Source organism: Pectobacterium polonicum, assembly GCF_005497185.1.
Classification (GTDB): Bacteria; Pseudomonadota; Gammaproteobacteria; order Enterobacterales; family Enterobacteriaceae; genus Pectobacterium; species Pectobacterium polonicum.
On the sequence record NZ_RJTN01000008.1, the window covers coordinates 115343 to 163652 of the forward strand.

The window sequence follows — 48310 nt, forward strand, 5'->3', positions numbered from 1 at the left end:
CCGGTTGGCGTGGTGGCATCCATTGCCCCATGGAATTACCCGCTGATGATGGCATCGTGGAAGCTGGCACCCGCGCTGGCGGCAGGAAACTGCGTGGTGCTGAAACCGGCGGAGCAAACCCCTCTGACGACATTCTATCTGGCGCACCTGTTGGCGGAGATACTTCCTGCTGGCGTGGTGAATATCCTGTTTGGTCGTGGCGCAGACATCGGTGATGCGCTGACAGGGCATGAGAAAGTCAACATGGTGTCGCTAACCGGTTCGATTGCGACTGGAACGCATATTCTTGCCCATACTGCTGCTAGCGTAAAGCGCACGCATATGGAGCTGGGCGGTAAAGCGCCTGTAATTGTCTTCGATGATGCTGATATCGATCAGGTGGTTGATGGAATTCGCAGCTTCGGTTTCTACAACGCGGGGCAAGACTGTACTGCTGCCTGTCGGCTGTATGTGCAACGAGGGATCTACGATGAGGTCGTAGAAGCATTAGGAAAAGCGGTGGCAACGCTGAAAATAGGCGATCCGCACGATGAAACGACCGAGCTGGGGCCGTTAATTACTGAACCGCAGCTTGAACGCGTGATTGGTTTTGTCGAACGCGCCAAAGCGCTGCCGCACATCACGGTGGTGACCGGTGGCGAGCGGGTGAAAGGGCAGGGATTCTACTTCCAGCCTACGGTGCTGGCAGGCGCAAAGCAGGAAGACGAAATCGTTCAGAAAGAGGTGTTTGGCCCGGTGATATCCATCACGCCGTTCGACGATGAAGCGCAGGTGATTGGCTGGGCGAATGCCTCGCATTACGGGCTGGCTTCCTCGGTCTGGACGCGTGATATCGGGCGTGCACACCGCCTGGCCGCGTGCCTTCAGTACGGCTGTACTTGGGTGAACACCCACTTCATGCTGGTGAGCGAAATGCCGCACGGTGGACAGAAGCTGTCCGGCTACGGCAAAGATATGTCGATGTACGGGCTGGAGGACTACACCATCGTGCGTCATATCATGATCCGGCACTGAGGTTATTCACTCTGTTGGGGCTACTTGTCCTGAAAGAACAATCAGGGGAATGAGATAGCGGGTTTGTCCAACACAGGCGCGCCCCAAAAGAGGGCGCGCAGGGCAAAAACGGGGCAGCGCAAGATATTTTAATTGCCTTCACGCTAGTATTCACCCTGTCATTTGGTTATTAATTTTAAATATTCGTATTTAGTTCAAATAATATGCTGGATTTTTGGTTTAGATCGCGTTTTTTTATTTTATTCTGATTTAAGACGGGCGACTGGCGTGTTATGTGCATTAATTAAATTGGCATCGCGTGATGTCCGTTTTCAAGGAGCGCATTTTGTCCAGATCAAACGCCCACCTTAACCCGCTAGAGTGTACTCAGCAGGCATTGCATTGGATTCATAGTGACACGCTATCCCACGATGACATGGCGGCACTGAATCGAGAAGTTTTGAATTGTTTTCGCGAATACGTCAACCCAGGTTTTCTGGAGTACCGAAAATCTGTCACTACTGGCGGCGACTACGGCGCAGTCGAATGGCGTGCCAGCGGCCCGAATACGCTGATTGATACCCAAGGGAATGAATATCTGGACTGCCTCGGCGGTTACGGCATTTTTAACGTGGGGCATCGTAACCCTAACGTCATTGCTGCCGTTGAGCGCCAGCTCGCCAGACAACCGCTGCATAGCCAGGAACTACTCGACCCGCTGCGAGGGTTGTTGGCAAAAACGCTGGCGGCGCTGACACCGGGTAATTTGAAATACAGCTTCTTTTGTAATAGCGGAACGGAATCGGTGGAAGCAGCCCTGAAGCTGGCGAAGGCCTACCAATCACCGCGTGGTAAATATACGTTTATTGCTGCAACGGGTGCCTTCCACGGGAAATCTCTGGGCGCGCTTTCCGCCACCGCTAAACCCGCGTTTCGTCGTCCTTTTATGCCGCTGTTACCCGGCTTCCATCATGTTGCTTTTGGCGACATCAACGCCATGCGCAAGCAGGTTCAGCAATGCCAGAAGACCGGCGATGACGTTGCCGCCATCATCCTTGAACCTATTCAGGGGGAAGGCGGCGTGATTGTGCCACCGGAGAATTACTTGCCTGCGGTCAGAGCATTATGCGATGAGGCTGGAGCATTGCTGATTCTGGATGAGGTACAAACTGGCATGGGGCGCACGGGCAAGATGTTCGCCTGTGAACATTATGGCGTGCAGCCCGACATTCTGTGTCTGGCGAAGGCGCTGGGTGGCGGCGTGATGCCGATTGGTGCAACGGTGGCAACGGAAGAAGTTTTCTCCGTACTGTTTGAAAATCCCTTCCTGCATACCACCACGTTTGGCGGCAATCCGCTGGCCTGTGCGGCGGCGCTGGCAACCGTCAACGAACTGCTGACGAAGAATCTGCCGGAACAGGCGGCAATGCAGGGAGAATTTTTGTTACAGGGCTTACGGCAGTTGGCGGCTGAGTATCCTCAACTGATTATCGAAGCGCGCGGAATGGGGTTGCTACAGGCTATCGAGTTCAGAAAAAATGAGATCGGGTATGCCTTCGCGAAAGAGCTGTTTCAGCGTAATGTTCTGGTTGCGGGCACGTTGAATAATGCTAAATCGGTCAGGATCGAGCCACCGCTTACCATCACGCGCGAGCAATGTGCCTGCGTGCTGAAAGAAGCAAAAGAGGTACTTAAGAAACTCAGCGGCACAATGCCTGACGAAAATAAAATGAAGGAATATGCAGTAGAGTGAAAAACGAGACGGAAGCACGCAGTACCCCATTATGTTCATTCCGAAAGCCAGTCAGCTCTTATTGACTGGCTTTTTTTATCCTCCTGCGAGACGCGGGAACCTGCCATTATGCTTTAAATCTAATTAATTCAGTCACGTCACACTATATTGAGTGTCACGAAGCGTAATGATATGGATAGTATTGTTACTCAATCTGAACTATTAGCTTTCTAACTGATAAATTTGATTTAATTAATGAAAATCAGATTTTTCCCCTTATTACTTTTTGATAGAAAAAAACGATCGAACAAAGAGAATTGAACGGTTTAATGATCGTTATTTCCGATCGATATTCCATTTGTGATAGTGTAAAGTTATAGACCGTAGGCTACGGAATCTTCATGTTCTTTTTATCAGTTTATAGCATTAATTAAACGTAACGTATGCACAGTAGGGTAAGGCAGAATATGAAAATGGGGTCGTTTTTATACATGCTTTGCTTTCAGGTGTTCGCATATATTTTTGATTTTTATGGTGAAATAAAAATGGGTTTTAATTGATTTACCAAGTAAACAATTTCAGTAAGTAAATGTCGTCGATATGCCTATTATTTAAAATTATTAATGGCTAAATGGATTTCTTATGCCACTATGCTTCTGTCTGCATCAGAAAATAAGAAATTTAGAGGAGCCAGGGACCCTGTTTTGATAACGATTCACTTTACCGTTCTTCGTATTTTATTTAGACCAGTAGTCGGTAAGAGGTTTATCAATCGCAATAGGGAAAATATTTTGCAAAAATGTAAAGTCTTGGTGCTGACATGGATTTATTTAAAAATATAAAAATTGGGAAGCGGCTTTCTCTAGGGTTTGGTTTGTTAATCATGCTGACGCTCGTTTTGTCATCTGTGGGCTATTATTTCATGAAAAACATTGGTGCCGAGGTTGATGAAATCACCGAAGACCGAATGATAAAAGTCGACATGCTACGTGATATTCAAGATATATTAAATACTAACATTCGTACTTTACGCGATATTATCCTCCTCCCAGCAGATAAAAAACAGGAAAAGGACGATCTCAAGGTTATCATAGTAAAAACGACCAACTCGGCAAGTGAAATATATAAAAATCTCGATGGCAGTATCAACTCGCAAAAAGCGCGGGAGTTATTTAATCAACTTATCGATATCAGAAAACAGTATAGCCTGAGTATAAATAAAGCCATTGACTATGCGATGGAAGAACAGGATGCGCTGGCAACAGAATTGGTATTTGGTGATATCGCAAACATCCAAGCCGTTTATTTTGCCAAACTGAATGAATTTACTGAGTTACAGGAGTCGTTCGTTGATCATGCCAAACGGGCGACGAAAGAATATATCAGCAATGCGCTGTTGTGGATGTTAGTGCTATCGGTCTTCTCTGCTGTTTTAGGGTGCTTTATTGCCTGGTTATTAACCCGAAGTGTCACCGTTCCGCTCTCTGTTGCGCTTTCTTCTGCGAAGCGCATCAGTGTGGGTGACTTGAGTGGTTCTATTGTGGTCAATAACCGCGATGAGACAGGTTTGCTGCTGGAAGCTATGCAGGAAATGCAAGCGGCGCTGACGCAAATGGTTGTTGGCGTCAGAAACAATGCGGAGAGCGTTGCTACGGCCAGTATGCAGATTGCTCAGGGTAATGCTGATTTGTCATCACGGACTGAAGAGCAGGCGAGTGCTCTGGAAGAAACGTCTTCGACCATGACGCAATTAGGCATGACGGTCAAAAACAATGCCGACAATGCCCGTCAGGCTAATGCGCTGGCCCAAAATGCGAGTACCGTAGCGCTTCAGGGAGGGGATGTTGTCAATGACGTCGTGGATACGATGAAGTCCATTAATGAGAGCTCGCGCAGTATTGTCGATATCATTAATGTCATCGATAGCATTGCGTTTCAGACGAATATTTTGGCGCTTAACGCTGCTGTTGAAGCGGCCCGAGCGGGTGAACAGGGACGAGGATTTGCCGTTGTTGCGGGTGAAGTGCGCAATCTGGCGCAGCGTAGCGCAGAAGCCGCTAAAGAGATCAAAAATCTGATTACTGCGAGCGTTGAGCGCGTCGAGCGTGGTTCTGTGCTGGTGAATAAAGCGGGGGAAACGATGCAGCAGGTTGTGGTGTCTATCCGCCAGTTGAGCGATACCGTATCAGAGATTAGCTCCGCAAGTGCCGAGCAGTCGACGGGAGTCGAACAAGTCGGCATTGCGGTTAGCCAAATGGATCAGACTACGCAGCAGAATGCCGCGTTGGTGGAAGAGTCCGCAGCGGCAGCACAAAGCCTCAAGGAACAAGCGGATCAGCTTGTCAGAGAGGTTTCGGTGTTCAAAATCGCGAATTATGGACGACCCACACCGAAGCCAGCAACGCAGACGCTCCCGATTGCCAGGCTTCCAGCCTCTGTCAGTGCATCGGCTTCAGGGGCGTCAGATTGGACGAGTTTCTAATATATAACCGTTATGGCTGCCAGCATGTCAGGGATATATACTCCAAATAATTCGAGTTTCAGGAAGGCGGCAAGAGAAGGAATCCCGATGAGCTTACTCAGGTAAGTGATTCGGGTGAGTGACAAACCTGCCATAGGCAGGTTTGAACGCTGCTTGCAGCGGCCCCAACGGGGCGAGGCACACGCCAGTGTGCTGAGTAGCGCGGCCAACGCACATGCAACTTGAAGTATTACGAGTATAGAGAAAATAGCGAAGTATAATAAATAGATATTGTCATAAGAGATTTGTTTGCCAGTCAGCACACACTGACTGGCTTTTTGCCTACCGTGGTAGGCCTGAAGCGCCTGCTGCCGATCGCTGGCAGGTTCGCCTCGTATCAATCAGTCACGCCCTGTAATGTCTTCATAGGTGCTTTGCATCAGGCTGACAACCCTAGGTACGCAGAAATATGATAATCATCAACATGATGCAGCAACGGTATCGTCAGTTTTGCGGCTCCAAACGCTGCTGAACAGATGCGGTTACCTGCGTTTACGGGCAATCAAGACATTTAGCGGAGCCATGGGAAATGCCTGATGACGTCGAGTTTCGACAGAGGTGAAGCCAGCAGCCAGTAACCACTGAGTGAGCTGTCCTTCTCGTGTAACGTGGCGTCCACTCATTTGCATCGGGAGATAAAACGGCAGAACGGGAGCTGCATCGTTGGCCTCTTCGGCAATTTCCGCCTGTGCAAGGACCAGCGTTCCCTCTGGCGCGAGTGTGTGGTGAAGCGTTGCCAGCATGGTGGGGATATCCTCAACAAAATGCAGGAAGGAGGAGCTCCAGATCAGATCGTATTTTTCGCCGGGAAACGCGCCGCTTTGTGCTGACAGCCGTGCGGATAACCCGGCATCGTCGATATTACGCTGTGCCACGGCAGCCGTTTGCGGCAGGTCATAGACCGTGCCGGAGATCTGCGCGTGGCGCTGCGCCAGCGTAATTGCCACCCAGCCAGGGCCACCGCCCAGATCGAGCACGTGCCTGATTTGTGGGAAATCCGGCAGGCTGGAGATCAGTTGCTCAGCAAGGTCTGCGGTTACCGAGCGCTGCTCCTGCGCGATTTGCTGTTCTGCCGCGTTGGCCCACGCCGCATCGCGCGGTAATTCGCTCAACTGTGCGGGCAGTGGCTGGGGCATTCCGCCGCCGAGTCCCTGACCGAACTGGCGCAGGCTGGTGAGGCGAAAACGCCAGGCGTCACCGAGAAAACGCGGGCTGCGGCGACAGAGCACGGCTGCGCTGGCGGGGGCGATTCGATAACCGCCATGATGGCGCGTCAAAAGCTGCATACTCCACAGGATCTCAAGCAGAAATTCGGTTTTCTCCGGCTGCCACCCCAGCGCTTCCGCCAGTTGTTCCGACGTGGTGGCGTCCTCCAACTGGTCGAAAATCTGCTGTTCCAGCGCAAGATGTAACGCGTCGGCCTGCACGCTGCTAGCGGCAAGCTGCCATAATGTCTCTAGTGGGTTCATAAGCGATCTTTCTCATTGATGGTCAGTCGATAGGGAATATGCTATCTATAAATGAGAATGGTTATTATGTTCATTGTTATGCGAGACGGCGTTTTTCATATGCGAAACGGCGAGGGAAGATGATGCAAAGACAGCGACACAGGCGAAGTGAAAAACCAGCGGGCGATCGGTGCTGTGCGAGTGAGGCTGATATCTCAGGCTCACGCCGTACTTTGCCAGATGGCATCGGAGAATGCTGGTCGGATTTCAGTCGTATTGATGCCGATCTGTCGTTGGCGCGCTCGCAATACCGGCCACGTCGTGCATGGGTGGAGGAAACCCAAAATCCACATTCACAGCCAATGCTGGTTATGACGTTTGCGCTGGCAGGGGAGTCTACCTATTGTGACAGCAGTGGCTCACAGATCTGGTTTCGTCAGCAACATGTCACGATCACGACGTTTGGCTCCAGCGTGGGAGAACGCCGTTATCAGGCCCAGCAGCATGTCGATCAGCTGCGGTTGCGGATAGGGAAAACGGCGGCGGCGCGCTATTTGGGGTCGGCCTGTGCGGAACAACTGTTCAGTGACGATGGTGTGCGACAGCACGCGTTTACATCGATATCTGCGGCTAGTCAGGTTCATGTCAATGCGTTGTGCAGCGACACTGATCCGCTGAATCGCCACATCCATGCGTTAAGCCTGCTGTCACAGTATCGACATCTTCTACAACCGAAAGACAGGCGTGATGCTGTTTATCCACAGGAGCGGCAGCAGTTGGAGTGGATATGTTGCTGGATGCGGGAACATTTGGCTGAGCCGCTGACGCTGGCCTGCATTGCGACCCAGGCAGGGATGAGTGAATCCCGACTCAAACTTGGGTTTCACCGCTGTTTCGCAACGACGCCGGGTCAAATGCTATTACGAATGCGAATGGACCGGGCGCACCAGCTATTGGATCAAGGGTTTCAGGTAGCGCAGACGGCCTGGCAAGTCGGCTATCGGCATCCCGCCAATTTCAGTCTGGCATTTACGCGCTATTTTAACCGTAATCCGAAAATGATTGCGGCACGTAAGTAATCTATCTTGTTGGTATTACTATCAGACTGTGAACCAATTTACTTGCAACACGAAAAGGGTAGAAGTGGGATAGAAGTGTAGGATGTTCGCGTCAGCCGAACGCACAGCACTACCGTTAGACGCGTGTTGTTCGCCTTCCTGACGCCATGCTGGAGGATCTTTTGCTCTGCTTTCCTGCTGATTCTTGCATCTTTAATTGTTATTTCATAACGCATTAGCAATAACATCACGGCGAGAAAGATGCAGAAAATGACAATTGCAGCGCCCCTGACGCTGTTGATGGCGGGTGATTAATCTTTTCCGATCATCGGAAATATAGAGCCTCAGCGACCAATAAGTCGCAACTGGGTACAAAATGGGCAACCACAGCCGTTAATGGAGGTCGCATCGCACTGACCGGGGTGGATTGCCTCTAATCCCATTGGGGTAAAGCTGGAAAAGGTGCGTTTGGCCTCATCAATATTGCGTAATCCAGCCTCGTCGGACTGGGCTACTTTTGCCTGAAACGCAGAAGCCTGTGCCGCAACCAGGGAAAGAAATAGAACTGACAGACCTTTTTTCATTGAGTTTATCCGTTATGGTATTTGGTTCGTTATAACATAACAATCCAAGCCGTACTAGCTCAGGCGAGCGCACAAATGCGGCCGCCTGTCCTAATAAAACCATGTAATCAGCGGAACGGTGGCTCGTTAAAGGTGCGTAGCTTACGCGAATGCAGCTTGTCGCTTTCCGCCCGCAGTAGATCGATGGCGCAGATACCAATCTGCAAATGCTCCGAAATCGCCCCTTCATAGAAACGGTTTGCCTGTCCTGGCAGCTTGATCTCACCGTGCAACGGTTTATCCGAGACACACAGCAGCGTACCGTAAGGCACACGGAAGCGATAACCCTGTGCGGCAATCGTCGCGCTTTCCATATCGACTGCGACAGCGCGGCTGAGATTAAACCGCAGTGCGGAAGCGGCATAGCGTAGCTCCCAGTTGCGATCGTCGGTGGTGACCACGGTGCCGGTACGCAGGCGTTGCTTCACTTCTTCCCCCGGCATACCGCTGACCATCTTGGTGGCGTCATACAACGCGCGCTGCACCTCAGCAATACTGGGTATTGGGATATCCGGCGGTAAAACGGCGTCCAGTACATGATCGTCACGCAGATAAGCGTGTGCCAGTACATAATCGCCAATAGACTGACTTTCGCGCAGACCGCCGCAGTGCCCGATCATCAACCAGGCATGGGGACGCATTACCGCGAGATGATCGCAGATGGTTTTCGCATTAGATGGCCCGACACCGATGTTCACCATCGTAATGCCTTTCCCGTGGCGAGGAATCAGATGATAGGCGGGCATCTGGTGGTTTTTCCATGCCAGATCGGATACGGTTTGCTCGGGGTTGGGCGTCTCAGCGGTGATGTAGATACCGCCCGCGCAGGACAATGCCTCATAGGGGCTAGCGGGATCGGCAATCTGCGCACAGGCCCAGCGCACAAACTCATCAACATAACGGGTGTAGTTGGTGAAGAGAATGAATGGCTGAATGTGTTCCACTGGCGTGCCGGTATAGTGACGAAGCCGGGCAAGCGAGAAGTCAGTACGCAGTGCGTCAAAATGCGACAATGGCGACGTGGTGGTGGCATGATACAAGCCATCAGCCGTTTCATCCCCAATCTGTGACAGCTCCGTGGTTGGAAAATGTTTCGCGATGCCCGCGCTCATGGAACGGTCAAGAATCAGATCGGAACCGTCGAGCACGTAGGGGAACGGGATCTCCTGCTGTGATGGGCTGACTTCAATACTGACGTCATAGTCCCCTTCAAGCAGCGCCAGCTGTTCCGCGAGATAAGCGCGCAGAAACGCGGGACGGGTGACGGTGGTAGAATAACTGCCGGGATGGGTAAAACGCCCATAGGCACGATGTCGAGGATGTCCGGTCGATTCACCGTTCCAACTCACGCGCAAGGCGGGGTAGGAAAATAACCCGGCTGCACGCGCGTTGGTATCAGGTAGCGTGCCGTGGGTGATAAAGTCTCCGATGGCGTCGCGCAGCGCCGAGACGGCATCATCATACAGTGCTTCCAGTTTATCCAGAGCCTGAGTGACGGTGAGGCTGATGTGGGATTCGCTGCTATGCATATTCTCTCCTTTAACCACGCTCTATACCCGTCATACTTCAAGCTGCTTGTGCGTTGGCTGCCCTTGTTACTCGGCTCATCCATGAGCCTCGCCCCGTTGGGGCCGCTGCAAGCAGCGTTCAAATCTGCTCCCGGCAGATTTGTCACCCCAGTCACTTACCTGAGTAAGCTCCTCGGGACTCGCGCGGTTGCCGCGTTACAAGGCCATAAATGGGCCTTGCCCTAAAGGGTCAACGCAGAGCGTTGTTCAAACGCTAACGTTTTGTCATGCAACTTGAATTATTTAGGGTATACACATATTCAATTCTGCACTTCGGCAGAGATTAGCTAACAGCGTAACTGAAGATGTACTGACCCGCCATCGTCAAATCTGGCGGGTAAACGCTCATGAAGCGAAGCGTGCGGTTAGTGCTTGTGGCCACCAGAGAGATTCGCTGCGCTCACGGCCAGTATCGACAGCACGCCGAGTGCGGCAGCCGGTGCCAGTACGCCCCAGAAGGCACGTTCGATATACGGCATACCTTCCGCCAATACGCGCCCCCACTCCGGCGTCGGCGGTGACGCGCCCAGACCTAAAAAGCCGAGTGATGCCAGCGCCAGCGCGATGCCCGGTAGCCGCAGCATGGCGTGACGAAAAAGCGGACCAGCCAGCGCGGGCAGAATATAGAACAGACTACGTCGTATCGGGCCCACGCCGAGCATCGGCAACATCCGAATATAAGGGCGCGCATTAATTTCAGCGACCAGCGCTGCTGTGTGGGCAGCGAGTGGAGCCCAACTGACGGCGATGACTGCAATCGCCGCACCTGTGGCCGTTGGGCCATTGACGGCGGCAACCAGCAGCCCGGCGATCACGGGCGGCAGGGCGTTAGTCACTTCGATGGGACCGGTGAACAGACGCGGGAACAGCCCGACCAATAGGCCAATTGTGAGACAGGCCAGCGACACCGCCAGTGCTAACAGACAGGTATTCAGCGTGCCGTGTGCAACGCGTGCGAGTAAATCACGCCCCATAGCGTCTGCGCCAAAGGGCAGCGCGAATGAAGGCGGTTGCAGGCGTAAAAAGGCGGAGGTAACGGGATCGCGCGGCAGACCCGCGAGTAGCAGAAGTGCCAGCAGCATTACGCAGACAATCGGTAGCCAGATGGCATGACGAGACACGAAACTAGCGCGTTCTTCCGGCACTGGCATTGCTCCGCTGCGCAGTGCGCGTCCGAGGATCAGCAGCCGCACACCGCCAGCCGCCATGCCAGCTAGCGAGGCGATAAGGAGTAATATCAGCACGCCGACCTGCAATGCGGGCAGATCCTGCGCGGCAGCGGCCCCCAGCGTTGCGCGTCCCAGACCGGGAATCGCAAACACTTTTTCGACGGCAATCGCACCGCCCGTTAGCGATACCAGTACCAATCCTACCAGCGGCATCACGCTGGGCAGCGTGCGTTTCAGCACCGCCAGCGCGATATGACGGCGGCTCACCCCGGCGACGCTCCAGGTCGTTAACCAATTTTCACTAAAGGTGGCGGAAAGCGCATCGGCAATAATCCGGCCAAGGTAACCGCCTGCCGGAATACCGAGTGCCAGCGACGGCAGCACCGCGTAATGCGCCCCCAGCCAGCCATAGGGTGGAAACCACTGTAGCCAGACGGCACCGACGATCAGCAAAAGCGATGCTAGCAGGAACTCGGGCAGCGCGGTAAAGAAGGCGGCAAACAGACCGCCTGAACGGTGAATATGACCACGAAGCCCCTGCCGAAACGTTGGGACGCACAGCACGGCAGCCAATGTGAAAGCCACCAGCGCTGAAGAGGCCATCAGCGTGAGCGAGACGCCAGCCGACTGCAACATTCCTGGGAGCACAGGTTGACCGGAAACCCAGGAATTACCTGCATCGCCGTGCAACAGGCCAGTCAGCCAGTTCAACAGCAACTGCAACGGGCCTTGATCCAGCCCGAGCGACTGACGAATCGCGTTTAGCGTTTCCGCCGTTGCTTCCTGTTCACCCGAGCGGGCGCGCAGCAATGCCAGCGCCGGGTCTTGGCCGGATAGCCACGGCAGCATACCAATCAGCACCACAATGCCTGCCAGCGTTAGCAGCCGCGAAAATAACGGGATCAGCACGCCATAGCGTGGGCGTTGCGTCTGATTAATGTTGGCACAGGTGCGGCAGTACAGCGATTCGCTCATAGACTCTTCATCTTTCTGGTTACCAGCGCATTACCCGCTATTTCGTCGCAGTAATATGCGTGGCTGAATTGATCAGCGTGCGTTCACGCGGGTCGCGCAGTGCGTCTTTTACCTGTGCGCTTTCACCCTGAATGACGCGTTCATGCAGCATCGGGATCGCAGCATCGCTGGCAAGGATCAGATTTTCTGCCTGCATAATGGCCTGACGGCGAGCTTCTCCGGCAGGAATGGCTGCCGCTTTTTGCAGCGCCTGATCGATTTCCGGACGGCACAACTGAGCGATATTGAACGACCCTTCACAGGCAAAGTCGCTATACAGGTAAGCCACGGGATCGCCGGAGTCTAGCACCGTTGCTCGCGATAAAATAAAGGCATCAAACTTGCCTGCCAGCGCGTCAGACTCAATCTGCGCATACTCACGCACGACTTGCTTTACCGTAAATCCAGCGGCAGTGAGTTGCTGTGCCAGATAGACCGCAACCTCCGGTAGCTCGGCGCGATCGCTGAAAGTGGCTAGCGTGATAGTTGCCCCTGCGGGTGTGCCGGCTTTAACCGGATTCGCCACGGGGCGGCGCAGCTCGGCAGCCCATGGCAGCGCGGGACCTAACAACCCTTGGGCGACATCGGCACGCTTCTCATACACATTATCCACCAATTGTTGGCGGTTGATCGCCTCACGTACGGCAGCTCGCATTGTGGGATCTTGCATTACGCCATGGCGCGTATTCAGATACAGCGTGTTGGTGCGCGGCATCGGGACTTCATGCACCAGTGATTGATCCAGCAGCGGAGCCTGAGAAACCGGAATGGCTTCGACAATATCTGCCGTGCCAGTCCGCAAGGCGGCAGCACGTGCAGCACCATCGGACACAAAGCTGACATCAATACCGCTGGCCTGTGCTTTCTCACCCCAGTAGCCGTCGAACCGATCCAAGACCGCGCTGCTGGTGCCGGTGACGCTACGCAGAGCGAACGGGCCACTTCCGGTGTTGATCGGATTAACGACTCGATTTTTACCGTACGCATGCGTGGAGAGGATCGCCAATTGCGGGCTGGATAAACGCTGTGGCAGTAGTGGGTCTGGTTTCGCCGTGGAAACGATAACGGCGCTATCGCCATCGGCTTTTATTGTTAACTGTACGCCGTCCAGAATACGCGGCTTGGGCGACGCCGTGGACGCCACGGTCAGCGCATTCACTACCGTGGCGGCGTTTAACGTGGTGTTGTCATGAAAATGGACATTCGGACGCAGTTCAAAACGCCAGGATTTATCATCGATCTGCTGCCATTTTGTCGCCAGCGCGGGCTGAGCTTCACCGAGTTTGTCGAGCACCACCAGCGTTTCTGCTGTACTCCAGCGTGACAGTTTAAAGGCGTCATCGCTCAGCGGTGTTAGGCCGGAGCGCGGTGGCTGGAGCATTGCCAGTTTGATTCGACCGTCATGATGTGAAGTAGGATCTTCTTCCGGTTCATTGAAGCAGCCTGAAAGCAGTAGCGTGGCTGATAGCAGGCCGGAAACGGGCCACAGGAGATTACGCATATTCATCAGTCTGTCCTTATTCATTCACGGTTGAGGCGGATTTAAACGGGCGGCAGATAACCATCATGGCTAGCGAGCTGCACAAGGGGACGGCAGCGAGCAGCACCCACGGAATGGCAGCCTGTGGCGATGGTGTCAGTGCACGATCGAGCTGGCTACCGAGTATAAAATTACCGACCAGCACGGCGATGCCGCCCATTGATGCCAGTGCGCCATAGTGCGCACCCAGATTCTGGTTGTTAGCAAAGCGTGGAATAAGATCCATACCAACGGGGACGATTAACATCTGCCCCAGCGTCAGCAGGGTAATTAATGAGATCGCTGGCAGCAGGCGTTGCCAGCCTTCAGGCGGCGTGGTAGAGGCAAATAGCGCCACGCTAAAGAACGACGCGGCCAGCAGTGCGAAACCCAGTGGCAGCATGCGTGCTGCGCCAATCCGGCGGGCAAAACGTGCCAGTGGGAGCTGTAACCCGATCACCAGCAATGAGGCCAGCACAAACAGCGGGCCGAGATCTTTCTCACTGCTGCCAGAGCGATGCAGTTCAACTGGCAGCGCCAGATAAAGCTGGTTGTAGCTGAACAGGTAAGCGCTATAGGCGATGATGAACGCGACAAAGCGCCGTTGGCGAAAGGTCTCCCACCACGGAGCGATGTGCAACTCGTCTTGATTTCGCTGTGTCGGCGGCAGGCTGAAAAACAGGATAATGAGCGCGATAACAAAGACGCCAGCACCGGCTAGCGCCACGCGCTGGAATCCGTACCCGGCCAGCACCGAGCCGAGCAACGGCCCTAGCACGGCACCGAGTTCGCCGCAAATGGCAAACAGGGCGAACCATTCGGAACGGCTACGCTTTCCCTCTTTTTCGCTTTGCGTACCGGCCTGCGCCATCAGCGCTTCAATGGCGGGAGAGAACAGGGCACCACCAACACCCGTCAGGCAGGCGCCGAGGATGATCGGCCACAGCGAGTCGCCTAGCGCCAGCAGTAAATAGCCGCTAATGCGCACCACACAGCCGCACAGGATAATCACGCGTGCGCCGAAGCGGTCCGCCAGTGCGCCGCCGACTAAAAACATGCCCTGCTGAGAAAAGGTGCGTAAGCCAATCACTAGCCCGATAGCCCAGCCGGAAAGCAGCATGTCATCGCGCAGGAAAATAGCCAGAAACGGCACAACGGCATAAAAGCCAATATTGAAAACAAGCTGGCTACCCAGAAGTAGCGGGGGATAAGGCCGTGGAGCGCGGTTGGCGGTAAGGTCTAACATTCAATCATCCGTTATAGAACAAGCCGTGATAAAAATCCCCGCGATGGGGAAATGTGTTATTGACGTGGTATTTTATTGTAAAACGCGTGTTTCCCGTGAGCTAATAGCCTGACGTCGATAGCGCGGGGACGGCCTGCAACAGATGGGCAGTGTGCGCCTGCTGCGGTGAAGCCAGCACTTCTGTCGTGGGGCGATCTTCAATAATACGTCCGCTATCCATAACCAGCATTCTGTCGCACAACCCGGCGAGCATAGAAATGTCGTGCGATACCATCAGCAATCCCATCTTGTTTTGTTCAGTGACTTGTTGCAGGAGGGTTTTGATCTGTTCACGTAACGGTAAATCCAGACCGCTGACGGGTTCATCCGCCAGTAAAAAATCGGGGCGAATAATCAACGCTCGCGCCAGCGCGACGCGCTGCGCCTGCCCACCGGAAAGCTGCCCTGCGGCTTTGTCCAACAGTGTTGTACTGAGTTCGACTTGTTCCATGACATTGCGCAGGCACACTGGCGCATTTTCACCAGGACGCAGGCGCTTTAGCGGCTCAGTGAGGAGATCGGCGACGCGTTGGCGTGGGGCAAGCGAACCTGCCGGGTCTTGCGGAATATATTGAACGCGGCGGCGATACCAAAGTAATGAACGAACCGAACCGGGCTTAATCAGGTTACCGTCACAGTACACCGTACCACTCTCCGGCGCTTCAAGTGCGAGCAGCGTTTTCAGTAATGTAGATTTACCGCAGCCCGAGGCACCAACCAGACCGACACGTTCGTGACGGTGTAAGTGTAGCGACAGGTCGTGAAAAATCGCACTGGCAGGATCGGCCTTTTGCCACGGTAAACGCGACGTCTGGCGATAGCGGCTGACGTGCTCAAGACTTAAAAACGGTGAAGGAACCGCGTGCAGGTGGTGATTCATCCGGCAAGCGCTCCGGTAACGGGTAACACATTGGAGGATAAGATATTGATGGGTAAAACATTGGTTGATAAAACATCGTCAGCGCGACGGGCGGCAGCCACCAAACGACGGGTATAAGGATGCTGTGGTGCATTCAGGAGTTGTAGCATACTGCCGGATTCAACGATCTGACCGTTTTCCATTACCAGACCGCGCTGGCAGAGTTGGGCAGCGACGGCAATATCATGCGTAATAAACAGCAGTGCAGGTGCATCTGGCTGCGCACTACGTTCCTGTAAGACGCGTAATACCTGCTGCTGAGTGATGACATCAAGCGCGGTTGTGGGTTCATCTGCCACCAGTAGCCGGGTTTTGCCAAGCAGCGCGAGGGTAATACAAATACGCTGACGCTGACCGCCGGACAATTCGGCAGGGTAGCGCTGCAATAGGTTGGGAATATCGTCCAGCTTCATGGCTGTCAGAAGCACAGTAAGCTCAGCGGAAGAGGGCGCTTTCAACGCCAGCGAGAGCTGTTTCCCTAACGGCATGAGCGGATTGAGCGCCGTCGCAGAGTCTTGAAAAACGGCAGATACCCGACTGGTATGCGGGCGCGCCAGCGCTTTCAACTGACTGACTTCTTGACCATTTACCTTAATACTGCCGCTAATCTGGCAGCCTGTGGCTGGGGTGCCGATCACGGCTTTAGCGGTGAGGGATTTACCGGAACCCGATGCGCCGAGTAAACAGACTCGTTCGCCTGCGAACAGCGTAAAACTGATATCGCTGACTTTGGTTTCACCACCAATAGACAGGCTCAGGTTCTCTACCTGAAGAATGGCGTCTGTGTGTCTGTTCCAGTTAATCATGGCTAACGTATAGGGTCTGTGTAAATCGATATGTAATAACATAACAAATTACAACGACGTGGTGCAAAGGAAATGTGATCCAGAGCGTATAAATTGGCGCCGCGACGCAGCCTTATCTGACCGCGTCGATGATGAAAAAGAGGGGGAGAATAAATTGTAGGAAGGTTCAGACTATCTTTAGAGCCTACTCATTCGATGAATCAACAAGCTGTGCCAGTTCCGCCGCGCTCAACTGAGTAATCTGACAAACCTGAGCAGGTTCCATGCCGCTAAGCAGGAGCTGACGAGCGATATTTTGAGCACTGGCTTTCATACCTTGCTCTATGCCATGTTGTATTCCCTGTTCCATGCCGCGCTGTATCCCCTGCTGTATGCCTTTTTCAAACCCGATTTTCTCAAGCTGCTGTGCGATGGTCATGATCGCCTCCCGATCCGTTGACAGAGACTGCGCGACGGCCTCAATAAACTCTGCTGGCCTTGAGGTGTTGCCGCTCCGCGCGATGTAAAACAGTATCGCTCTTTTTTGCGGCAGCGGTATCTGCCAGCGCTCAAATAATAGCCCGATATCCTGTGCTAATTCCAGCATATCGCGCGTGCGAATGTGTTTTTGCACCAGCTCCAGCAGCGCCACGCGGCGATGCGTCTTGATGTCCTCATCCGGTATCACCGTTAGGTCAACCAAAGGAAAGGAGGCGTTGTAGAGTTTTTCTGCCTGAATAGCGTCAGCAAAACCGTCGAGCCAGCGTAGCGTATAGGGATAAGGGCTACGCTGGCCGTGATAAAACAGTAAAGGAACGACGAGCGGCAACGTATCGTGACCTTGAGAGAGGTGCTGCTGCATAGCAGCCAGCGCGTAGCGCAGCAGGCGAAACGGCATCAACTTTTCTGGGCGGCTCTGATGTTCAATCACACAATAGATATAACCTTGCCCTGTGGTGGTCTGAATTGAGTACAGCATATCCGATATTCTTGCGCGTAGTTCCTCGTCCACAAAAGAGGCTGATTGCAGTTGCAGCGAGCTGAAATCGCAGATAGTCCTGATTTCTTCTGGCAGATGGATGGCGAAGAAATCCTTTGCGACGGCTGGATCGCTGAGAAACTGTTTAAAAATCGCATCATGCGCGGCCATTCTGTTTTTCCGTCCCTGAATAATCTGTAGGCAATGGTAAAAGAAGCGGATATGGGTAGGGAAGAAGCGCAGAGGACGACTGTGTTGGTATGGAAGGATGTACGCAAGAAAAGTGAGAAATGAAAGCAACGACGCGATCTCACTGGGCGCGAGATCGCGTTAAGGTGTGAGGGTTAGCTCTGTTGCGTGGTCAGCCATTGGCGCAGGCGTTCGGGTTGCTGTGCGCCGCTCAGGCGAGCACGTTCTTCACCGTTTTCAAGCCATATCAGGGTTGGTAGCGTTCTGACCGCCAGTTTCTCCGCCAGCGTAATGTGATGATCGGCATCCAGATAATGGCTCGACAACTGGCGGTATTCCTCGCTATCCAGAATCGTTTCCAACTGGCGGTAGAGGCTCTTACAGTGGACGCAGCGCTCGGCACCGACCAGCAGTAGCTGTGGATCAACCTGTGCTGCCAGTTCTGGCCAGCCGTCGGCGGTGAGTGGCGCAAAACGCTCACGGTTGACGGCGAAGAGCTTCGGGCTGCGCTTGAGATCTTCGCTGTCGGTCGCGACACACAGGGCATCGCCGCTCTTTTTATAAGGGCGCGTACCGTCAATACGAATCACGCTGGCGAAGCCGGGCGCGGCGGCTCCGGGTTGGCGTAGTTGAGTATTATCAGGGGCGATCACCGGCGTTTCCTGTGGGCGAGGCAACTGCGGCACCCACTCATAGGGGACGCGGTAGGCGCGATACAGCATGTTGGTGTTCACCGTCTTGCCCCAATAGGGGGAAATAAACTCCCAGACAATTTCATGATCGGCGGTGACTTCAAACAACCGACCGTTGGCCCCTTCGTTAATCAGCGTATTGCCGTTCGGCAGGCGCTGGATATTACTGATGTACGGGCTGTAAAAACGGAAGGCGTCGGTCGGGTGGGGAATGCCGGCTTCATAAGGCGAATAGCGCCAGACAATATCCAGCGTGACTGGGTTGATTTCCAGCACGCGGGAATGGTCACGCCAGGCGTTTTTCACCCCATCGGGGGATGCCGGGTTGGGGGCACCGTAGCCTGCCCAGCCGCCGTTATCAAACACCAGAATATTGCCCGCACCCGGTAAACCTGCGGGGATCATATGCGCGTGGTGCTGGCCGATAATCCAGCCGATGTGTTTGAGCTCAGGCGTGTTGTAGTTGGGGCCAAGCTGCCAGACGATGTTGCCGCTCTGTTTGTCGATGATGGCAATGATGTTGGATTCGCGCGCGTCCCAGATGATGTTATCGGGGTGGAAACGGGTATCGCCCTGATCGAACCACGGATTGGGGCCGAGTGCCGACATGGAGTTGATATGCATCCAGTCGCCCATCCCGCCGCCGCTTTTGCGCAGGTTAGGATTGTTGTACAGCGCGGTTTTTGCGTCGTCGTCAAAGCCCAGTTCATCAAAATGGTCGCTGCACCGCCATTCCCATAAAATGTTGCCCTCCCAGTCCACTTCGATGATGGTGTCGTCGAGCAGCAATTTGTCGCTGATGCGTTCATTGTGCAGATTGGTGTGCGCCAGCAGTAGCGTGTTGCCACCAATCGACTGCGGTTCTTGCCCCGGCGCGTAATAGCCGACCGGGTTGCCGCTGCGCTGGTAGTCATGATGGACGCGCGCCATCCATTCGGGCGGAAGGTCGGGATCGGTTATGTGTTCATACCCATTGAATTTCCAGACGACGTTGCCGTCCCAGTCCACCTGAATCAGGTCGACCATGTCTTGCATGCCGTAGCGCGAATCACGTTCGCCGCTGTGTCCGAGGATGTAGCCGCCGGGCAGAATTTTGTTGGGGAAGCCGTGCAGACCTTCCCATAGGCGCAGTTCGGTGCCGTTCATATCCACCAGTACCGCGCCGCGCTCCAGCGCCTGAAAGACGGTGTAGCCGCCCCAGGCTTTTTCCGGGTTGTAAATCGTTGTGCCGGTTGGGTAGACGGATGGGTGTCCCATGATGGTGCTCCAGTATTTACGTGTTCAGAGAAGAGGAGAGGGTCGCCGTATCGGCTGGCTGTGTCAGCAGTGCGAGCAGATCGCTACACTGCTGGTGAAAGTCTCGGCTGTCACGCTGGCGCGGATGCGGCAGCGAAATGGTTGCAATCTGGCGGATACGCCCTGGGCGCGGTGCCAGTACAACAACGCGGTCGGCGAGGTAGACGGCTTCTTCGACATCGTGCGTCACCAGCAGCGTGGTGGTGCCTTCCGCCTGATGAATACGACGCAACTCCTGCTGCATCTGCTGGCGAGTCAGGGCATCTAATGCACCAAAAGGTTCATCCAGCATTAGGATGCGGGGATTGGCGACGAGCCCGCGCGCGATGGCGACACGCTGCGCCATACCGCCGGAAAGTTGGGCGGGCAGGGCATCGGCAAAATCCTGCAAATGCACTAACTGAATAAAGTGGTCGATCAGGCGTTTTCGCTCTTTTTCGCTGATTGATTCATTAGCCAGCCCAAGTGCGATGTTTTGCCGCACGGTCAACCAGGGAAACAGGCGCGGTTCCTGAAACACCATGCCGCGCTCGCGTCCGATACCACGCACGGTTTTTCCTTCAACCAGCACGCGCCCCTGATAGTCGTTGTCTAATCCGACCAACATGCGCAGCAGTGTGGATTTTCCGCAGCCGCTGCTGCCGACAATCGCCACCAGTTCACCGCTGTGAATCGACAGTGAAAAATCATCGATTACCGTCAGCGGTTCGCCTTGTACACGAAACTGTTTACGTAGATGGTCGAATTGCACCACTGGCGGCGACACATCAAGGGAAGGGGACGTCATACGATTTCTCCTGCGGAACGCCAGCGCGTCATCCGCTGTTCCAGACTGAGTCCGACGCGATCGAGCACCGCGCCTGTTAATCCAATCAGCAGCATACCGCTGATAATCAAAGGCATATCCAGCAACTGTTGAGCATTAATCATCAGGCTGCCGATCCCGGTGCCGGATGACATGAAATATTCTGCACCGATGGTGCCAAGCCAGGCATAAATCAGCGACAGGCGTAAACCCGCGAAGATCGCAGGCGCGGCGCCCGGCAAGATCAATACTCGCAGGCGGGTCGATAAACGGAGTTGCAACACCTGCGCGACCTCTTGTAAGGCTTGTGAACGTTGGCGGATGCCGCGATGGCTGGCCACCAGCATAGGAAAGAAGGAGGCGAGTGCGACAAACGTGATTTTTCCGGTTTCATCGTTACCGACCCAAGCGGTCAGCAGCGGTAGCCAGGCAAACAGCGCAATTTGGCGCAGCGTCGCGACCGTCGGTGTAAAGAGGGCGTCGCTGGTGGCATTCAGCCCCAGCAGCACGCCGCATATGAGGCCCGCGACAATGCCGCCTATCGCACCGGCCAGCGCACGAGTCAGGCTGGCCTGCATCGCCTCGGTAGGCGAACCGTCGCGAATGCCTTGTAGCAGCATGTGCCACACGTCGGCGGGCGGAGGAAGCAAGAGCGGATCGATCCAGCCAAAGCGGCCGGCCTGCTGCCAGAACAGCAGAAGCAGAAAGGGTAAAACCAGCGCCGATAGGCGGCGAGACGGTGCCGTGGTTAAGCGGCTGAGCGGCGGGTGTGGCCAGAAGACCAGACGGCGATCCAACTGATTGATCGCCCATTCCATCGTCAGTCCTGCCAGCCCGATGGTGGCGATGCAGACAAACACGATGTCTAGCTGAAACAACTGACGACCCCATACCAGTAAGTAGCCAATCCCCTGAGATGACGCCAGAAGTTCGACCACGATCAGCGACACCCACGCCTGCGAGAGTGCAAGCCGCAATCCAGTGAGCCAGGTCGGGAACGCCGCGGGCAGGGTTAATTTGATGAGGCGCTGATGCCACGGTAGGCGCAGCGTACGTGCGACTTCCTGTAGCGCATGCGGCACATTACGCACGCCCGTTTGCGTATGCAGCGTCACGGGAATAATGACAGCCTTGATAATAACCGCCAGCTTCAGGCCGTCATCAATACCGAATAGCACCATAAACAGGGGTATCCACCCTAGCGTTGGGATCTGCGCCAGCACGTATACCGTTGGGTGCAGCAGGTGTTCGGCGCGCCGTGATGCCCCCATCAGCCCGCCAAGTAAGGTTCCTGAGAGTAAACCGGCCAGCAGGCCGCTCGCTAAGCGTTGCAGACTGATAAAGAGCTGTGGCAGGAGATCGTTGTGCCAAAGCTCGACGGCGGTGTTAGCGACAATATGGGGGGCAGGGAGAATCTGGGGGGGCATCCAGCCGTAGTGGGTACTGATATACCACAGTGCCAGCAATGCCAGCGGAACGACGAGCGGATAGGCCAGCGCTATCGGCAGCGAAGGCCAGACGATCACGGTTTTTTTCAGCACTATCGACTTATTCATTTTATTCCACGAAAGCATCACTGTTGGATGAATAGGGAATAAAAAACAGGTTTCGGCGTTGAACGCCAATGCAATAAAGCGATGGTCGCCGTGCAATAAATGCATATGCGTAGCTCAAGCCCGCCAGCCCTGATTTATGCTTTTTTCCGCTGAACAAACCTGTAAATGTTATTTAAGCCTGACACCAACGGTTCGCTAGTTTCATGGCAGATAAAACGGATTACTGAGGAACACCGTATGCAGTACGCTACCCCTTTAGATTTGAAGGCTCCCCATTCTCGCTGGCGGCAGGGAATGAATAAGATGCTAGCTATTACGCTACTGATGAGCGCCACGCTTGTTTCTACGGCGCAGGCGAACGAGAGCGTAGCGTCGGATGCGCAGAATCCGACGGAAATTCGTATCGGTTTGCCAGACCAAAGCGCGGGGAGCAAGCCCTTTATCCGCGGGCCGCTGGGGCTGGCGCATATTCAAAAACAGTTGGAAAAGGAATTTGAGCCGCAGGGCATCAACATTCAGTGGTCGTTCTTTAAAGGCGCGGGGCCAGCGGTGAACGAGGCGTTGGCAAACAAGCAGTTGGACGTGGTGTATCTGGGCGATCTCGCCGCCATTATTGGCCGTGCAGGGGGGCTGCCGACGCGGGTGCTGGTGGGATCGCGCGGTTCGAATTCCTATCTGGCGGCGACGCCGGAATCGGGTATTCAGCGTATTGAGGATTTACGCGGCAAGCGGATTGCAGTCTACAAAGGAACGGCCGATCAGCTGTCATTTGAACGCGCAATTAAAAGTGTCGGGCTGAACGAGCGTGATGTGCGAGTCATCAATCTGGATTGGACGGCGGGCAAAGCCGCACTGGCGGCCAGACGTGTGGATGCGGTGTGGGGCGGTGTCTCTTTGCTGGCGCTGCGTAAGCAGGGCATCAATATTGTCACGACCAGTCGGGCGCTGGGCTGGGAGAATACCACGCAGGCTGCGGTACTGGCGACGCAGGATTTTATCGATCGCTATCCAGGCACGACGCAGCAACTGGTGAATGTACTGGTGGATAATGCGCAATGGATCGGCGATGCGCAGCACCTACCGGAATACACGGCGCTGATGTCCGAACAGAGCCAGATACCGCAAGCAATCTTTCAGGAAGAACTGAAAGCGGAAGATCTCCCCTTCCAAAGCTCGCCGCGCCTCGACCCGTTCCTGCTCAGCAGCTTGCAGGACAGTATCGAGCGGGCGAAAGCGGCAGGGCTGATTCGCAACACGTTTTCAGCCAGCGATTGGTTTGCCGGCGAGTTTGCCGCTCGGGCATTGAAGGCCAAGGGGCTGGAGTCAAACTGGCCGGTGTATGACGCCAGCGGTCATCCGACAAAATAATCATGAAGGCGCTCACAGCGTCGGCAGTGACGGAACGGGTGAGCGCAGCCTATCTTGCGCCAGTAGGGTTTCAATCATCAGTTCGGCTAGCGGGGGCAGCGTTCTTTGCAAACAGGTGACAATCCCGAATCGGGTTTGCATGTTTCCCCATTCCGGTGGTGTGCCCGTTAGCGGAATTTCTACCAACTGATGGCTTAATCGTCCTAGCGCAAAGCCATCCTCGCTGGCGAAGCTGATGGCCTGTGTGTGCCGTAGGATGCTGAAGACAGAATAGATATGGTCACACTGAATTTGCGGCCGGTAGTCGGGCTGACGCGTCAGGGCGGCCAGAATTTTGCGCATGCCGACAGGCATAAAAGGAGAGGCGAGCGGAAAGCGTAAGAGGTCGTCCGGCGTCACGTTTTCCTGCTGAGCCAGCGGATGCGAGGAGTGACAGATAAAGAAACAACGCTGCGGGCTTAATGGTTGCACGTGGAGGCCGGTTTCCATTTCAGCCTGCCAGGTATCCGCGACAATAAAAGGCCACTCGTCGGCCAGCAGACGCTCTCGCAGGGATTGCCAATTATCCACGCTGTAAGTGACCTTGGCACGCGGCCGTAGTGCATGGAAATGTGCGACCGCTTTGGGGATCAGCGTGGTAGACGGTGCGGGACCACAGCCAAACGTCAGTTCACCTTCCTGCGCCTCGCTGATCTGCCGCATGTCGGTCATCAGTTCCCAGGACAACTCCTGCATACGCCGCGCAAACGGCAGCAGCGTATTGCCTTGCCACGTCAGTGCAAAGCGTCGGCTCTGGCGATCGATAAGCGGATGTCCCACCGTTTGTTCCAACGCCTGAATGCTGCGGCTGAACGCTGATTGTGACAGACAGACCGCTTCTGCGGCCTGTACGAAACTCCCCTGTTCGGCCAGTGCAAGAAAATTGCGTAATTGCCGTAAATCCAGATGCATGTTGCAGCTACCTACCCTATCGATTTTCCCCACTTTTTAGGCGGAGGTCGGATAGCAATGCAATGAACAAAACGTTATAAGTTATAGCGAATTGATTACGCTGGGACCCCAGCGCGCGCAGGCCGCTGTCTGGCGCGATCAGCGGCTATTTCGCCAGCGCACAGGAAAAATCCTGAATTTCCTCGACGGAACCGAGGCTCATATTGAATACGTCCAACCTGCTGGCGAGCAGCACCTTTTCGCCCGTCGGCATGGAGACCATCGCAAGGCCGTATTTGCCGATAGATTCATTCTGCCGCTGTGCGTAGCGATCGAGCGTTTTGAACGGATCGCTTTGCGTCAGTTCGTTCGTCGCGATCGTTTTTGCCAAATAGACGTGCCCGTTAATTTTTACGGGTAGTGGTTTCCAGTCGGCAGAGATCATGGGGAACTGCTGATTCAGCGTTTGATAAACCTCTGGGCGCAGACAGGCTATGTGGATATGCAGTTGGTTTTGTGTGCGACCATAGCGCGAGTTAATTGCCAACGAGAGATAACCATCTTTGATCGGTTTGCCGGCCTCGCGTGAAAGGTGACCACGGCGATCCCACGCCAGCATGAAAAAATTAGGTGTGTTTTGCTGTAAGAGTTCAGGACTCTCGATGCCACTGACTTTATCGGTTGGGAGTAACAGATCGTGATAGGGGCCGTTTCTGTCATCAAAAAGCACATAGCCGTCCGCCAGATTGACCTCCAGACAGGGGGCTGGATTGCCGCTGTGCTGCTGGTTTGGTACGCACTGTTCGCTGACGATTTCCCACAGCGCATTGCTGTTTCCCCGGACAACCTTCCACCCTATTGCTGTGGCTGCCGTGAGTAAAATGATGGCAGAAACCGTGAAGAGCAGGGTCGTGTTGCGTTTCATGGCGAATCTCCGGTTGGCGCAAAATATCAGGGTAAACGGAGCATGTGAACGTTGCGGCGATCAGTATGGAACAGGAGCGATGTCATTAATATGACCCGTGGTAAAAGGAGAAAGCCTAATCGGTAACGGATTGTAAGAGGCAAGAAGAACGGATGATAACGTGCTGGGATGACAACATGTCACCCCAGTAGAGTATTGTGTTATGGATGCGGGACGATATAAATCAGAATAAATCGACTCGCACGTCCACGCCGACGGTTCGGCCTTCATTGACCTGCGCATAACCGGAGGTGCCGCTCATGAAGCCAAAGGTGCGATAGCGACGATCGAAGACGTTGTCCACGTAGCCTGCAATATTCACCCGGTCGGTGGCCTGCCAACTGAGACGCAGATCGGTGGTGGTATAGGTCCCCTGACGCAGCGCGTTATCACCGTCGAAGTAGTGTGGCCCCACTACGTTGAACGCCAGACGCGGCATTAATGCGCCGAACGAGGTATCGATTAGTCCGTTCAGGCTGGTGCCAGCACCGTAGCGTGGCACGAAGGGAACGCGTTTATTCTGATAGCTTTCACTGTCGCCACTAAATTCAGAGCGCACATAGGTACCGTTGATATCCCATGACCAGTTGGGAACGAACTGCCACTTCAGCATCATTTCTACGCCGCTGGCGTCAGCGCTGCCTGCGTTGCTGAGCGTTTGCATACCGACTGGGCCGGAATACAGCTGCATATCACGCGTGTGAGTATGGAACACGGCACCCTGAAGTTGCACATCGCCGCTCTGATAGCGCGAGCCGATTTCATAGTTAATCGATTTCTCTGCACTGTAAGGAATGGCCTGTGTTCCTGCGGCGGGTGAGTAGTTAAAGCCCGTTGGCTTGTAGCCCTGTGCGACGCGAGTATAGACGCGCCAGTCGTTATTGAGCAGATAGCTGGCAGAGAGTTGCCCCAGTACCTGATCGTCATCAACGCTATTGCTATCGCCCACGTTCATGCCGGAGAACTGCTGGTGGTAGCGGGTTTTGGCCTTATCGTGTGATACGCGCAGCCCGCCGCCCAGATCGATACGGTCGGTCAGATGCCAGGTCAGGTCGCTGTAGGCGGCTAAGGTCTCCGATGCCGTGTTGGCATGACTCTGCATGAACGGCGATCCCGCCTGGATGTAGGTCAGATCGAGTTTCTCACGCGTATTTTGTCGATAAAGGCCGAACACCATATCCACCGTACGGCCTGCACCGTGCGTGGCCGCCCGCAGTTCCTGCACGTCCTGATTCCATCGCTCCGGCATGTTGGCAATCAGCGTACTGTTTGGGAAGGTACGGTCGTAATTCTGTTGTTGCCATGCGCCGATCAGGCTGAAGATCCAGTTGTCGGTAGTGTATTTTCCGCTTAGCGACTGGCTATGGGTACAACGGCGTAGTTTAGGATCGGGCGCGCCAGCGACGATCTCCAGCGTACGATTTTTGGCATCGCCAAACGGCAGGTAAGTATCCTGTGTGGCGCGCGTACAGTCTTCCGTCAGTGCCAGACTGGTTTCCCACGGTTGCCCATCAGGAGCCAGCCGTAGTCGAAGATTTCCGACGCTGGATTTTGTCCCACCGAGGTTATCACTGCCTGTCGCAGGGTTGGTCATCGCGCCCGAATCGACCTGGCGCAGCAGTGTCACGCTACCATACAGCAGACCATCCTGAATGGGGCCGCTGAGATTGATTTTGCCATGGTAGCCATCGCGGCTGGCGACGCCACCTTCGACATAGCCACGCGGCGTGCTGTCCGGCTGCTGGGTGACGATGTTGATAATGCCGCCCTGTGCGCTTTTACCGTACAGCGTCCCCTGCGGGCCGCGTAGCATTTCAATGCTTTCTACATCGGAGAGCGCCTGCACGGTGTTGGTGGCGAGCTGTGGTACGCCATCCACATAGACCGTCACGGCAGGGCTGTAGAAATCCTGTGCGGAAGAGACGCCACGCAGTGAAATGGAGGGGAACAGCAGGCTACCGTTATTACCGAGGTTCAGGCCGGGCAGAACCCGAGTCAGCTTGTCGGTACTGGTGACGCCCGCATCTTTCAGCTCTGGTGCCGTGACGACGGTGGAGGAAACGTTATTAGCCGAAGCGGAATAGGGTGACTGTTTGCTGGCGGAGACAACAAGCGTATCGTCCTGAGCGGCAAAGGCGCAGGAAGAGAGAAACACGCCGGTCAAGGCGAGCGGATAAAGGCGCATTATTTTCATTATTAAATCCCTGAAAAAGCTGAAATCAATGTCAAAAGCAACGGTTTTCATCACAACATGAAAAATGGGTGACACAGAGATGATGAAAGTTAAATGATAATCGTTTGCATTTTTTGAGCTACCCGTATCGGGTCTATTTCAACCCGAATACAGCAGACAGCCTGTACGATTTTCTTTGCGTTAACTTCGCTCCCGACGGCTTGCCGTTGCAGTAGGAATACCTTCTGAAAACATGCGGGAAAGTCGCACCGATAGCCGTTTGGCGGGCCACAGGCTGGCGACAGCGAAGCAGGCCAGTACGCCTAGCGTGGTCTGATAGTTTGTGTGATGCGCGAGCTGAAGCGCGGCGATTGACACGATCATAGCGATGGCGGCATCGGTCGATTGGAACAGCGCATAGTCGGAAGCGGGCTGATGCGGTCTGACTAGCCCCATCAGGACGTTGTATAGCGTGACAAACCCGACGGCGGCAGCCAGATTGACCACGCCAAAGAGTGCAATCCAGGCATTCAACGGATACCGCGGGTAACCGACAGCCAGCACGATAGCGAGTAGGGCGTGCACGATCATCACGGGCAATAGGCAGCGCAGCGCGCCCATGCGTCGAATCAGAAGGTTAGCGAGCACAATCCCTACGCCGCTGACTGCGGTGCTGTACACGGTCATGACAATACCTAACTGGCTCAGGCTAAGCTGTTGGTCGATGAGCATAACGGTCTGTAGTGCCATCATGCCGCGCATCGCCAGATAGAAAATGGCCGTGAAGGCCAATACTGGCCAGAGTGCCTTAAATGTCTGGTGATTTAGCGTCGGGCGCGCAGTGGGATCAGAATGACGCACGGTTTGGCGGGTATAGCGCAGCGGCAGAATGAGCATCAGCAGCGACAGCCCTGCCAGCGCGAAGAAACCGCCTTGCCACCCCGTATGCTCGGCAATACTCAGAAACGCATAAGAGCCGAATAGAATACCCAGATAGCTCCCGCCGACCTGTGCAGTATTTGCCAGCGCACGACTGGACGTGTTGGTGGTACAGATTGTAATACCGTCTGCATAGATATCGTGGCTGGCAGAGAGCAGCGCCAACAACATCAGCGCGATAACGATAGCTAGAACAGATTGCTCCGGTGAGATCAGGCCAATTACAGCCAGCGTCACTGCCATGGCGATCTGGAGCAGTACCAGACTGCCTAAATAGGGGTTACCGCGCAAAGGAAGGGCGTGGCGCTCTCCCCACGGTGCCCACAGGCACTTGGCAATCCACGGAAGGAAGGTCAGTGACAGCCAGCTTAATTGCGCAAGATCTAATCCGGCATGGCGGAAATAGCCTGCGACGCCTTGCATGATGAGTGCGGTGATCATGCCTTGATGCAGGTAGAAACACCAATAGGGCAGGTAGCGTGTTAGTGGGCTGTGCGTCATGGTTGGTCACGATCCAGCAGCGTTATCGCCAGCACCTGTGCTTCAAGCAAGGTGGCAACGACAAAATAGGCGTAAGGGGCTTGTCCGGATTGTGCCCAGTTATCTGCCCATTCCACGTATTTTTGCCTTTTGGCCTCGTCGCTTTCGATACGAATCGCGCCTGCACAGTATTGCCGTTGCAGGTTGACGTTATCGCGCGTCCACTGAAGATAAGCATTCATAAAGACAGGAGAATGGTGGGGTAGGTCGGCACCGGTCATGCAGAGTACAACGCGTTCTTGTGCGGCATACAGCTGAGTAATTTGTGCCATATAGGCAGCGGATTCATTGTCAGGCACCTGTTCTGGCATGTGTAAGAAAACGATTGGCCAGGCATGCGTATCAAGAAAAGGATGCGGTGTTGCGATGGAATCGGGCATGACGGTTTCTCCTGCGTGTAATGGAGAAAATGATAATCATTCGCTATTGTGGCGCTACCCGAATCCAGTCTATTTATACCCGTATCGGGATGATTGTTACGTCAGCAGCCCGCTAAATATTCAGGCGTTTGAACGCAGAGGGGGTGACGCCAAACTGTTTCTGGAATGCCGCACTAAAGTGGCTGGCGTTGGCATAGCCCAGATCGGTGGCGACGACCATCACCGGCGCACCCGTGACAAACAGACGACGACGTGCTTCATGCATGCGTTCGGCCTGGAATAGCCCATAGATACTGTTATTGAAGAGCTGACGGAATCCGCGTTTCAGCTTGAGTACGCTTAATCCCGTTTCTCTGGACAACATGGCGACGGTCGGAGCCTGTGACAGATCTGCCAGCAGCCGATCTTTTGCCCGCAGTAGTTTCTGGCGATCGGCCAGACTCAGCGTGTCCTGCTGGGGAGCCGCATCGGAATGCCCGGCGACGGCGAGGCTGACTAGAATCATACTTTGTCCCAGCAGCCACAGCGGTGCATGGCGATTTTCACCTGCCTGCTGTGGCTGCGTTAGGTTGGACAGCGCGTGGCTTAATACCTGAGCGGTACCCCGCATTTCGGCATTGCAGTCGCAGTGGGTGCAGAGTCGACCAGAATCCAACTGCTGTTGCAGTTTGCCCGTGAGATCCGGTACCCAATTAGCCAGTAATTCTGGGCTTAGTGACACCGTGACACTTTCAAACTGTCCGGCATAGGACGATGTGCCCTGACAGTCTGGCGTGTAGCTAATGCAGCCCGACCCCTGCTTCAGCACGTGTTCTCGCCCCCGATCGCCTTTCAGTGAAAATTGCGAATCCCCCTGCAATGAACAGGAAAAGTTGATGCGACCCCAGTCATCATGCAAATGCATTGTCGTGGGCTGTCGGAACGTCCCACGCCACACCAGAATGTCTAATCCCTCCTGAAGTGTGGCGCGCAGTAGGCTACAGTCCGCGCCCGTATCTGGCCGTATGACGTGCAGTTCAGCGATTAAATTTGAAATGGTGACTTCAGGCTCGCAGGAGGGTTTCAGTGGGGAAGCATTCAATGGGCAAACTCCTGAAGAGGCTGGTTGCCGTCATCGGACGATCGCGGCAATGCGGTTGATGACAGGACATCACGTACCGATCCGGGTAGAAATCGGCTCGAATCGGGTAGATACGCAATTGAGAATAGTTATTATTCCTGACTTTGTTGCCGCCGTCGAGTTGATTTGCTGGCCTTGCGGATAACCGACTGTGTGGGAAGGAGAAAAGAGAGAAACTATGCCACATTCTGCTGTTGATGGTGATTCATCCGCTGACACGTCGCCTTCTACGCCACAACGTCGAGCCTGGCAGATTATGCATCCCGTGCGAGGACAGATTCGTCTGGCGATGTTCCTATCTGGGCTGTCGGTGTTGGCGGGAATCGCTTTTTTACTCTCTCTGGCGTGGAGTATTCAGCTCCTGATCGTGCAGCCTGCGTCATGGCCGCGCATTCCGATGGGGGTAGCCGTGCTGTGTTTGTGCGCCAGTTATCTGCTGCGTCTGCAAGCCTTTAATCAATCCCACTATGCCGCGTTTCGGCTGGAAAATCAGATTCGTAGCGCGCTGGCGGAACGGTTGGCGTGCATTCCGCTCGGTGAAGTGCAGCGCCTGGGTACCGGTTCACTGGTGAAGATCGTGCAGGATGATGTAAAAGCACTTCATCTGTTTGTGGCGGATAGCACGCCGCTTTATGCCCGTGCTTTTGTGGCACCGCTGTGTACGGGCGTGTTGCTGTTCTGGCTGGATTGGCGTTTGGCATTAGCGGCGTTGTTGGTGCTGGTCGTCGGCGCGGTGGTGTTGATGTTGGCGATGCGCCATGCCGGTGAGATGAACCAGCGTTATAACCAGGCGCGTGAGCAGGTCAGTGCCGCAGTGATTGAATTTGTACAGGCGATGCCAGTGGTGCGTACTTTCGATACGGGGGCTTCAACATTTGGGCGCTACCAACTGGCGTTGGAAAACTATCTGGATGTGCTTACGCGCTGGTATCAGCAGGCGGGATTCTCGGCGCGTTTCTCCTTTGCCGTACTTAACCCGCTTCCTACGTTACTGGCGTTGTGCTGGGTAGCATACGGTTTCTACCGCCACGATAGCCTCGATTTCGGTCTGTGGGTGGCCGTGCTGTTGCTTGGCAATGGTATGGCGGAGGCGGTTATGCCGATGATGGCCCTGAATCATATGGTAGCGAAAACCCGATTGAGTATTGGTCGGATTCAGGACGTACTGGCGTTACCGCCGCTGCCGGAAACGGACGGTGATGCCTTTCCTATCGATGCCAGCGTGCATTTTGAACAGGTCAGTTTCCGCTACGACCGGCATACGAGCGACGGGGTGCTGGAAGACGTTAGCTTTCAGGTGCCGGCAGGATCGGTTACAGCGCTGGTGGGATCATCGGGCGCAGGGAAAACCACGGTGGCTCGCCTTATTCCTCGCTTTTGGGATGTGACGGCTGGGCGTATTTTGATTGGCGGTGTCGATATCCGACAGATGAAAACGGAGACGCTCATGCAGCAGGTGTCGTTTGTTTTTCAGGAGTCTTTCCTGTTTGCGGACACTCTCGCGAATAACATTCGGCTTGGTTTGCCTGAAAAAACGATGGACGAGGTGATTGCCGCAGCGACGGCGGCGCAAGCGCACGATTTTATCATGGCGCTGCCGCACGGTTACGACACGCTGGCCGGTGAACGCGGTCAGTTCCTCTCTGGCGGCCAGCGTCAGCGCATCGCCATTGCACGTGCATTGCTGCATAACCGGCCGATTCTGGTGCTGGATGAACCGACGGCTTTTGCCGACCCGGAGAATGAAGCCGCGCTGCTGGCGGCGCTTGGCACCCTGATGCGGGGGAGAACGGTCATTATGATAGCGCACCGTCTGTCGACGATCCGCGAGGCCGATCAGATACTGGTCTTCGATCGCGGACGGCTGAGCGAGTCTGGTCAACATGACGCGTTGCTGACTGCACAAGGTCGCTATAGCGAATTGTGGCGACATTATGAGCTGGCGCAGAATTGGGCGCTGGGTAGAGTACCATCGAGTAGCGGGCGATCAGGAGAGCGCGTGTGATGAACGAAAATCATGCCGTAGTAACGACGCGGTTATCTGCGTGGTGGCATACCTATCGTCAACTGGAACGTGTCACGGGCTCACAGTCGGGGGGATTCCGTTGGTGTTGCCTGAACCTGCTGGCGGCGGCTATCGCACAGGGACTGGCACTGGCATGCCTGTTCCCACTGCTGTCGGCGTTTACTCACGCAGAAGCGTCGCACGAGATAGCGATCTGGCTGGCGATTATGACGCTCCTGAGCCTGTTGACGCTGATGTTGCGCTGGTATGGGCAGGGATTTGAATATCGCGGGCAGCTTGCGGCGGTGACCCATGAACTGCGTATGCGTCTGGGAGAGAAACTGCGGCGTATGCCGTTGACCACGCTTCAATCCGCGCGGGCGGGGGATATTAACGCGCTGCTGTTGGGGAGTGTGGATGAAAATCTGAACTATATGTTGGCGATAATAAACCAACTGCTGTTGGCCATCGTGACGCCTGTTGTGATAGCGCTCGTCATGCTGACGGTGGAATGGCGGTTAGGCGTGAGTCTGCTGTTGCTCTTTCCGGCCATCGTGCTGCTTTATCGCTGGCGGCGGCCTGCATTTTCGCACACGATGCAGACGCTGGCGGAGGTTAATCAGCAAACCAGCGCCGATATTGTGGAGTATGTACAGGGACTCGCCGTTCTAAGAACCAGCTGTCAGCAGGCCGAGCGTACCGTGGCATTGCGTCAGCGTTTTCAGCATCTACAGCAGATACAGACGTCGGCTCACCGCGACGGTGCCAAACCTAGTGCGGTAGTTGCCAGCATCGTGGAATTGGGTCTTCAGGGCGTGCTGATTCTTGGTATTAGCGGCGCAGTTGTGGGCGCGTGGGATGTGTCAATCGTCGCGGCGATGATGGTGATTGTAGTGCGCTTCTCTGAACCGCTGGCGACATTTGTCAGCTATACGGCCGTGCTGGCGTTGATTGATACGGCGCTGCATCGTATTGATGAGCTGCTAGCCATTGAGCCGCTTCCCGAATGTGAACCTACCGCTGTGCCGACGACGTATGCGGTTACGTTTGAGCAGGTTAGCTTTCGCTATGCTAACGAGGCTGCCCCCGTGCTTGATAGCGTGGATGTCACGCTACCAGAGAAGGCAATGACGGCGTTGGTCGGGCCATCGGGCTCGGGGAAAACGACGATAACACGACTGCTCATGCGTCACGCCGATCCGCAACGTGGGCGCGTTTGTATCGGTGGTGTGGATGTCCGCCATATTCCAACGCGTGAATTGAATAAGCTGATTTCCGTAGTATTTCAGGATGTCTACCTGTTTGATGATTCGGTGCTGGCAAATATTCGCATGGCGCGGCCGGATGCCAGCGATGCCGAGGTCGAGCAGGCCGCCGACGCCGCGCAATGTTTGGCGTTTATTCAACGGTTGCCGCAGGGATGGCAAACGCGGCTGGGTGATATTGGCGGCAGATTATCCGGCGGTGAACGGCAACGTATTTCGATCGCGCGGGCATTATTGAAGGAAGCGCCAATTGTGATTTTGGACGAACCGACGGCAGCGTTGGATACCGAAAGCGAACTCGCCGTACAGCGTGCAATTGACCGGCTAGTACAGGACAAAACGGTTATTGTTATCGCACATCGGCTATCGACAATCGTGGGTGCAAATCGAATTCTGGTGATGGAGAATGGCGTTATTTCCCAGCAGGGAACGCATAATGCATTACGTATTACGCAAGGACGTTATCGCGCGCTGTGGAACGCGCAGCACGCGATACCACCAGAGTGAAATAGACGTGATGACGGTTATAACGGCTCTGGTTTGATGAGCTGTAATTCCACGCCCAGTCTTATGGCATGTTTGGCATTGAGAACACCGAGCTTTTTTACCACATTGCCGATATGAAATTTCACGGTGCTAATTTTTATATCCAGAATCAACGCAATTTCTGGATAGGTTTTCCCCATACTCGCCCAGTAAAGAATTTCGTTTTCGCGCTGGGAAAATATCTCTTTATCGCTTTGCTTTTTGCTCTGTGGGCTTTGTGTCATCTCTTTGTAAAGCGTGGTGATTTTCTCATGAACAGTAATGAGCAGCATTTGTAACTTGTCTTTGTTTTCCTCAACAATATTTTCCATATCTGTTGGTGCGTTTTCTTCAAACATAATCGATAACGCGGCCAGATTGTTATTATTGTCATGTAAGACAAACGTATAGCCATTAACAATATCGTATTCTTTTGACAGATTAAATATTTTGGAAAATTTCAGTTTGGAATTAATAACAATATTATCTTCCCACGAGAACGGTGAGACTTTATTGATCGCCGTTAAAATAACAGGGTCGATATGCTGATAATTATTTTCTTTATACGTATTAACCCATTCTTGTGGGTAATTTGAAATGATCACAACCTGAGACGGATTTTTCTTGTTCATGATCATGTAGGCGTATTTCAGGTCGCCATACTGTTTTAACTTTCGGCTGAGATAGGTTTTTATCGTGTTATTGATAATTTCATTATCAGAGCAAAATACAGACATGTAACGACCTCAATAAAAGCGAGAATATGCCTATCACATCGACAGGAACATAAAAGTATAGCTCGAACCTATACCTAAGTCTAACTACTGTTACCCCATGATATCACTTATAATTTTTTCATGAATAGGGCAATTTATAAAAAATTTAAGACAGTAAGTTTTTAAAAAAATTTGTTACAAAATGATTTGCCAACCCAGGGAATTACCCATAGTTTTGCTCCTATTCTGTTTACTGAATTTAGGGTGTGTGGTGTTAAGCCATGCGCCCTAAAAACAGTTCTCTCGTCATACTTCACATCCTCTATATGTCGACTTTCCTGCGACCAGGGAATCTCTGCATGCGGGGCGGGATAGTAAATAATCCGTTTTAGCTTATCAAGCCCCATTATCCTTTGGTGTTCATTATCGCGTTTTCCCGTTTTTCATCGTATTTACCGACAGTGATGTGGCCTTAGTAAAGAGGTGGCACTCAGACGCCAGTCGGTCTCAAAGGCGGCCAATTGGCCTGACCAGCTATCAAATCGCCTAACCTAAAGGTGATTCTGACTAAGATAAGCATGAGGTTTTCTGCTCCAACAACATTTCTGTCACGATTTGGGATAAGGTGTTGGCAAATTCTGCCGATATTAAGGGTTCAGGGAATGTTATCCGCACCTCCCGTTATACCGAAGAGGGCTGATATCCGTTTACTGATCTGATGATTGCCATCGTTGGATGAGTAAGTTGAGGTACTTAACCGATTTTTTACGTTTGACGCTGGATAAGATTGAAGAATACGACTATCACGTACAGTGGAGCGGCCAGATGTTAGTTCATGTTTACTCACATCTCGAATGTTGCCTGATTACGCTATACCTATAAATAATGACTCGCACTGAGGAAAGCATGGATAATTTTCAAAAAGAGATTGATGAGAGAACAAACCTCACTTCTGCTAATAAATTCGAACTCTTATTATTCCAGCTGGGCAAATCACCTGAAGGTGGCAAATCTGAGCTGTTCGGCATCAACGTGTTTAAACTGCGTGAAATTGTGCCGATGCCTACGTTGACCAAAGCGGCGGGTATGAAATCGCCGATGCTGGGTATGGTCAACATTCGTGGGCAAATCATTCCCGTTATCGATCTTCCGGCGGTGGTAGGTAGCGCACCGGAAACCGGACTGAACATTCTCCTTATCACTGAGTATGCACGTAGTACGCAGGCATTCGCAGTGGAATCGGTAGACGATATCGTTCGTCTGGAATGGAGCCAGGTGCTGGCTGCTGAAGCAGGCGTGAGTAGCTCGTATATTACCAGTATTGCGCGCCTCGATAACGACAAAGACAGCAACCGTTTGGCGCTGGTGCTGGATGTTGAACAGATTCTGTTTGATATTATTCCCGGCGATCGCGAAACCAAGCTCAAGAATGCGGAAGAGAAGATTTATCCCTATACGCCAGGTGCGATTGCCATTGTGGCGGAGGATTCCAAAGTCGCTCGTTCGCTGCTTGAACAGGGGCTCACCCAGATGGGTATTCCGTTTAGTATGCACATCACTGGACAGGATGCCTGGAACAAGATACGGCAAATTGCGAAAGAAGCGCAGTCAGAAGGGCGACCGATTTCGGACAAAATCTCATTGGTTCTGACCGATTTGGAAATGCCGGAAATGGATGGCTTTACGCTGACCAGAAACATCAAGCGTGAGGAATATCTGAAAAATATCCCCGTGGTGATCCACTCATCACTGTCTGGTAGCGCGAATGAAGATCACGTACGCAATGTCGGTGCGGATGCTTACGTCGCGAAATTTGAGATCAATGAGTTGTCGACGGCGATTCAGACGGTGCTGAATAAAGTACGTCGTTAATTAGTGGAACGAGAGTGCGATAACATTCGGCCTCTACCTCCTCCTTTGCGGGAGAAAGTAGAGGCCGATTTTTTAGCCATTAATTATTTGAATAACGCGCTCCTTGCTGCATTGAACAAGCTCAGTCAGAAAGGTATCGCTATCAGAATGAGGTTGTTACCCCGGCGTAGTAAGCGCGCCCCGGTTCGTTGTAGGTAGACGCCCCTTCTGCTGCGCGATAAAGCTGTTTGTCCAGCAGGTTGCTGATACCCGCATTGACGCGCAGATTCTTGCTGAACTGGTAGTTCACGCCCACACCTGCAACGGAGTAGCTGCCGACTTCGCGTGAAGAAAGCCGATTGTTGTATTCTGTCCAGTTTGTCGCGTATTGACGTGGTTTCTGCTTACCGTACATCGTCCAACTGATGTTAGCAGAAAACTTATCCGTGGCTTGCCAGTCGAGCATCGTATTGATGGTGTATTTCGGGATGATCGATAGTGGGTTACCGGTTTCTTTATTTTTTGATTCAATCATATAGGTAGCGTTGGTACTCCAATCTAGCGTGTCTTCAATCACAGGTACTAGCAGGTTGGCTTCCAGCCCTTCGACTAGCGCTTTACCGCCATTCTCCCAGCGTAACACCGCAGGTCGCTGCCCCGGATTTAGAACCTCAGTACCGGAAACAATCTTGTTTTTGTAGTCATTGCGGAAATAGGTCACGCCCGCCCGCCAGCCAGCATGTTTGAATTCCAGACCAATTTCTTTGTTGACGCTGATTTCGGGATCGAGATTGTCATTGCCCGCTAGATAGCAGCCGCCGCCGTTATTATAATCCACGCCGAACGGACAGCCGTTACCGCGCGAATAGAGCAAATAGCCCGTAGAGGATTGATACAGGTTTGGTGCTTTAAAGGCACGCGCAATACCGGCTTTCAGGCTGAACATTTCGCCCAGTTCCTGCTGGATGTTCAGGCTTGGGCTGTAATTACCGCCAAATTTGTCATGATAATCGAAGCGCAGACCGGGAATCACCTTGGTGCCGGGGACGACTTCGATATTGTCTTCAAAATAGAGAGCGCTAAGCTCGGCGCTGCTTTTACTGTTGCGCTGAGAAGGGTCGGTGGAGGTGCCGGGTATGATATCACCCGGGGTTCCCGTATAGCTGCTTGAAGCCGGATCGTTTAACTGCTCCCGATTCCACTCTGCACCCAGCGTGAGCGTTTGTTCAGCCCAAAGCTCAAGGGGGATATTCAGCTCGCTGTTAATACGCATGTTTTTCAAACGGCTGGTACTGTAGCGGTCACTATTGATAGACCCTTCAAAACGACCGAATAATCCTTCATCAAGCCGGGTGTTATTCGTTTGATCGTAGGCGAAGCCCAGCTTGGATTGACCCCAGTCCCAAATTCCATTATGCGTAATCGCATAATTCTGGCGGTACAGCCTGTTGGTTTCAGCGCCGCTCTTTGCAAGGCTTTCAGGGATGGCACCGCCACCGCTGAACTGGGTATCCCCAGTATAGATATTACCCTGGCGGCTATAGCCCGCTTCAACATCAACGATTTGCTGCGGTGAGAGTTTCCAGGAAAGCAGCGTGTTGAGGTCTTTATTACGCACGCCTTCACGTCCTGCGGCGGCAGAACCATTCTGATTCCGGTTGATATCCCAACTGTCGGAATCCGTTTTATTGATATTGCCGTACAGCCGCATGGTAAGTGCATCACCGGCCAGCGGGCCGCTCAGATTAATATTGGCACGGCGCGTGGCGCCTTCTTTGCTGTTCTCCGGCTGGTTGCCGTACAGCGAGAGTGAGCCAGTCCAGATATTGGACGGGCGTTTGGTAATGATATTCACTACGCCGCCTGCGGCACCTGAACCGTAGCGCGCTGCGGCTGGGCCGCGTATGACTTCAATACGTTCTACGTCTTCGACGGGCACCCAGTTGGTATCGCCTCGGGTATCGCGTTCGCCATCCCAGGCGTAGCGAACCGCGTTACGCGAAGTCACTGGACGGCCATCGATGAGAATCAGCGTATTTTCTGGTCCCATTCCGCGCAAATCAATCTGGCGGTTGTTGCCTCTGGCACCTGTGGCGCTGTTGCCCGTGAGGTTCACGCCCGGCATTTTGCGGATAATGTCTGAGAGATCGTTAACGGGGGGCGTTTTTTTAATGTCTTCCGCCGTGATAATAGAAACGCCGGGCTGCTGTTTTAATTCCTGTTCGGCGGTGGCCTTGACGGTCATTACATCCTCATCGGCAGCCTGCGCTACGCCCAGATGTGCTCCAAGTAGTCCGGCAACGATCAAAGCCAGTGGTTTTATGGTATGGAATTGCTGTTTGTGCATTTTTTATTTTCACCTCTACAACGCGCAGATATACGAATACAAACGAGAGTCATTTGCGTTTGGTAGTTTGATAAAAAATAGTACACATGTACAGTTTTTTGTAAGGGCTGGCCGCGAGAAGGGGGAATGAGAGAGCCGCAGTGGGATTCTCTATGAGAAACCGTATGACTTAGCGAAAGGCGTTATACAGCGCCGAAACAGCCTGATAGATCAGATCGCGGGGTAGAGTACGCTCATGTTTCTCCAGTAGTGCGCGGATGAAAAAGCCGTTCAACAGCGTACCTAGCGGAAGTGCAGCGCTATCTGGTGCGACCACTTTGATGATAGCGACAACGGTGTTGGACCATTCGAGCGCAATAGGGCGCAGGGAAGGGCGTGAAATGGCGGCGGTAAAGAGTTCGTACTCGCGTGCCAATTCATCAATATCTTCGATGCCTCGCATGACAAAATCGGTCAGGACATCGCATGGATCGTCATGGCGTCGCGTGGAAAACCAGCTAAACATATCGTCGCGAAACAGCGCAATCGCGCTAATCATAACGGCATTCAGCATGTCATCCAGACTATTAAAATGGTAGGTAGTCGACCCTAAGGGTATGTGAGCGTCATGCGCGACGGCACGGTGTGTTAAGGCGCTAATGCCATCACGTTTGATGAGATTCGTGGCAGTTTCAACAATGTGAGCGGCGCGTGGGTGCATCGTTTCCAATCCTGCTCCGCTCGGCGTGACGCCTTTTTCTGCCAGCCAGGCGATCGCGCGTTCGGACGTTGTTTCGCCAGCAAGAACGACGGGCGTTTCTCGTGGGGAAAACGCGGGCTGCATAGCTTGGGGAACTGAAAGGGGGTGTGCAATAACCGTATGTTTAGCATCGTCCGGCTGGAATAAGGATGTGGCATCATCGAGCATTGTCTGCCGTTCCGCGTGATCCAGCGTTACGAAACCCAATCCTTGTAACAGAAAAACGCCTTCTGTGGCGAGAAAGGCCAGGCGGATACGCCGCATGGCTGGTGTGGCATCACGTAGCCGATCCAGCCTGATGCGATAAAATTCCCGCACGGGTGCCAGCATCGAAGGGGAATGAACCAGCGCGGTGAGCAGGCCAACGGCGCGTGATGTCGTCTCTTCTTCTTCCTGAGCAATCGCAGTAATGTGGCCCAACACATCGGCGTAGGGTTGGCCGGTATAGCGTGCAGTTTGTTGTTGTGCTTCCTGCTCAAAGCGGGCAAGTTCACGCAACAGCATGGCCATGATCAATCGATCTTTGCTGGGAAAGCTATAAACCAGCCCGCCTTTGCTAATGCCCGCTTCCGTGGCTACTGCGTCTAATGTGAAGCGATGCACGCCGTCGCGCAGCAGTACCTTTTCCGCTGCATCCAAAATCAGATCGTTTTCAATGGTTTTTTTGCGCGCCATCACATTGCCTTGTATTTTCGACTGGTCAGTCATATATTGCGCTCAGCAATACGCATCTTATCCGATTCGCCTTTTCTTTGCTGTCGGTTATTCATGATTAAGTGGTCTATTTTTGAGGTATTATCGATGTCTGATTCGTCTTTATTGGCGTCGCGCAGTTTTGTTCTCATCGGCATTTTAGGCATCCTCTGCGCGTTTGATGCCATGTCGATTGATATGTATCTCCCTGCTTTTCCTGCAATCCAGCAGGATATTGGCGCGGATGCCGCGGGAATGCAGACCTCGCTGTCTGTCTTTTTGATCGGACTGGCGCTTGGACAGCTGGTTTATGGTCCGCTGACCGATCGCTATGGACGAAAAGGCCCATTATTGCTGGGCATTGTACTGTTTTCCCTCTCATCCTTACTTATCGCTCATGCGCCTACGCTATCGTGGTTTGTCTTCTTCCGCCTGATGCAAGGCCTAGGCGGCGCTGCTGGATTGGTGATCCCGCGTGCCATCGTGGCCGATTTGTACTCGGAGCGTGATGCCGCAAAAGTGTTCTCGCTGCTTATGCAGGTGATGGCTATCGCGCCGATTATCGCGCCGCCGTTGGGCGGTGTTCTGCTTGGCACGCTGGGTTGGTCAGCCATCTTCTGGGTGCTGACGATTGTCGGTCTGCTGATGCTGTTTGCCACCTGGCGCTGCGTGCCGGAAAGCCTGCCGCGGCGTGAGCGTGTCGGCGGCGGCATGCTGTCGGCCTTAACCGGTTATGCTGTTTTGCTGCGGCAGCGGAAATTTATGGGCTATACGCTGTCTGGCTCTTTCGTGATGGGCGGCCTGTTTACCTATATTGGCGCGTCTGCCTTCATCTTTATTGAATATTTCCACCTGTCGCCGACGACTTACAGCTACATTTTTGCATCCAATGCGCTTGGTATGGTGCTGCTGGGGCAAATCAATATCTTCCTGCTGAACCGCTGGCGTGAATATCAAATCTTGCCTATCGGGATCGCCCTACATGTTGCAGGAGGATTGGTGCTATGTGGTGTACTGCTGGCTGGTATAACGTCGTTGTGGATTATCACGGGATTGATATTTCTAACCATGAGTTTCCTGAGCCTGGTGTTCGGTAATGTGGTGGCCGTGGCGATGAATGCAGCACCAGGCCAGACGGGTTCAGCTTCCTCGCTGCTCGGCGTATTGCAGTATGTCTTTGGTGGGGTTGCGGGCGTGATTATGGGTGTGGTGCATGATGGTACGCTGCTTCCGCCAGTGATGTTGTTAACAGCCAGTGCGATAGGTGCGCTACTGAGCTGGTGGTATGCCTGGCGACAAACGGATAGTGATGCGATGGAAAATACGTTGACGGATAATCACGCGCCGGAAAGGGAAGAGAGCTCAAGGTGAATCGGAATGTCGCCTGCCTTGTTCGGCAGGCGACAGAAGGTTAATCCAGATCGGATGCCTGATGGCGTTCAGCAACCTGTTCAGACTCTTCTCCCCAGGTCCGATTGACCTTCCGACCGCGAATCACCGCTGGGCGGGCAGCAATCTCGTCAGCCCAACGAATCACATGCGTGTATTCGTGTACGGACAGGAACTCTGCGGCGGAGTAAAGCGCGTTCTGTACCAGCCCGCCGTACCATGGCCAGACAGCGATATCAGCAATGGTGTAGCTACTGCCCGCCAGATAGCGGTTTTCCGCCAATTGACGGTTGAGAACATCCAATTGGCGCTTGGTTTCCATCGTGAAGCGGTTAATTGGGTATTCAAATTTTTCCGGTGCGTAGGCGTAAAAATGCCCGAATCCACCGCCAACGTAAGGGGCGGACCCCATCTGCCAGAACAGCCAGTTAAGCGTTTCAGTTCGTGTGGCGAGGTCGTTCGGCAGCAGCGCCCCAAATTTCTCGGCCAGATACACCAGAATAGAACCGGACTCGAACACGCGAACCGGTTTTTCACCGCTTTGGTCGAGTAACGCGGGGATCTTAGAGTTCGGGTTGACGTCGACAAACCCGCTGGAGAACTGATCGCCATCGCCTATCTTAATCAGCCAGGCATCATACTCAGCACCTGTGTGGCCCAGCGCTAGCAGTTCTTCCAGCATGATCGTCACTTTCACGCCATTCGGTGTCGCCAACGAGTAAAGCTGAAGCGGATGTTTACCCACAGGCAGCGCTTTTTCGTGTGTTGGACCGGCTATCGGACGATTAATATTGGCGAAGGCACCGCCGGAAGACGCGGGTTGCCAAACTTTTGGCGGTACATAAGTTGGGGAGGTAGCCATTCAAAAATTCCTTATGCATGAAAAGAGAGCGAGTTAAGTCAACACCATAACAAACTCATGCATTTTGCTGATACCGTTCTGTTCTATCTCTACTGCATATTGATATAACGCGAGATCCGCACATTGCTGAGGGAGGGCAGAAATGTGCGGATCGCCGTCAAGGCTTAATAGCCGACGGTAAAGCGCTGACGAGTGTGTGCCGGGTTTTCAATCTCATCAACCAGTGCAACGGCATAGTCTTCGAAGGAAATACTGCTGCCTTTATCGTTACTCAGCAGCGCGTCTTTGCCGAGACGGAATTTACCAGTACGTTGACCCGGAACAAACTCGGCAGACGGGGAGAGAAACGACCAATCAAGATCTTTCTCTTGTTTTAACAAGTCGAGGAAGGCTGCACCACGAGAGGCTTCAGGGCGGTAAGCATCAGGGAAATCAGGCTGATCGATCAGACGCTGACCCGGTGCAATTTCAAGGCTCCCCGCCCCGCCGACAACCAGATAGCGCTTCACGCCCGCGGCTTTAACGGCGGCAATCAAGATAGCCGGTTCTGACGAGCCAAATTTAACGGCGCTAACTACCGCATCATGCCCTTTGAATAGCGCCACTAGTGCATCGCTGTCCAGCGCATCTCCCTGCTTAGCAGTGACGCTCGGTAGTGAGGCAATCTTTTCAGGATGACGTGCAATTGCGGTGACCGTATGCCCACGGTCAGATAACTCTTTAAGAATACGTGAACCAGCATCGCCTGAGGCACCAATGAGAGCGATATGTGACATGTGAACTCCTTATTTTCTTATTTCGAGACTAAGTGACAAAAATAGACTATAGACCCTCTGGATGGTACATTGCCGACTTTTCCTCGGCAAGAAGTCACCAGCATGCAACCAGGTCACACAACAATGACTACTGACACCATCATCAGTGATGCGGTTAACCACAAAGCATCGCCAGCGGAAAGTCACGACGATGCTACGTTTGACCACCCTTGTCCGATCCGCGATGTGTTGGATCGCATCGGCGATCGGTGGAGTCTATTAATACTGGAGGCGTTGGCGGAAAAGACACTGCGCTTTAACGAATTAACTCGTCGTATTGACGATATTTCACGGCAGATGTTGTCGCGCACGCTAAAGCGCTTAGAGGCTGATGGTTTCATTCATCGGACGATCTATGCGGAAGTTCCCCCACGCGTGGAATACACGCTGACACCATTAGGGCACTCTTTTTTACAACCGATGCAACTGCTGATTCAGTGGGCCGATCAGAATCATGCCGAAATTTGTCGTTCTCGCCGTCAGGCCAGACAACGCGATGCCTGAATAGCCATTTGAGTAACGCCTTCTTCGTATTTTGACTGCAAAGAAGGCGCTTACCTGCCTTACCTGTTTACAGTGGCTGTCGCCTCATCAAGCAGCGTAAGATAGCGGTGGCTTGAAATATTCCTGCCAGTGACAACACAGACGGTTTTACGTCCTCCAATCTCCTCCGCGTAGCGAACAACTCCCGCGACGGCTGGCACGCCTGATGGTTCGACAACATGGCGATGAAAGTCGAGCATTGACAGCATTGCGGCTTTGATTTCGTTTTCTGAGACGGTGAGCACGCGATCGACACGGTCGCGCACCAGCGGCCAGGTCATTGCGCTGGGCTCTATATAGCCACTGACGCCTTCGGCGATGGACGGCACCAGATCGACGGGAAGCGTTTTACCTGCCTCTTTCCAACGGGCGAATGTCGGGCTGGCTTCACTTTGTATGCCCCACACTTCGATAGCGGGGTTGATTGCTTTGGCTGCCGTCGCAATCCCTGAGATGAGCCCGCCACCGCCGATGTTCACCAGGATTACCTCCGTATCCATCCAGTCTTCCAAGATCTCAAGACCGACCGTGCCGCCGCCGGCAATCATGTGTGGATTATCGTAGGCAGAAACGAAAGTGGCTCCCGACTGTTGTGCAGCCACCATCGCCGCCTGTCGTGCTGCTTCGATGTCATCAAAAAACGTAACACGAGCACCACAGCCTTGCATGGCTGCAACCTTCATTGGGTCCGCCGAGCGTGGCAAAAATATGCTCACGGGTACGCCTGCCACTTGTCCGGCATAGGCGAGCCCTAATCCGTGATTTCCTGCCGTCGGGGCGATGACGCCAGCGTGGCGCTGTTCCGCATCCAGATTGGCAAAAACGTTTGCTGCGCCCCGTAGCTTGAAGCTACCGGTCTGTTGAAGGTTTTCCATTTTGAGTCGGATTTCTGCACCAACAAGAGCGGATAATTCCGGCGAGTGGTCTAGCGGCGTTCTGCGTATCGTTGCTTTAATCTGCTGAGATGCGGCGTAAATGTCTTTCAATGTTACAGAGTCGGTTGCCCTTTGGTGTTTGCTTGTCATAGTATTTCCCTATCAAGTGTATATGGAAATGACTATATAGGTATTTGGCTATATGAACAAGCATGCGACGACAACGGCCGATTTGCTGCGAGCGCTCGGCAATGAGCAGCGGCTCATCATTCTGGAATGGCTGGTCGATCCTCGATCGCATTTTCCAGAACAGCAGGATGGCGATCTGGTTAAAGACGGGGTATGTGTCGGGTTTATCACTGAGAAGATTGGCTTAAGTCAGCCGACCGTCACCGGCCATCTCCAATATCTCGCTAAAGCTGGGATTGTCACATCGAAACGCATCAAAAACTGGGTATTCTACAAGCTCGTCCCTGAGCGTTTAGACGAGGCCGTCGCAGTATTATCCGAGCTTGCACAGGTTGCCTCGCGTCACCATAAGCCGTCAGAATAGGCCGTTAAGTCTTTACGTCATCACTTTCCCTGAGACTTGGCTGTGCGGTTCCGTGCAGCCCACTTTGGCAGGTAAGCGAATGCGACGGCGGCAAGTATCATGCTACCAGCTAGAAAAAAGGTGAGCTGTAGGCCATTCGCGAGCGAAGATGGGGTGGCATGGATAAAATTTTCCGTCCCAGTACCTAAGGCGAAAACCTGTCCCATGATAGAAGCGCCGACGATGAGCCCAATGTTACGCGATAGGTTAAGCAGGCCGGAGACCGTGCCGCGCTGGTTCCCAGGGATATCGGCAAGGGTGGCGGTATTGTTTGCTGCCTGAAAGAGCTGGTAGCCTGGCGTCAGGACAACCATAGAAAGAATATATCCCGTGACGCCAAGCAAATTGGGTAAGGTCGCCAGCATAAAGGTGCCCGCAATCACGAGAGAGAGTCCGACGGATAGGGCTCGTCCACATCCCCAGGTATCAACCAGTCGTCCCGACGGAATCCCGCAGAAAATCGCAATGGCGGGGCCAATTGCCATAACAACGCCCACCAATGTGCCCTTTAGGCCCAGACCCGAACCAAGATAGTACGGACCGACGATTAACGTCGTCATCACGACAGAGGAGACGGCCGCATTGATAGTGAGATTTGGCAGAAGCGTCATGTACCGGATCGGTGATATACCTGAGAGTTGTGCCTTCGTTTTAACTGGCGTGGCGGGTAGCTGGGTGGAAGCAAGAAACAGAACGATTATTACCAGCGGGATCTGCACCCAGAACAGGCTACGCCACCCCGCCGTTGTAAGAAGCCATCCCCCGACAGAAGGGCCAAGTGCCGTACCCAATGCGGATACCGCTCCCAATATTCCCATAGCTTGCCCGATATGCTTCTCACCAGCAGTCTGCCTCAGTAGCGCCATACCGAGCGTCATCAGGAAGGCTGCACCGATACCCTGAAGTGTTCTGGCCCCGATGAGTTGCCACAGTTGGGGAGCAAGGGCGCACAGCAGCGAAGCGACAGCAAAGAGCGCAAGGCCTGTGATAAAAACGGGCTTCAGCCCATAACGATCGCCAAGGCGGCCTGAAATGACAACCGAGAGCGCCATGGCTGCAAGATAAGCGATGACGACAGTCTGGACCTGTGCGAATGGCGCAGAAAATACCTCCGCCAGTGTTGGAAGGGCAATATTGGCAATACTCGTTCCCAGCGAGGCCGACAGTATCGACAGCGCGAGTGTGATGGTGATCCCTGTTTTGCTCTTCTCCGGTTCGCCTGAATGATTAATTACCATGTTTTATCCTTGTTATTATGTGGGTTCCAGAGCATGCTACAAAGTAAAGTCAACTTGAGGTCAAGCATGAAATTTCTGGATATTGGTGACGTCTCAGAGAAAAGCGGAATCAAGCCTTCAGCGCTGCGTTATTACGAAGAGGTCGGGCTGATTACTTCGGTATCTCGGCATGGGCTCCGGCGGCAATTTTCTGAAGACGTACTGCTGCAACTCAGGCTGATTACGATGGGGAAGGTGGCTGGATTCTCACTTCAGGAAATTGCGGGCATGTTTAATCAAAATGGGATGCCAGATCTGCCCCGTACCACGCTTCATCAGAAGGCCGATGACATCGACCAGCAAATTCACGAGCTGAAGATATTGCGCGATACGCTGAGGCATGTCGCTGACTGTTCTGCACCATCGCATATGGAATGTCCCACCTTCAGGAAGCTGGTCGACGCTACACATCGTAGGCGGCAGACGCGTGAAAAGACGGGCAACACAGCTATTCGAAAAGTGGTACAAGGTATGAAAAAGAAAGCTTGATATTCTGTCAACGCCGGATACAACGCCGTGTTTATACCCGTAATACTTCAAGCCGCAGGTGCGTTGGCTGCGTTCACTCACCCGAATCATTTACCTGAGTAAGCTCATCGGGACTTCCTCTCTTGCCGCCTTCCTGCAACTCGAATTATTTGGGGTATATATTTGGGATTGAAAACCCCAGTAAAATAGAATGTTATTTTTATTGCTATTCGGTCATCGTATCATTTGGCAATACTATTGAGCGGTGAACGGCGTTTTTGTGGCCCTTAAAATAACAGTCAATCATCGACTCTTGGCATAGAAAAACCATCAGGACTATCAATCGATTCAGGCTGTATTAAAATGAAAAAGAGAACCACTGTGGCTGTAATTAATTTCCTATTCCCAATAATCAGTGTTTTTAATCATCATTGTTCTACTATTATATTGTGCAATTTTTTATAATTTTCTCCAATGATCGAATGGAAAGCATCGCGTCTTCGAACGTCGTGAAATTAGTAAACCCCATCAATAACCCTCCTTGTGTGGCTTTCTTTATCGACCAATCACTCAGAGCTTGAACCCCCAAACCCTGTGATAGTGCTCGTTGGCTGATGGTTTTATCACTTTGTGTTGATTGCAGATGGGCTAATATATGTATGCCTCCAGCTTGCGGGTTAACATATACAAAATCGGATAATATTTTATTAATCGCATCAACAAGGTAATCATGGCGTATTGCATACAGCGATCGCATTTTACGCAAGTGTCTGACGAAATAAC

Annotated in this window: 37 protein-coding genes and 1 pseudogene (1 of these 38 only partly in view); 12 read left to right on the forward strand and 26 right to left on the reverse strand. The window is 53.4% G+C overall.

Annotation, left to right across the window (positions count from 1 at the left end; genetic code table 11):
- The 3 genes from patD to EDI29_RS10775 all read left to right on the forward strand — a co-directional run.
- On the forward strand, positions 1-1014 hold the 3' portion of the coding sequence (gene patD, locus EDI29_RS10765) for an aminobutyraldehyde dehydrogenase (RefSeq protein WP_137740910.1). 411 nt of this gene lie to the left of the window's left edge; the window shows 1014 of its 1425 coding nt (coding positions 412-1425); the start codon falls outside the window, past its left edge; it ends in the stop codon at positions 1012-1014.
- Positions 1015-1339: 325 nt separating this feature from the next.
- Positions 1340-2746, forward strand: a complete 1407-nt coding sequence (gene ygjG / locus EDI29_RS10770) for a putrescine aminotransferase (protein WP_206664361.1) — start codon at positions 1340-1342, stop codon at positions 2744-2746.
- 799 nt (positions 2747-3545) lie between these two features.
- Positions 3546-5207, forward strand: a complete 1662-nt coding sequence (locus EDI29_RS10775) for a methyl-accepting chemotaxis protein (RefSeq protein WP_137740912.1) — start codon at positions 3546-3548, stop codon at positions 5205-5207.
- A gap of 521 nt (positions 5208-5728) precedes the next feature.
- On the opposite strand, the gene EDI29_RS10780 is transcribed toward EDI29_RS10775, so the two are convergent.
- Positions 5729-6715: a class I SAM-dependent methyltransferase gene (locus EDI29_RS10780; protein WP_137740913.1), complete on the reverse strand. Its 987-nt coding sequence runs from the start codon at positions 6713-6715 to the stop codon at positions 5729-5731.
- 119 nt (positions 6716-6834) lie between these two features.
- On the opposite strand from EDI29_RS10780, the gene EDI29_RS10785 reads away from it, so the two are divergent.
- A complete protein-coding gene (locus EDI29_RS10785) occupies positions 6835-7773 on the forward strand; it encodes a helix-turn-helix transcriptional regulator (protein WP_241664921.1) in 939 nt (312 codons plus the stop codon).
- Between the two features lie 323 nt (positions 7774-8096).
- Here EDI29_RS10785 and EDI29_RS10790 read toward each other — a convergent pair whose 3' ends face one another.
- The 11 genes from EDI29_RS10790 to EDI29_RS10840 all read right to left on the reverse strand — a co-directional run bounded on the left by EDI29_RS10790 (position 8097) and on the right by EDI29_RS10840 (position 22151).
- Positions 8097-8336 (reverse strand): hypothetical protein, encoded by a 240-nt coding sequence (locus EDI29_RS10790; RefSeq protein WP_137740914.1) that lies wholly within the window; start codon positions 8334-8336, stop codon positions 8097-8099.
- Between the two features lie 107 nt (positions 8337-8443).
- Complete coding sequence (locus EDI29_RS10795) at positions 8444-9904, reverse strand: AMP nucleosidase (RefSeq protein WP_107170289.1); 1461 nt, start codon at positions 9902-9904, stop codon at positions 8444-8446.
- Between the two features lie 404 nt (positions 9905-10308).
- On the reverse strand, positions 10309-12087 hold the full coding sequence (locus tag EDI29_RS10800) for an ABC transporter permease subunit (RefSeq protein WP_137740915.1): 1779 nt from the start codon (positions 12085-12087) through the stop codon (positions 10309-10311).
- Positions 12088-12124: 37 nt separating this feature from the next.
- A complete protein-coding gene (locus EDI29_RS10805) occupies positions 12125-13633 on the reverse strand; it encodes an ABC transporter substrate-binding protein (RefSeq protein ID WP_137740916.1) in 1509 nt (502 codons plus the stop codon).
- A gap of 10 nt (positions 13634-13643) precedes the next feature.
- Positions 13644-14891, reverse strand: coding sequence for an MDR family MFS transporter (locus EDI29_RS10810; protein ID WP_137740917.1), 1248 nt, complete (start codon positions 14889-14891; stop codon positions 13644-13646).
- A 100-nt stretch (positions 14892-14991) separates the two neighbouring features.
- Positions 14992-15810: an ABC transporter ATP-binding protein gene (locus EDI29_RS10815; RefSeq protein ID WP_137740918.1), complete on the reverse strand. Its 819-nt coding sequence runs from the start codon at positions 15808-15810 to the stop codon at positions 14992-14994.
- Entirely contained in the window at positions 15807-16655 is an 849-nt protein-coding gene (locus EDI29_RS10820; protein ID WP_193555658.1) for an ATP-binding cassette domain-containing protein, read from the reverse strand. The genes EDI29_RS10815 and EDI29_RS10820 overlap by 4 nt, the downstream gene beginning before the upstream one ends.
- Before the next feature lie 184 nt (positions 16656-16839).
- A complete protein-coding gene (locus EDI29_RS10825) occupies positions 16840-17784 on the reverse strand; it encodes an Rpn family recombination-promoting nuclease/putative transposase (RefSeq protein ID WP_137740919.1) in 945 nt (314 codons plus the stop codon).
- Between the two features lie 173 nt (positions 17785-17957).
- The gene (locus tag EDI29_RS10830) at positions 17958-19751 is read right to left on the reverse strand and encodes an aryl-sulfate sulfotransferase (protein WP_137740920.1); all 1794 of its coding nucleotides are present in this window, start codon (positions 19749-19751) and stop codon (positions 17958-17960) included.
- A gap of 16 nt (positions 19752-19767) precedes the next feature.
- Positions 19768-20577 carry an ABC transporter ATP-binding protein gene (locus EDI29_RS10835; RefSeq protein ID WP_137740921.1) on the reverse strand — a complete coding sequence of 270 codons (810 nt, stop codon included), beginning with the start codon at positions 20575-20577 and terminating at the stop codon, positions 19768-19770.
- On the reverse strand, positions 20574-22151 hold the full coding sequence (locus EDI29_RS10840) for an ABC transporter permease (RefSeq protein ID WP_137740922.1): 1578 nt from the start codon (positions 22149-22151) through the stop codon (positions 20574-20576). The genes EDI29_RS10835 and EDI29_RS10840 overlap by 4 nt, the downstream gene beginning before the upstream one ends.
- Positions 22152-22388: 237 nt before the next feature.
- On the opposite strand from EDI29_RS10840, the gene EDI29_RS10845 reads away from it, so the two are divergent.
- Positions 22389-23519: an ABC transporter substrate-binding protein gene (locus EDI29_RS10845; RefSeq protein ID WP_137740923.1), complete on the forward strand. Its 1131-nt coding sequence runs from the start codon at positions 22389-22391 to the stop codon at positions 23517-23519.
- Between the two features lie 12 nt (positions 23520-23531).
- Here EDI29_RS10845 and EDI29_RS10850 read toward each other — a convergent pair whose 3' ends face one another.
- From EDI29_RS10850 to EDI29_RS10875, 6 genes are all read right to left on the reverse strand, one after another.
- Complete coding sequence (locus EDI29_RS10850) at positions 23532-24470, reverse strand: LysR family transcriptional regulator (protein WP_137740924.1); 939 nt, start codon at positions 24468-24470, stop codon at positions 23532-23534.
- Between the two features lie 145 nt (positions 24471-24615).
- Positions 24616-25374, reverse strand: coding sequence for a CDP-diacylglycerol diphosphatase (locus EDI29_RS10855; RefSeq protein WP_137740925.1), 759 nt, complete (start codon positions 25372-25374; stop codon positions 24616-24618).
- A gap of 223 nt (positions 25375-25597) precedes the next feature.
- Positions 25598-27607, reverse strand: coding sequence for a TonB-dependent siderophore receptor (locus tag EDI29_RS10860; RefSeq protein WP_137740926.1), 2010 nt, complete (start codon positions 27605-27607; stop codon positions 25598-25600).
- Positions 27608-27787: 180 nt separating this feature from the next.
- Entirely contained in the window at positions 27788-29026 is a 1239-nt protein-coding gene (locus EDI29_RS10865; RefSeq protein ID WP_137740927.1) for an MFS transporter, read from the reverse strand.
- A complete protein-coding gene (locus EDI29_RS10870) occupies positions 29023-29445 on the reverse strand; it encodes a hypothetical protein (protein WP_137740928.1) in 423 nt (140 codons plus the stop codon). The genes EDI29_RS10865 and EDI29_RS10870 overlap by 4 nt, the downstream gene beginning before the upstream one ends.
- Positions 29446-29557: 112 nt before the next feature.
- Positions 29558-30526, reverse strand: a complete 969-nt coding sequence (locus tag EDI29_RS10875) for a helix-turn-helix transcriptional regulator (protein WP_137740929.1) — start codon at positions 30524-30526, stop codon at positions 29558-29560.
- Positions 30527-30743: 217 nt separating this feature from the next.
- Here EDI29_RS10875 and EDI29_RS10880 point away from each other — a divergent pair, with 217 nt between their 5' ends.
- Together EDI29_RS10880 and EDI29_RS10885 are read left to right on the forward strand one after the other, a co-directional pair.
- Entirely contained in the window at positions 30744-32570 is a 1827-nt protein-coding gene (locus EDI29_RS10880) for an ABC transporter ATP-binding protein (protein ID WP_137740930.1), read from the forward strand.
- Positions 32570-34342: an ABC transporter ATP-binding protein gene (locus tag EDI29_RS10885; RefSeq protein WP_137740947.1), complete on the forward strand. Its 1773-nt coding sequence runs from the start codon at positions 32570-32572 to the stop codon at positions 34340-34342. The genes EDI29_RS10880 and EDI29_RS10885 overlap by 1 nt, the downstream gene beginning before the upstream one ends.
- A 17-nt stretch (positions 34343-34359) precedes the next feature.
- Here the strand turns inward: EDI29_RS10885 and EDI29_RS10890 are convergent, their stop codons facing one another.
- Entirely contained in the window at positions 34360-35097 is a 738-nt protein-coding gene (locus EDI29_RS10890) for a LuxR family transcriptional regulator (protein WP_107170272.1), read from the reverse strand.
- Positions 35098-35982: 885 nt separating this feature from the next.
- Between EDI29_RS10890 and EDI29_RS10895 the strand changes: the two genes are divergently transcribed.
- Positions 35983-36948 (forward strand): chemotaxis protein, encoded by a 966-nt coding sequence (locus EDI29_RS10895; RefSeq protein ID WP_137740931.1) that lies wholly within the window; start codon positions 35983-35985, stop codon positions 36946-36948.
- Between the two features lie 142 nt (positions 36949-37090).
- Here EDI29_RS10895 and EDI29_RS10900 read toward each other — a convergent pair whose 3' ends face one another.
- Positions 37091-39274 (reverse strand): TonB-dependent siderophore receptor, encoded by a 2184-nt coding sequence (locus EDI29_RS10900; RefSeq protein ID WP_137740932.1) that lies wholly within the window; start codon positions 39272-39274, stop codon positions 37091-37093.
- 169 nt (positions 39275-39443) lie between these two features.
- Positions 39444-40721 (reverse strand): TetR/AcrR family transcriptional regulator, encoded by a 1278-nt coding sequence (locus EDI29_RS10905; protein WP_137740933.1) that lies wholly within the window; start codon positions 40719-40721, stop codon positions 39444-39446.
- Positions 40722-40814: 93 nt separating this feature from the next.
- Between EDI29_RS10905 and EDI29_RS10910 the strand changes: the two genes are divergently transcribed.
- Positions 40815-42077: a multidrug effflux MFS transporter gene (locus tag EDI29_RS10910; protein WP_137740934.1), complete on the forward strand. Its 1263-nt coding sequence runs from the start codon at positions 40815-40817 to the stop codon at positions 42075-42077.
- Between the two features lie 40 nt (positions 42078-42117).
- Here the strand turns inward: EDI29_RS10910 and yghU are convergent, their stop codons facing one another.
- Positions 42118-42957, reverse strand: a complete 840-nt coding sequence (gene yghU / locus EDI29_RS10915; protein WP_137740935.1) for a glutathione-dependent disulfide-bond oxidoreductase — start codon at positions 42955-42957, stop codon at positions 42118-42120.
- Positions 42958-43121: 164 nt separating this feature from the next.
- Entirely contained in the window at positions 43122-43733 is a 612-nt protein-coding gene (locus EDI29_RS10920; RefSeq protein WP_137740936.1) for an NAD(P)-dependent oxidoreductase, read from the reverse strand.
- Between the two features lie 102 nt (positions 43734-43835).
- Here EDI29_RS10920 and EDI29_RS10925 point away from each other — a divergent pair, with 102 nt between their 5' ends.
- Positions 43836-44276 (forward strand): winged helix-turn-helix transcriptional regulator, encoded by a 441-nt coding sequence (locus EDI29_RS10925; protein WP_137740937.1) that lies wholly within the window; start codon positions 43836-43838, stop codon positions 44274-44276.
- A 59-nt stretch (positions 44277-44335) separates the two neighbouring features.
- Here the strand turns inward: EDI29_RS10925 and EDI29_RS10930 are convergent, their stop codons facing one another.
- A complete protein-coding gene (locus EDI29_RS10930) occupies positions 44336-45340 on the reverse strand; it encodes a threonine ammonia-lyase (RefSeq protein ID WP_137740938.1) in 1005 nt (334 codons plus the stop codon).
- A 52-nt stretch (positions 45341-45392) separates the two neighbouring features.
- On the opposite strand from EDI29_RS10930, the gene EDI29_RS10935 reads away from it, so the two are divergent.
- Complete coding sequence (locus EDI29_RS10935; RefSeq protein WP_137740939.1) at positions 45393-45743, forward strand: ArsR/SmtB family transcription factor; 351 nt, start codon at positions 45393-45395, stop codon at positions 45741-45743.
- A 20-nt stretch (positions 45744-45763) separates the two neighbouring features.
- Here EDI29_RS10935 and EDI29_RS10940 read toward each other — a convergent pair whose 3' ends face one another.
- On the reverse strand, positions 45764-47020 hold the full coding sequence (locus EDI29_RS10940; RefSeq protein ID WP_137740940.1) for an MFS transporter: 1257 nt from the start codon (positions 47018-47020) through the stop codon (positions 45764-45766).
- Between the two features lie 66 nt (positions 47021-47086).
- Here EDI29_RS10940 and EDI29_RS10945 point away from each other — a divergent pair, with 66 nt between their 5' ends.
- Positions 47087-47548, forward strand: a complete 462-nt coding sequence (locus tag EDI29_RS10945; RefSeq protein ID WP_137740941.1) for a helix-turn-helix domain-containing protein — start codon at positions 47087-47089, stop codon at positions 47546-47548.
- 421 nt (positions 47549-47969) lie between these two features.
- Here EDI29_RS10945 and EDI29_RS22905 read toward each other — a convergent pair.
- Positions 47970-48310, reverse strand: a pseudogene (locus EDI29_RS22905) (MocR-like pyridoxine biosynthesis transcription factor PdxR); the annotation flags it as partial.

Bases quoted from the DNA above. Each gene is read 5' to 3' on its own strand.
- EDI29_RS10945 (WP_137740941.1), top strand. From the start codon at position 47,087: ATGAAATTTCTGGATATTGGTGACGTCTCAGAGAAAAGCGGAATCAAG.
- EDI29_RS10805 (WP_137740916.1), bottom strand. From the start codon at position 13,633: ATGAATATGCGTAATCTCCTGTGGCCCGTTTCCGGCCTGCTATCAGCC.
- EDI29_RS10820 (WP_193555658.1), bottom strand. From the start codon at position 16,655: ATGATTAACTGGAACAGACACACAGACGCCATTCTTCAGGTAGAGAAC.
- EDI29_RS10895 (WP_137740931.1), top strand. From the start codon at position 35,983: ATGGATAATTTTCAAAAAGAGATTGATGAGAGAACAAACCTCACTTCT.
- EDI29_RS10890 (WP_107170272.1), bottom strand. From the start codon at position 35,097: ATGTCTGTATTTTGCTCTGATAATGAAATTATCAATAACACGATAAAA.
- EDI29_RS10780 (WP_137740913.1), bottom strand. From the start codon at position 6,715: ATGAACCCACTAGAGACATTATGGCAGCTTGCCGCTAGCAGCGTGCAG.
- EDI29_RS10785 (WP_241664921.1), top strand. From the start codon at position 6,835: ATGATGCAAAGACAGCGACACAGGCGAAGTGAAAAACCAGCGGGCGAT.
- EDI29_RS10920 (WP_137740936.1), bottom strand. From the start codon at position 43,733: ATGTCACATATCGCTCTCATTGGTGCCTCAGGCGATGCTGGTTCACGT.
- EDI29_RS10850 (WP_137740924.1), bottom strand. From the start codon at position 24,470: ATGCATCTGGATTTACGGCAATTACGCAATTTTCTTGCACTGGCCGAA.
- EDI29_RS10860 (WP_137740926.1), bottom strand. From the start codon at position 27,607: ATGAAAATAATGCGCCTTTATCCGCTCGCCTTGACCGGCGTGTTTCTC.
- EDI29_RS10925 (WP_137740937.1), top strand. From the start codon at position 43,836: ATGCAACCAGGTCACACAACAATGACTACTGACACCATCATCAGTGAT.
- EDI29_RS10930 (WP_137740938.1), bottom strand. From the start codon at position 45,340: ATGACAAGCAAACACCAAAGGGCAACCGACTCTGTAACATTGAAAGAC.
- EDI29_RS10800 (WP_137740915.1), bottom strand. From the start codon at position 12,087: ATGAGCGAATCGCTGTACTGCCGCACCTGTGCCAACATTAATCAGACG.
- EDI29_RS10865 (WP_137740927.1), bottom strand. From the start codon at position 29,026: ATGACGCACAGCCCACTAACACGCTACCTGCCCTATTGGTGTTTCTAC.
- EDI29_RS10880 (WP_137740930.1), top strand. From the start codon at position 30,744: ATGCCACATTCTGCTGTTGATGGTGATTCATCCGCTGACACGTCGCCT.
- EDI29_RS10900 (WP_137740932.1), bottom strand. From the start codon at position 39,274: ATGCACAAACAGCAATTCCATACCATAAAACCACTGGCTTTGATCGTT.
- EDI29_RS10845 (WP_137740923.1), top strand. From the start codon at position 22,389: ATGCAGTACGCTACCCCTTTAGATTTGAAGGCTCCCCATTCTCGCTGG.
- EDI29_RS10795 (WP_107170289.1), bottom strand. From the start codon at position 9,904: ATGCATAGCAGCGAATCCCACATCAGCCTCACCGTCACTCAGGCTCTG.
- EDI29_RS10775 (WP_137740912.1), top strand. From the start codon at position 3,546: ATGGATTTATTTAAAAATATAAAAATTGGGAAGCGGCTTTCTCTAGGG.
- yghU (WP_137740935.1), bottom strand. From the start codon at position 42,957: ATGGCTACCTCCCCAACTTATGTACCGCCAAAAGTTTGGCAACCCGCG.
- EDI29_RS10870 (WP_137740928.1), bottom strand. From the start codon at position 29,445: ATGCCCGATTCCATCGCAACACCGCATCCTTTTCTTGATACGCATGCC.
- EDI29_RS10855 (WP_137740925.1), bottom strand. From the start codon at position 25,374: ATGAAACGCAACACGACCCTGCTCTTCACGGTTTCTGCCATCATTTTA.
- EDI29_RS10825 (WP_137740919.1), bottom strand. From the start codon at position 17,784: ATGGCCGCGCATGATGCGATTTTTAAACAGTTTCTCAGCGATCCAGCC.
- EDI29_RS10835 (WP_137740921.1), bottom strand. From the start codon at position 20,577: ATGACGTCCCCTTCCCTTGATGTGTCGCCGCCAGTGGTGCAATTCGAC.
- EDI29_RS10885 (WP_137740947.1), top strand. From the start codon at position 32,570: ATGAACGAAAATCATGCCGTAGTAACGACGCGGTTATCTGCGTGGTGG.
- EDI29_RS10840 (WP_137740922.1), bottom strand. From the start codon at position 22,151: ATGAATAAGTCGATAGTGCTGAAAAAAACCGTGATCGTCTGGCCTTCG.
- EDI29_RS10910 (WP_137740934.1), top strand. From the start codon at position 40,815: ATGTCTGATTCGTCTTTATTGGCGTCGCGCAGTTTTGTTCTCATCGGC.
- EDI29_RS10940 (WP_137740940.1), bottom strand. From the start codon at position 47,020: ATGGTAATTAATCATTCAGGCGAACCGGAGAAGAGCAAAACAGGGATC.
- EDI29_RS10810 (WP_137740917.1), bottom strand. From the start codon at position 14,891: ATGTTAGACCTTACCGCCAACCGCGCTCCACGGCCTTATCCCCCGCTA.
- EDI29_RS10935 (WP_137740939.1), top strand. From the start codon at position 45,393: ATGAACAAGCATGCGACGACAACGGCCGATTTGCTGCGAGCGCTCGGC.
- EDI29_RS10905 (WP_137740933.1), bottom strand. From the start codon at position 40,721: ATGACTGACCAGTCGAAAATACAAGGCAATGTGATGGCGCGCAAAAAA.
- EDI29_RS10830 (WP_137740920.1), bottom strand. From the start codon at position 19,751: ATGGGACACCCATCCGTCTACCCAACCGGCACAACGATTTACAACCCG.
- EDI29_RS10815 (WP_137740918.1), bottom strand. From the start codon at position 15,810: ATGAATCACCACCTGCACGCGGTTCCTTCACCGTTTTTAAGTCTTGAG.
- EDI29_RS10790 (WP_137740914.1), bottom strand. From the start codon at position 8,336: ATGAAAAAAGGTCTGTCAGTTCTATTTCTTTCCCTGGTTGCGGCACAG.